The organism is Streptomyces sp. NPDC060000, from assembly GCF_042737375.1.
Lineage (GTDB): Bacteria > Actinomycetota > Actinomycetes > Streptomycetales > Streptomycetaceae > Streptomyces.
On sequence record NZ_JBHWUU010000021.1, the window covers coordinates 1 to 55,400 of the forward strand.

52 protein-coding genes and 3 pseudogenes (1 of these 55 running past the window's edge) are annotated in these 55,400 nt (G+C 71.1%); 20 read left to right on the forward strand and 35 right to left on the reverse strand.

All coding sequences use genetic code 11. The features are described 5' to 3' along the window. Window positions 1-36 precede the first annotated feature (36 nt). Window positions 37-390, reverse strand: a complete 354-nt coding sequence (locus ACFWBB_RS13555) for an ATP-binding protein (RefSeq protein ID WP_385270344.1) — start codon at window positions 388-390, stop codon at window positions 37-39. Window positions 391-529: 139 nt separating this feature from the next. Then, a complete protein-coding gene (locus ACFWBB_RS13560; protein ID WP_385270346.1) occupies window positions 530-1,726 on the reverse strand; it encodes an adenosine deaminase in 1,197 nt (398 codons plus the stop codon). 113 nt (window positions 1,727-1,839) lie between these two features. Between ACFWBB_RS13560 and ACFWBB_RS13565 the strand changes: the two genes are divergently transcribed. After that, the gene (locus ACFWBB_RS13565; RefSeq protein WP_385270348.1) at window positions 1,840-2,613 is read left to right on the forward strand and encodes a prolyl oligopeptidase family serine peptidase; all 774 of its coding nucleotides are present in this window, start codon (window positions 1,840-1,842) and stop codon (window positions 2,611-2,613) included. 525 nt (window positions 2,614-3,138) lie between these two features. Here ACFWBB_RS13565 and ACFWBB_RS13570 read toward each other — a convergent pair. Further along, window positions 3,139-4,110 carry a LysR substrate-binding domain-containing protein gene (locus tag ACFWBB_RS13570; protein WP_385270350.1) on the reverse strand — a complete coding sequence of 324 codons (972 nt, stop codon included), beginning with the start codon at window positions 4,108-4,110 and terminating at the stop codon, window positions 3,139-3,141. Between the two features lie 63 nt (window positions 4,111-4,173). Here ACFWBB_RS13570 and ACFWBB_RS13575 point away from each other — a divergent pair, with 63 nt between their 5' ends. The 3 genes from ACFWBB_RS13575 to ACFWBB_RS13585 all read left to right on the forward strand — a co-directional run bounded on the left by ACFWBB_RS13575 (window position 4,174) and on the right by ACFWBB_RS13585 (window position 7,871). Next, window positions 4,174-5,445 (forward strand): MFS transporter, encoded by a 1,272-nt coding sequence (locus tag ACFWBB_RS13575; RefSeq protein ID WP_385270352.1) that lies wholly within the window; start codon window positions 4,174-4,176, stop codon window positions 5,443-5,445. A 161-nt stretch (window positions 5,446-5,606) separates the two neighbouring features. Continuing rightward, the gene (gene dnaN, locus ACFWBB_RS13580) at window positions 5,607-6,725 is read left to right on the forward strand and encodes a DNA polymerase III subunit beta (protein ID WP_385270354.1); all 1,119 of its coding nucleotides are present in this window, start codon (window positions 5,607-5,609) and stop codon (window positions 6,723-6,725) included. A 129-nt stretch (window positions 6,726-6,854) separates the two neighbouring features. Further along, entirely contained in the window at window positions 6,855-7,871 is a 1,017-nt protein-coding gene (locus tag ACFWBB_RS13585; protein WP_385270356.1) for a sigma-70 family RNA polymerase sigma factor, read from the forward strand. Here the strand turns inward: ACFWBB_RS13585 and ACFWBB_RS13590 are convergent. The 9 genes from ACFWBB_RS13590 to ACFWBB_RS13630 all read right to left on the reverse strand — a co-directional run bounded on the left by ACFWBB_RS13590 (window position 7,755) and on the right by ACFWBB_RS13630 (window position 18,231). Then, window positions 7,755-8,141: an STAS domain-containing protein gene (locus ACFWBB_RS13590; protein ID WP_385270358.1), complete on the reverse strand. Its 387-nt coding sequence runs from the start codon at window positions 8,139-8,141 to the stop codon at window positions 7,755-7,757. The two genes, ACFWBB_RS13585 and ACFWBB_RS13590, sit on opposite strands and share 117 nt — an antisense overlap. 97 nt (window positions 8,142-8,238) lie before the next feature. Next, complete coding sequence (locus tag ACFWBB_RS13595; RefSeq protein ID WP_385270574.1) at window positions 8,239-9,516, reverse strand: thymidine phosphorylase; 1,278 nt, start codon at window positions 9,514-9,516, stop codon at window positions 8,239-8,241. 121 nt (window positions 9,517-9,637) lie between these two features. Then, a complete protein-coding gene (locus ACFWBB_RS13600) occupies window positions 9,638-10,042 on the reverse strand; it encodes a cytidine deaminase (RefSeq protein ID WP_385270360.1) in 405 nt (134 codons plus the stop codon). Next, window positions 10,039-11,301 carry an ABC transporter permease gene (locus ACFWBB_RS13605; RefSeq protein WP_385270362.1) on the reverse strand — a complete coding sequence of 421 codons (1,263 nt, stop codon included), beginning with the start codon at window positions 11,299-11,301 and terminating at the stop codon, window positions 10,039-10,041. The genes ACFWBB_RS13600 and ACFWBB_RS13605 overlap by 4 nt, the downstream gene beginning before the upstream one ends. Then, complete coding sequence (locus tag ACFWBB_RS13610) at window positions 11,301-12,419, reverse strand: ABC transporter permease (protein ID WP_385270364.1); 1,119 nt, start codon at window positions 12,417-12,419, stop codon at window positions 11,301-11,303. The genes ACFWBB_RS13605 and ACFWBB_RS13610 overlap by 1 nt, the downstream gene beginning before the upstream one ends. Continuing rightward, window positions 12,416-14,086 (reverse strand): ABC transporter ATP-binding protein, encoded by a 1,671-nt coding sequence (locus ACFWBB_RS13615; RefSeq protein WP_385270577.1) that lies wholly within the window; start codon window positions 14,084-14,086, stop codon window positions 12,416-12,418. Before ACFWBB_RS13615 ends, ACFWBB_RS13610 begins: the two co-directional genes overlap by 4 nt. Before the next feature lie 246 nt (window positions 14,087-14,332). Continuing rightward, window positions 14,333-15,385: a BMP family protein gene (locus ACFWBB_RS13620; protein WP_385270366.1), complete on the reverse strand. Its 1,053-nt coding sequence runs from the start codon at window positions 15,383-15,385 to the stop codon at window positions 14,333-14,335. Window positions 15,386-15,619: 234 nt separating this feature from the next. Beyond that, on the reverse strand, window positions 15,620-16,687 hold the full coding sequence (locus ACFWBB_RS13625; RefSeq protein WP_385270368.1) for a BMP family protein: 1,068 nt from the start codon (window positions 16,685-16,687) through the stop codon (window positions 15,620-15,622). Between the two features lie 272 nt (window positions 16,688-16,959). Next, window positions 16,960-18,231 carry an amidohydrolase gene (locus tag ACFWBB_RS13630; RefSeq protein WP_385270580.1) on the reverse strand — a complete coding sequence of 424 codons (1,272 nt, stop codon included), beginning with the start codon at window positions 18,229-18,231 and terminating at the stop codon, window positions 16,960-16,962. A 450-nt stretch (window positions 18,232-18,681) separates the two neighbouring features. Here ACFWBB_RS13630 and ACFWBB_RS13635 point away from each other — a divergent pair, with 450 nt between their 5' ends. After that, on the forward strand, window positions 18,682-18,816 hold the full coding sequence (locus ACFWBB_RS13635) for a hypothetical protein (protein ID WP_385270370.1): 135 nt from the start codon (window positions 18,682-18,684) through the stop codon (window positions 18,814-18,816). A gap of 30 nt (window positions 18,817-18,846) precedes the next feature. Here the strand turns inward: ACFWBB_RS13635 and ACFWBB_RS13640 are convergent, their stop codons facing one another. Genes ACFWBB_RS13640 through ACFWBB_RS13655 form a run of 4 tightly spaced genes read right to left on the reverse strand, consistent with a single transcriptional unit; the run spans window position 18,847 to window position 23,566 of the window. Next, entirely contained in the window at window positions 18,847-19,938 is a 1,092-nt protein-coding gene (locus ACFWBB_RS13640) for a hypothetical protein (RefSeq protein WP_385270372.1), read from the reverse strand. A gap of 46 nt (window positions 19,939-19,984) precedes the next feature. After that, the gene (locus ACFWBB_RS13645) at window positions 19,985-20,935 is read right to left on the reverse strand and encodes an N-acetylneuraminate synthase family protein (protein WP_385270374.1); all 951 of its coding nucleotides are present in this window, start codon (window positions 20,933-20,935) and stop codon (window positions 19,985-19,987) included. A gap of 13 nt (window positions 20,936-20,948) precedes the next feature. Next, a complete protein-coding gene (locus ACFWBB_RS13650) occupies window positions 20,949-22,166 on the reverse strand; it encodes a cytidylyltransferase domain-containing protein (protein ID WP_385270376.1) in 1,218 nt (405 codons plus the stop codon). Between the two features lie 20 nt (window positions 22,167-22,186). After that, window positions 22,187-23,566, reverse strand: a complete 1,380-nt coding sequence (locus ACFWBB_RS13655) for a DUF6716 putative glycosyltransferase (RefSeq protein ID WP_385270378.1) — start codon at window positions 23,564-23,566, stop codon at window positions 22,187-22,189. 198 nt (window positions 23,567-23,764) lie between these two features. Between ACFWBB_RS13655 and ACFWBB_RS13660 the strand changes: the two genes are divergently transcribed. The 3 genes from ACFWBB_RS13660 to ACFWBB_RS13670 all read left to right on the forward strand — a co-directional run bounded on the left by ACFWBB_RS13660 (window position 23,765) and on the right by ACFWBB_RS13670 (window position 27,475). Then, entirely contained in the window at window positions 23,765-24,775 is a 1,011-nt protein-coding gene (locus ACFWBB_RS13660) for a glycosyltransferase family 2 protein (protein WP_385270380.1), read from the forward strand. After that, window positions 24,775-26,133: a polysialyltransferase family glycosyltransferase gene (locus ACFWBB_RS13665; RefSeq protein WP_385270382.1), complete on the forward strand. Its 1,359-nt coding sequence runs from the start codon at window positions 24,775-24,777 to the stop codon at window positions 26,131-26,133. The genes ACFWBB_RS13660 and ACFWBB_RS13665 overlap by 1 nt, the downstream gene beginning before the upstream one ends. Window positions 26,134-26,296: 163 nt before the next feature. Then, the gene (locus ACFWBB_RS13670) at window positions 26,297-27,475 is read left to right on the forward strand and encodes an acyltransferase family protein (RefSeq protein WP_385270384.1); all 1,179 of its coding nucleotides are present in this window, start codon (window positions 26,297-26,299) and stop codon (window positions 27,473-27,475) included. A 180-nt stretch (window positions 27,476-27,655) separates the two neighbouring features. Here ACFWBB_RS13670 and ACFWBB_RS13675 read toward each other — a convergent pair whose 3' ends face one another. Together ACFWBB_RS13675 and ACFWBB_RS13680 are read right to left on the reverse strand one after the other, a co-directional pair. Continuing rightward, window positions 27,656-29,005, reverse strand: a complete 1,350-nt coding sequence (locus ACFWBB_RS13675; protein WP_385270386.1) for a polysialyltransferase family glycosyltransferase — start codon at window positions 29,003-29,005, stop codon at window positions 27,656-27,658. Beyond that, window positions 29,002-29,985, reverse strand: a complete 984-nt coding sequence (locus ACFWBB_RS13680; protein WP_385270388.1) for a glycosyltransferase family 2 protein — start codon at window positions 29,983-29,985, stop codon at window positions 29,002-29,004. Before ACFWBB_RS13680 ends, ACFWBB_RS13675 begins: the two co-directional genes overlap by 4 nt. A 205-nt stretch (window positions 29,986-30,190) precedes the next feature. On the opposite strand from ACFWBB_RS13680, the gene ACFWBB_RS13685 reads away from it, so the two are divergent. Beyond that, entirely contained in the window at window positions 30,191-31,927 is a 1,737-nt protein-coding gene (locus ACFWBB_RS13685; protein WP_385270390.1) for a hypothetical protein, read from the forward strand. Between the two features lie 174 nt (window positions 31,928-32,101). Here ACFWBB_RS13685 and ACFWBB_RS13690 read toward each other — a convergent pair whose 3' ends face one another. From ACFWBB_RS13690 to ACFWBB_RS13705, 4 genes and pseudogenes are all read right to left on the reverse strand, one after another. Beyond that, complete coding sequence (locus tag ACFWBB_RS13690; RefSeq protein WP_385270394.1) at window positions 32,102-33,370, reverse strand: NAD(P)/FAD-dependent oxidoreductase; 1,269 nt, start codon at window positions 33,368-33,370, stop codon at window positions 32,102-32,104. Continuing rightward, complete coding sequence (locus ACFWBB_RS13695) at window positions 33,367-33,909, reverse strand: GtrA family protein (RefSeq protein WP_385270397.1); 543 nt, start codon at window positions 33,907-33,909, stop codon at window positions 33,367-33,369. Before ACFWBB_RS13695 ends, ACFWBB_RS13690 begins: the two co-directional genes overlap by 4 nt. Then, window positions 33,899-34,927, reverse strand: coding sequence for a glycosyltransferase family 2 protein (locus ACFWBB_RS13700; RefSeq protein WP_385270400.1), 1,029 nt, complete (start codon window positions 34,925-34,927; stop codon window positions 33,899-33,901). Before ACFWBB_RS13700 ends, ACFWBB_RS13695 begins: the two co-directional genes overlap by 11 nt. 132 nt (window positions 34,928-35,059) lie before the next feature. Continuing rightward, a pseudogene (locus ACFWBB_RS13705) lies at window positions 35,060-35,575 on the reverse strand (TetR/AcrR family transcriptional regulator C-terminal domain-containing protein); the annotation flags it as partial. A gap of 10 nt (window positions 35,576-35,585) precedes the next feature. Between ACFWBB_RS13705 and ACFWBB_RS13710 the strand changes: the two are divergent. Further along, window positions 35,586-35,771, forward strand: a pseudogene (locus tag ACFWBB_RS13710) (hypothetical protein); the annotation flags it as partial. Here the strand turns inward: ACFWBB_RS13710 and ACFWBB_RS13715 are convergent. After that, the gene (locus ACFWBB_RS13715) at window positions 35,747-37,327 is read right to left on the reverse strand and encodes a methylmalonyl-CoA mutase (RefSeq protein WP_385270403.1); all 1,581 of its coding nucleotides are present in this window, start codon (window positions 37,325-37,327) and stop codon (window positions 35,747-35,749) included. The pseudogene ACFWBB_RS13710 and the gene ACFWBB_RS13715 sit on opposite strands and share 25 nt — an antisense overlap. A gap of 306 nt (window positions 37,328-37,633) precedes the next feature. On the opposite strand from ACFWBB_RS13715, the pseudogene ACFWBB_RS13720 reads away from it, so the two are divergent. Further along, window positions 37,634-37,770 (forward strand): annotated as a pseudogene (locus ACFWBB_RS13720) (L,D-transpeptidase); the annotation flags it as partial. A 201-nt stretch (window positions 37,771-37,971) separates the two neighbouring features. Here the strand turns inward: ACFWBB_RS13720 and ACFWBB_RS13725 are convergent. From ACFWBB_RS13725 to ACFWBB_RS13760, 8 genes are all read right to left on the reverse strand, one after another. Next, window positions 37,972-39,279 (reverse strand): hypothetical protein, encoded by a 1,308-nt coding sequence (locus tag ACFWBB_RS13725; protein WP_385270406.1) that lies wholly within the window; start codon window positions 39,277-39,279, stop codon window positions 37,972-37,974. Beyond that, a complete protein-coding gene (locus tag ACFWBB_RS13730; RefSeq protein WP_385270409.1) occupies window positions 39,279-39,938 on the reverse strand; it encodes an RNA polymerase sigma factor in 660 nt (219 codons plus the stop codon). The genes ACFWBB_RS13725 and ACFWBB_RS13730 overlap by 1 nt, the downstream gene beginning before the upstream one ends. A gap of 412 nt (window positions 39,939-40,350) precedes the next feature. Beyond that, window positions 40,351-41,274, reverse strand: a complete 924-nt coding sequence (locus ACFWBB_RS13735; RefSeq protein ID WP_385270412.1) for a hypothetical protein — start codon at window positions 41,272-41,274, stop codon at window positions 40,351-40,353. Window positions 41,275-41,367: 93 nt separating this feature from the next. Beyond that, window positions 41,368-42,000, reverse strand: coding sequence for an RNA polymerase sigma factor (locus ACFWBB_RS13740; protein WP_385270415.1), 633 nt, complete (start codon window positions 41,998-42,000; stop codon window positions 41,368-41,370). A 212-nt stretch (window positions 42,001-42,212) separates the two neighbouring features. Then, the gene (locus ACFWBB_RS13745) at window positions 42,213-42,635 is read right to left on the reverse strand and encodes a hypothetical protein (protein ID WP_385270418.1); all 423 of its coding nucleotides are present in this window, start codon (window positions 42,633-42,635) and stop codon (window positions 42,213-42,215) included. A gap of 94 nt (window positions 42,636-42,729) precedes the next feature. Next, window positions 42,730-43,284: a hypothetical protein gene (locus ACFWBB_RS13750; protein WP_385270421.1), complete on the reverse strand. Its 555-nt coding sequence runs from the start codon at window positions 43,282-43,284 to the stop codon at window positions 42,730-42,732. Window positions 43,285-43,358: 74 nt separating this feature from the next. Beyond that, on the reverse strand, window positions 43,359-44,051 hold the full coding sequence (locus tag ACFWBB_RS13755; protein ID WP_385270424.1) for a DUF4328 domain-containing protein: 693 nt from the start codon (window positions 44,049-44,051) through the stop codon (window positions 43,359-43,361). Between the two features lie 108 nt (window positions 44,052-44,159). Further along, complete coding sequence (locus ACFWBB_RS13760) at window positions 44,160-45,839, reverse strand: glycoside hydrolase family 20 protein (RefSeq protein WP_385270427.1); 1,680 nt, start codon at window positions 45,837-45,839, stop codon at window positions 44,160-44,162. Window positions 45,840-46,016: 177 nt separating this feature from the next. On the opposite strand from ACFWBB_RS13760, the gene ACFWBB_RS13765 reads away from it, so the two are divergent. The 5 genes from ACFWBB_RS13765 (at window position 46,017) to ACFWBB_RS13785 (ending at window position 50,237) form a co-directional block, all read left to right on the forward strand. Beyond that, entirely contained in the window at window positions 46,017-46,571 is a 555-nt protein-coding gene (locus tag ACFWBB_RS13765) for a 2-oxo-4-hydroxy-4-carboxy-5-ureidoimidazoline decarboxylase (protein ID WP_385270430.1), read from the forward strand. Between the two features lie 248 nt (window positions 46,572-46,819). Beyond that, a complete protein-coding gene (gene sdhC, locus ACFWBB_RS13770) occupies window positions 46,820-47,200 on the forward strand; it encodes a succinate dehydrogenase, cytochrome b556 subunit (RefSeq protein WP_078504082.1) in 381 nt (126 codons plus the stop codon). Window positions 47,201-47,205: 5 nt separating this feature from the next. After that, window positions 47,206-47,688, forward strand: coding sequence for a succinate dehydrogenase hydrophobic membrane anchor subunit (locus ACFWBB_RS13775; protein WP_385270434.1), 483 nt, complete (start codon window positions 47,206-47,208; stop codon window positions 47,686-47,688). Window positions 47,689-47,721: 33 nt separating this feature from the next. Then, complete coding sequence (gene sdhA / locus ACFWBB_RS13780; protein ID WP_385270437.1) at window positions 47,722-49,476, forward strand: succinate dehydrogenase flavoprotein subunit; 1,755 nt, start codon at window positions 47,722-47,724, stop codon at window positions 49,474-49,476. Then, entirely contained in the window at window positions 49,476-50,237 is a 762-nt protein-coding gene (locus tag ACFWBB_RS13785; RefSeq protein ID WP_020131049.1) for a succinate dehydrogenase iron-sulfur subunit, read from the forward strand. Before sdhA ends, ACFWBB_RS13785 begins: the two co-directional genes overlap by 1 nt. A gap of 83 nt (window positions 50,238-50,320) precedes the next feature. On the opposite strand, the gene ACFWBB_RS13790 is transcribed toward ACFWBB_RS13785, so the two are convergent. The 3 genes from ACFWBB_RS13790 to ACFWBB_RS13800 all read right to left on the reverse strand — a co-directional run bounded on the left by ACFWBB_RS13790 (window position 50,321) and on the right by ACFWBB_RS13800 (window position 51,786). Further along, window positions 50,321-50,584 (reverse strand): TM2 domain-containing protein, encoded by a 264-nt coding sequence (locus tag ACFWBB_RS13790; RefSeq protein WP_385270441.1) that lies wholly within the window; start codon window positions 50,582-50,584, stop codon window positions 50,321-50,323. Window positions 50,585-50,810: 226 nt separating this feature from the next. Then, window positions 50,811-51,197 carry a DUF2752 domain-containing protein gene (locus ACFWBB_RS13795; protein WP_385270444.1) on the reverse strand — a complete coding sequence of 129 codons (387 nt, stop codon included), beginning with the start codon at window positions 51,195-51,197 and terminating at the stop codon, window positions 50,811-50,813. Between the two features lie 31 nt (window positions 51,198-51,228). Then, window positions 51,229-51,786 carry a TM2 domain-containing protein gene (locus ACFWBB_RS13800; protein WP_385270447.1) on the reverse strand — a complete coding sequence of 186 codons (558 nt, stop codon included), beginning with the start codon at window positions 51,784-51,786 and terminating at the stop codon, window positions 51,229-51,231. A gap of 139 nt (window positions 51,787-51,925) precedes the next feature. On the opposite strand from ACFWBB_RS13800, the gene ACFWBB_RS13805 reads away from it, so the two are divergent. From ACFWBB_RS13805 to ACFWBB_RS13820, 4 genes are all read left to right on the forward strand, one after another. Beyond that, complete coding sequence (locus ACFWBB_RS13805) at window positions 51,926-52,333, forward strand: VOC family protein (RefSeq protein WP_385270450.1); 408 nt, start codon at window positions 51,926-51,928, stop codon at window positions 52,331-52,333. A gap of 100 nt (window positions 52,334-52,433) precedes the next feature. Then, the gene (locus tag ACFWBB_RS13810; RefSeq protein ID WP_385270453.1) at window positions 52,434-52,850 is read left to right on the forward strand and encodes a hypothetical protein; all 417 of its coding nucleotides are present in this window, start codon (window positions 52,434-52,436) and stop codon (window positions 52,848-52,850) included. Window positions 52,851-52,855: 5 nt separating this feature from the next. Next, complete coding sequence (locus tag ACFWBB_RS13815; protein ID WP_385270583.1) at window positions 52,856-53,365, forward strand: thiol-disulfide oxidoreductase DCC family protein; 510 nt, start codon at window positions 52,856-52,858, stop codon at window positions 53,363-53,365. A gap of 10 nt (window positions 53,366-53,375) precedes the next feature. Beyond that, on the forward strand, window positions 53,376-54,182 hold the full coding sequence (locus tag ACFWBB_RS13820) for a TetR family transcriptional regulator (RefSeq protein WP_385270456.1): 807 nt from the start codon (window positions 53,376-53,378) through the stop codon (window positions 54,180-54,182). Between the two features lie 27 nt (window positions 54,183-54,209). Here ACFWBB_RS13820 and ACFWBB_RS13825 read toward each other — a convergent pair whose 3' ends face one another. Then, on the reverse strand, window positions 54,210-55,400 hold the final stretch of the coding sequence (locus ACFWBB_RS13825; RefSeq protein WP_385270586.1) for an MMPL family transporter. 1,209 nt of this gene lie beyond the right edge of the window; 1,191 of the gene's 2,400 nt are visible here — the last part of the coding sequence; the start codon falls outside the window, past its right edge; the stop codon is at window positions 54,210-54,212.

The window sequence follows — 55,400 nt, forward strand, 5'->3', positions numbered from 1 at the left end:
CGCCCCGACGGCGTTGGCGCGCGTGACGGGCGGCGCTCAGCCCAGCGGGAGGCCGTTCACCGGCAGGCCGTGCGTGGGCAGGCCCTGCAGCGGCAGACCACCGAGCAGACCGGCGACGGGCGCGGTCGGACCCTGGGCGAGCAGCTTCCCGGCGACCGGCTGGGCGGCGGCCAGGCCCGCACCGAGCGCCGGCTGGGCCTGCGACAGCGCCTCACCGGCACCGGGGAGCGCCTGGGCCACGTTCTCCGCCGGCAGCGTCCTGGTGACGCCGTCCAGGGTGTGGGCGGCGTCCGGAACGGCGGGGGCCGCGTTCGCGGCGCCCGCGCCGACGGCGGCGAAGGCGGCACCGAGCGCGGCGACACCGAGGGTCTTGGCAGCAGACTGCTTCATGATGAATGCGTCCTCGAGTGGGATACGGGGAACTGAGCGGTTCTCGACCGTAAACACGGAGAGGGGTCGGCGGCAAACATTGAAATGCGGACGGATGGTCAACACCCGCCCGCGTCCGGCACCTCGGGAAACCCGGAGCTCAGCCTTCCGAGGTCACAGAACCGCTGGTGGAGGCGGCCTGCTGGAACAGCCATTCGGACTTCAGCTCGGAATAACCGGGCTTGATCACGTCATTGATCATGGCAAGTCGTTCATCGAAAGGAATGAATGCTGACTTCATAGCATTGACAGAGAACCACTGGAGATCGTCGAGCGTATAACCGAATGCGTCGACAAGGTGCTCGAATTCCCGGCTCATGCTGGTGCCGGACATCAGACGGTTGTCGGTGTTGACGGTGGCCCGGAAGTGAAGCCGGCGCAGCAGGCCGATGGGGTGCTCGGCGTAGGAGGTGGCCGCTCCGGTCTGGAGGTTGGAGCTGGGGCACAGCTCCAGCGGGATGCGCTTGTCACGGACGTAGGAGGCGAGCCGGCCGAGCTTCACGCCGCCGTCGGCGGTGACCTCGATGTCGTCGATGATGCGCACCCCGTGGCCGAGCCGGTCGGCGCCGCACCACTGGAGGGCCTGCCAGATGGACGGCAGCCCGAAGGCCTCACCGGCGTGGATGGTGAAGTGGTTGTTCTCGCGCTTCAGGTACTCGAAGGCGTCGAGGTGCCGGGTGGGCGGGAAGCCCGCCTCCGCGCCCGCGATGTCGAAGCCGACGACGCCGAGATCCCGGTAGCGGTTGGCGAGTTCGGCGATCTCCAGGGCGCGGGCCGCGTGCCGCATGGCGGTGAGCAGGGCGCCGACGCGGATGCGGTGCCCGTTGTGCCGGGCCGTCCGCTCGCCCTCCCGGAAGCCCTCGTTGACGGCTTCGACGACCTCTTCGAGGCTCAGTCCGCCGTCGAGGTGCTGCTCGGGCGCGTAGCGCACCTCGGCGTAGACGACACCGTCCTCGGCGAGGTCCTCGGCGCACTCGCGGGCGACCCGGACGAGCGCGTCGCGGGTCTGCATCACGCCCACGGTGTGCGAGAAGGTCTCCAGATACCGTTCCAGCGAACCGGAGTCGGCGGCCTCGCGGAACCAGACGCCGAGCTTGTCGGGGTCGGTTTCCGGGAGTTGGGCGATGGGAGCGCCTCCCACGCCTTTGGGGCCGTGGGGGACGGACTCCCGGGCGAGGTCGACGATCGTGCCGGGGCGCAGCCCGCCGTCGAGATGGTCGTGCAGCAGAACCTTGGGTGCCCGCCGGATCTGGTCCGAGCTCGGGGTGATGCCCGCCTGAGTGCTCTGGCTCGTCATTTCCGCACTCTAACTCCTACGCGCGTAGACGGCGCGTTGTACAACTCCGCCGATATGTAACGGTGACCGCACGGACGGGTGGAGTACATCGACGCTTCTGACACTGTTCTGTCATGGCACAGGATGTGACGCCGGTTCGCACGGTCCGGCTGGGGAGGGCGCTCGGCCCGGCGCCGACGGCGGTGAGCGGGGTGGTGCTGCTGCTCCCGGGCGGTGAGGAGGTCTCCAGCCGCAGACCGTCCGCCGTGTGGGCGGCGGGCTTCGTGCGGGGGCTGGGGCGCAGGCTCGCCCGGGCGGGACGCGAGGAGGGGCTCGCCATCCATGCCGTGCACTACCGCTGTCGCGGCTGGAACGGCAGCGAGGCGCATCTCGCGGCCGACGCGTCCTGGGCGGCCGACGAGGCAGTACGGCGGTACGGAGACGTCCCCGTGTGCCTGGTCGGCGTCGACATGGGCGCGCGGGCCGCGCTGCGGGCGGGCGGTCACGAGGCCGTCAACTCCGTGCTGGCGATCGCTCCGTGGCTGCCGGAGGAGGACATGGCCGCCGCACCCGAACCGGTGAAGCAGCTGGCCGGGCGGCGGGTGCTGATCGTGCACGGCACGAAGGACGAGCGCTGCGACCCCGAGCTGTCGTTCCGGTTCGCGGCACGCGCGAAGAAGGCGAACCGGGACGTGTGCCGGTTCGAGGTGCACTCCGACGGCCACGGGCTGCACCAGTACCGCAGCGAAGTCCTCGCGCTGGTCGAGGACTTCGTCATGGGCGCGCTGTTCGGAAGGACGCTCGCCCGGCCGGTGGAGGACGCCCTGGCAGCCCCGCCGCCGCTGGGGCTGCGGATGCCGTTGGCCGTCGGATTCGGCAAGTCGTTACGGCGCCGGGGCCGCCCCTGAGGAGCCGGCTCGGACCGGCAGTGGGTTCACCGGTCCGGTACGGCGATCGGGTTCGCCGCCTCGAACCGGCACCGGGTCCGCCGGCCCGGTGCGGAAGCGGGTTCGCCGCCTCGGACCGGTGGCGGGTGCGGCGTTCCGGCGCGTCGGGGGGTTGTTAGCGGCTCGCCAAGGGGTGCGTACGAGGTCGCATTTAGCTCGATCGTGTGATCGTCGGCTTCCGAGGTTGCGGTGCCCTGGGCCGTTCGGGTTAGCGTGACTGTGCGATCTGGGACACCGGGTACGGCGTCTGGGGGAGTGCGGGGCCCCTGCTCCACCAGAGGATGGTTCAGGGCCTCCCCGTCGCCTCTGGCCGTACCCGACCGGTCAGGTCGCACAGGGAACCGGTTTCCCGGGCCCGGACCACGCACAGGATGCGTGTCGCCGCCTCGGGGTCGAGTACGCCGGGGACCAGTTCGCCCAGGACCGTTCGGGGCGCGCGACTGAACGGACTCACTCCCGCTCAGTCCACAGGAACGGTTCGGGGGCTCAGTTCGGGAGTAGGTTGCCCCTTCTCGACAACAGGAACTTCTTGAAGGCCGCCACCGGTGGGGTGTCCGGGTGGCCGTCCAGCCAGGCCACGCCGATCTCCCGGGCGGCGCGCGGGGCGGTCACCGTCAGCTCCACCACCCCCGGCCTGGCCACGGCCGGCGGCGGCAGCAGGGCCACGCCGAGACCCGCCGCGACCAGCCCGCGCAGGGTCTCCGCCTCCTCGCCCTCGAAGGCGATCCGGGGGCGGAACCCGGCTTCCTTGCAGAGGTCGTCGGTGATACGGCGCAGACCGTAGCCGGGTTCCAGGGTCACGAAGGCCTCGTCGGCGGCCTCGGCGAGGCGGACCCGTCTGCGGGCGGCGAGGCGGTGATCGGCCGGGACGACCAGGCGCAGTTTCTGCTCGTCGAGGCGGCGGGCCACCAGGTCGGGGGCATCCGGGACCGGGGAGGTCAGACAGAGGTCCAGCTCCCCCGCCCGCAGCCGTTCGAGCATCGCCTCGCCGTAGTTCTGGACCAGGCTGAAGCGGACGCGCGGGTGATCGGCGCGGAAGGCGTGGATCAGACCGGGGACGGTCTCGGCGCCCATGGTGTGCAGAAAGCCGAAGGCGACCTTGCCGGTGGCCGGGTCGGCGTCCGCCCGGACCTCGTCGGCGGCCCGCTCGATCTCGTCGAGAGCGCGCTCGACGGAGGCGAGGAAGGTGCGTCCGGCGGGGGTGAGGGAGACCGTGCGGCCGTGGCGGGCGAACAGGTCGACGCCCAGGTCCTGTTCGAGGCGGACCATGGCCCGGGACAGCGTCGACTGCGGGACCTGCATCTCCTGAGCGGCGCGCGTGACGTGCTCGGTACGGGCGACTCCGGCGAAGTACGCGAGCCGGGGGGCCAGCAGCCTCGACATGACTGCCGTGTCCGCCGTGTCTTCTGTGTCACTGGACGGTGACAGGCGACCCTCTGACCTCTGCTGATGCACCATGGGAACGATTATGACGATTCCATGCATTGGACGGATGAGCGGGGGCGTACGTAACTTCGAGGCATGTCTCCCGCCAGTACCGGGGCGTCCACGCTCGTGGGCGCCGCGTCCTCCGCTCCCCTCTCCTCCGACTCCCGGCTGTCCCCCGGTGGCCCCGGCTACCGCCGGATGAGCTTCGCGCTCTTCCTCGCCGGTGTGGCGACCTTCGCCCTGCTGTACTCCACACAGGCGCTGCTGCCGCTGATCTCGGACGACTTCGGGGTGGCGGCGAGTCGGGCGAGCTGGACGGTGGCGGCGGCGACCGGCGGGCTGGCGCTGTTCGTGCTCCCGATGAGCGCCCTGTCGGAGCGCTACGGCCGCCGTACGGTGATGACGGCCTCGCTGGGCGTCGCGGTGGGCGTGGGCGTGCTGGTCCCCTTCGCGCCCTCCCTGGGCACTCTGGTACTGCTGCGGGCGGTGCAGGGCGCGGCGCTGGCCGGGCTTCCGGCGTCGGCGACCGCGTACCTGGCCGAGGAGGTCCGGCCGAAGGCGCTCATCACGGCGATCGGCCTCTTCGTGGCGGGCAACAGCGTCGGCGGGATGAGCGGCCGGGTCATCACCGGCTGGGTGGCACAGGAGTGGGGCTGGCGGGTGGCCGTCGGGGTGATCGGCGCCCTCGCGGTGGCCTGCGCGATCGCCTTCCGGCTGCTGCTGCCGGCGCCGAAGCACTTCAGGGCGGGATCACCGGCGCCCCGCGTCCTGGTCCGCACGGTCCGCGAGCACCTCGCCAACCCGCTGCTGTGCCGTCTGTACGCGATCGGCGCGCTGTTCATGACGGTCTTCGGTGGCGTGTACACGGTAATCGGCTACCGGCTGACGGAGGCGCCGTTCTCCCTCCCTCAGGGCATCGTCGGCTCGATCTTCCTGGTGTACCTGGTGGGCACGGTGTCGGCGTCGACGGCGGGCCGGCTGGTCGGTCGGCTCGGCCGGCGCGGCGCGCTGTACCTGGCGGGCGGCACCACGGCCGGCGGGCTGCTGCTGTCGCTTGCGGACTCGCTGGCTCCGGTCCTGCTGGGCCTGGTCCTGATCACGGCGGGCTTCTTCGCGGGGCACGCGGTGGCGTCCTCGGCGGTCAGCAAGACCGCGACGACCGGCCGCGCGCAGGCCTCCGCCCTCTACCAGTCCGCGTACTACATCGGCTCCAGCACCGGCTCCACGGTCGGCGCGCTGGCCTTTCACTCGGGCGGCTGGGCCGGCACGGTCGGCGTGGGCGTCCTGGCGGTGCTCGGCGTCGTGACGATCACGGTGTTCGGGACCCGGGCGGCCCGTCGGCAGACGCTGGTCGCCGCCCACTGAACGTTCCGCGGCCTTCCCCCTTCTCCTGCTTCCTCCGGCCTGCTTCCTCCGGCCTGCTTCCTCCGGCCTGCTTCCTTCCTTTCTTCCCCCTGTTGAGGGCCGGTTGTCAGTGGTGGCGCGTAGCCTCCGCGCGACAACCGGCTTGAGCAGGGGGATTTTTGATGGAGTTCCGGATCGACCGCGGTGACCTCGTCGAGGCGGTGGCCTGGGCGGCCCGCGCGCTGCCCGCCCGTACGCCGGTGCCCGTGCTGGGCGGGCTGCTGCTGGACGCGGCGGCGGGGCGGCTGAGCGTGTCGGGGTTCGACTTCGAGACGGCGGCACGGATCGGGACCGACGCCGAGGTCGGCGTGGCGGGCCGGGTGCTCGTGCTCGGCCGCCGGCTCCTCGACATCTGCAAGGTGCTGCCGGACTGGCCGGTGAGCTGCGCCCTGGAGGGCACCCGGTTCACGGTCGAGGCGGGCGGCACCAGCTTCGGCCTGTCGACCCTCCCGCGTGAGGAGTACCCCACCCCGCCCGAACCGCCGGGGGCGTACGGCACCGTGGACTCGGCCGCGTTCTCGACCGCCGTCGCCCAGGTCGCGGTGGCCGCGGGCCGTGACGACACGCTCCCGGTGCTGACCGGCGTCCAGCTGCACCTGGAGGGCGACGAGATGACGCTGTCGGCGTCGGACCGCTACCGGTACGCGGTACGGCGGCTGGAGTGGAAGCCGGAGGCGGCCGCCGAGGGTGTGGCGGAGGCGCTCGTGCCGTCCCGGCGACTGCTCGACGTGAGCCGGTCACTGGCCCGGTGCGGGGTCGTCCGGATCGGGCTGGACGAGGGCTCGGTGGGTGGCCCGATCGGGTTCGAGGGCGGGCGGATGCGGACGGTGGTACGGCGGCTGGACGGACGGCTGCCGGGGTACGGGAAACTGTTCGACATGGCGGGGGCCGCGGTCGCCGAGGTGGAGTGCGGCGCGCTCACCGAGGCCGTGCGGCGGGTCGGGGTCGTGGCGGAGGCGAACAGTCCGGTGCGGCTGGACTTCTCGGCGGAGTCCGTCGTGCTGCGCGCCGGGTACGGCGACGACGTGGCAACCCAGCGGCTGCCCGCCGGGCTGACCGGCGCCGAGGAGGTGACCGTGGCCTTCAATCCGGCGTATCTGCTGGACGCGCTGGCCTCCTTCGAGGCGCCGAGGCTGCGGGTGGAGCTGCTGGGGACGGGCCAGCGGGCGCTGCTGGGCGCGGCGGACGCGCCCCGGGGCCTTCACCGGCACCTGCTGATGTCGGTGAAGCAGCTGGTCTGACCATGCCCGGACAACCCATTTGACCTGGGCTTTCGCCGCCTCGGCGGGCCATTGTCAGTGGGCTGCGGTAGCTTCCGAAGTGCTGGGCGCGAAGACGCGTGACAGAACGGCCACAGGGGTGGGTGGACGATGAGCAACAGCACGGCGACGACGACCGACATCGACGTCGCACTGGAGAAGCACCGGACCGAGCTGACCGGTTACTGCTACCGCATGCTCGGCTCCTCGTTCGAGGCCGAGGACGCGGTGCAGGACACCCTGGTGCGCGCCTGGCGGAGCTACGAGAAGTTCGAGGGCCGCTCCAGCCTGCGCTCGTGGCTGTACCGCATCGCGACCAACGTCTGCCTGGACATGCTGACGGCCGGCAACAAGCGGGCCCGGCCGATGGACCTCTCCGAGCCCACCCCGCTCGCCCGGGCGGCCCTCTCCCCCCGCCCCGACAACACCTGGCTGGAGCCGATGCCGGACGCCCGTGTGCTGCCGAAGGTGGAGGACCCGGCCGAGGCGGCGGTGGCCAAGGAGTCGGTGCGTCTCGCGTTCATGGCCGCGTTGCAGCAGCTCCCGCCGAAGCAGCGGGCGGTGCTGATCCTGCGGGAGGTGCTGGCCTGGAAGGCGAGCGAGGTCGCCGAGCTGCTCGACACCTCGGTCGCCTCGGTCAACAGCGCGCTCCAGCGGGCGCGGGCGACGCTGTCCGAGCGGGCGGCCTCCGGCGCGAACGCCGCGGTGTCCGACCCGTTGGACGAGGAACAGCAGAAACTGCTCGACCGCTATGTGGCGGCCTTCGAGGGCTACGACATGACGGCGCTGACGGCCCTCCTGCACGAGGACGCCATCATGACGATGCCGCCGTTCGACCTGTGGCTGACAGGACACGACGACATCACGGGCTTCATGACCACGATGGGCTCCGCCTGCGAGGGTTCGCGGCTGCTGCCGGTCCAGGTCAACGGTCTGCCGGGCTTCGCCCAGTACAAGCCGGACCCCGACGGGGGCGGGTTCACCCCCTGGGCGATTCAGGTCCTGGAGATCTCAGACGGCCGCCTCACCGGGTTCCACTTCTACCTCGACACCCAGCGCTGGTTCCCCCTCTTCGGCCTGCCCCTCCACCTCGAAGCGGAGACCGGCGAGGTCGAGCAGGGCGCGTAGGGCGGGGTCGGGGGCGCGCAGCCGTATGCGTCCCCCGGCCCGCCGGGCGGCCAGCTGGAGCCGCGCCAGCAGGTCGACGGCGAGGAGTCCCGGCGGCCCGATCCCGGCGACGTCACAGACGACGACCACGGCACCGCTCGCCTCCAGCAGCGCCCGTACGTCGTCGCCGAGCTCTGTCACCCGGGAGCGGGTGACAGGGCCGGTCAGGGTGAGTACGGGCGGTGTCGTCGCTTCCACGACCGGTAGACCGGGGCGGGGCGCCCAACTCATCGGCGCGGGAGAGCCCGCGGGTCGCCCGATCCGTTCGGGCGACCGGCTCGGGCGACCGGTTCGGGCGACCGGTTCGGGCGACCGGCTCCGGCGACCGTCAGGCGATGCGTTCCAGCACCACCGGGGACGCGGTGAACTCGGTGTCGGCCGCGCCGATGTCGTACGAACCCGTCACCGCCTGGAGGGCGTACTCGAAGCGCTCCGGGGTGTCCGTGTGGAGGGTCAAGAGGGGCTGGCCCTCCTTGACCGTGTCGCCGGGCTTGGCGTGCAGCTCGACGCCCGCGCCCGCCTGCACCGGGTCCTCCTTGCGGGCGCGGCCCGCGCCGAGGCGCCAGGCGGCGATGCCGATGTCGTAGGCGTCGAGGCGGGTCAGGACGCCCGAGGCGCCCGCCTTCACCACGTGCTGTTCCTTCGCCGTGGGCAGCGCGGCGTCCGGGTCGCCGCCCTGGGCCGCGATCATGCGACGCCACACGTCCATCGCCGAGCCGTCGGCCAGCGCCTTCGCCGGGTCCGCGTCCCTGACGCCGGCCGCGTCGAGCATCTCGCGGGCGAGCGCGATCGTCAGCTCCACCACGTCCGCCGGGCCGCCGCCGGCCAGGACCTCGACCGACTCGCGGACCTCCAGGGCGTTGCCCGCGGTGAGCCCGAGGGGGGTGGACATGTCGGTCAGCAGGGCGACCGTCCTCACGCCGTGGTCGGTGCCCAGGCCGACCATCGTCGACGCCAGCTCACGGGCGTCCTCGATGGTCTTCATGAACGCGCCGGTGCCCACCTTCACGTCCAGGACCAGGGAACCCGTGCCCTCCGCGATCTTCTTCGACATGATCGACGAGGCGATCAGCGGGATCGCCTCCACCGTGCCCGTCACGTCCCGCAGCGCGTACAGCTTCTTGTCGGCCGGGGCGAGGCCGTCGCCCGCCGCGCAGATCACCGCGCCGGTCGTGTCCAGCACGTGCAGCATCTCCTCGTTGGAGAGCAGCGCGCGCCAGCCCGGGATCGACTCCAGCTTGTCCAGGGTGCCGCCGGTGTGGCCGAGACCCCGGCCGGAGAGCTGCGGGACCGCCGCGCCGCAGGCCGCCACCAGCGGGGCCAGCGGGAGGGTGATCTTGTCGCCGACGCCGCCCGTGGAGTGCTTGTCGGCCGTCGGACGGGACAGGGCGGAGAAGTCCATGCGCTCGCCGGAAGCGATCATCGCGGCCGTCCAGCGGGCGATCTCGCGGCGGTTCATGCCGTTCAGCAGGATGGCCATGTTGAGGGCGGCCATCTGGTAGTCGGCGACCTCGCCGCGGGTGTACGCGTCGATGACCCAGTCGATCTGCTCGTCGCTGAGTTCACCGCGGTCCCGCTTGCTGCGGATGACGGAGACCGCATCCATCGACAACTGCGTCATGGCTTTCCTTCCGGTGGTGCACCGTAGTGCGGGTGCACGGTGGTGCGGCAAGACGTTCCAGAAACCGCGCGGCCCCTCTGCGCCAGTCAGAGGGGCCGCGCGGGACTTACTTGGTGAGGTGACCCGGGCCGAAGGCCTGTGGGAGCATCTCCGCCAGCGGCAGGATCCCCGCCGGCGTCTCCAGCAGCAGTTCGGAGCCCCCGAACTCGTAGAGCAGCTGGCGGCAGCGGCCGCACGGGACGAGGACCTCGCCGCGGCCGTCCACACAGGTGAAGTGGGTCAGCCGGCCGCCGCCGGTGTTCTGGAGTTCCGAGACCAGCCCGCACTCGGCGCACAGGCCGAGTCCGTAGGAGGCGTTCTCGACGTTGCAGCCCGACACGGTCCGGCCGTCGTCGACGAGGGCCGCCACGCCCACCGGGTAGCCGGAGTACGGGGCGTACGCCCGGGACATGGCGTCCCGGGCCACCGCACGCAGCCGCTCCCAGTCGATCTCGACGGCGGGCGGCGTCACTTGCCCTGCCCCTTCCGGTACGGCATGCCGTCCGCCTTGGGCATCCTGAGGGACTGGGCGGAGAGCGAGAGCACCAGCAGCGTGACGACGTACGGCGCGGCCGTCACGACCTGGCGCGGGACCTCGTCCGTGCTGACGTACCAGACGAACATCAGGGCCGAGATCAGCGCGGTGACGACGGCGGGGACGTACTTCTTCTTCCACGCCAGGTAGGCGGCGCCGAAGACCAGCACGATCGCGAGGAGCAGGATCAGCGCGTGCACGTTGGTGGTACCGCCGCGCAGGTTGAGGCTGTCGGTGTAGCCGAACAGTCCGGCGCCGAGGGCGAGGCCGCCCGGCATCCAGTTGCCGAAGATCATCGCGGCGAGGCCGATGTAGCCGCGGCCCGCGGTCTGGCCGTCGAGGTAGACGTTCGAGGCCACGATGGACAGGAACGCGCCGCCGAGGCCGGCGAAGCCGCCGCTGATGATCACGGCGATGTACTTGTACTTGTAGACGTTGACGCCGAGGGACTCGGCGGCCACCGGGTTCTCGCCGCAGGACCGCAGCCGCAGGCCGAAGGCCGTCCGCCACAGCACCCACCAGGTGGCCGGGACGAGGGCGACGGCGACGACGGTGAGCGGCGACAGGTCGGTGATCAGACCGCCGACCAGCCCCGCGATGTCCGAGATCAGGAACCAGTGTTTCTCGTTGAGCGTGTCCAGCCAGCTCGACAGGCCCGGGATGTCGAAGGTGCCAAGCGAGTCGATCGGCGGGGACTGCTTGGAGGAGCCCTGCGGGGCGCCCTCGAAGGTGAACTTCGACAGGTAGCGGGTGGTGCCGATGGCCAGGATGTTGATGGCCACACCGGAGACGATGTGGTTCACGTTGAAGGTGACGGTCGCGATGGCGTGCAGGACGGCGCCGAGCGCGCCGCCGACGATGCCGAAGACGACGCCCGTCCACGGGCCCCACTGGTAGCCGGCCCAGGCGCCGAACCAGGTGCCGAGGATCATCATGCCCTCGAGACCGATGTTGACGACGCCCGCGCGTTCGGACCACAGACCGCCGAGCCCGGCGAGACCGATGGGCACGGCGAGGCGCAGCGCCGTGGACATCTGGCCGGTGGAGGTGATGCCGTCCGCGCCGGTGATGAGGCGGACGACCGAGGTCAGCACGAGGACGCCCGCGATGACCAGCAGGAGGACCGGGAGCGAGAGTCGGCGGCCGCCCTTGCCGGGCTGCTTCGCCTTCGGCTTGGCGATGGTCGTGGTGCTCATCAGACCGTCACCTCCTTCTTGGTGTTCTGGGCGGCGGCGGCGAGCTCGGCGCCGACACGCTTCTGCTGACGGCGCAGACCCCACTGGCGTACGGCCTCGTACGAGATGACGACCGCGAAGACGATGAGGCCCTGCATGATCGTGGCGATCTCCTTCTCGTACGCCACCGGGGTCGCGTAGTCGAGAGCGGGAGAGGCCTTGTCGAGGAAGGCGATCAGGAGCGCGGCGAAGGCGATGCCGACCGGGTTGTTGCGGCCGAGCAGGGCGATGGTGATGCCGGTGAAGCCGAGACCCGTGGGGAAGCTCAGGCTGTAGGTGTGCGCGTCGCCGAGCAGCAGGGGCAGGCCGGAGAGGCCCGCGATGCCGCCGGAGATCAGCATGGCGGTGAGGACCATCCTCTTGGCGTCGACGCCGGAGGCCGCGGCGGCCGTCTCGGACTCGCCGGTGGCGCGCAGGTCGAAGCCGAAGCGGGTGCGGTTGAGGACGATCCAGTAGCCGATGCCGAGGGCGATGGCGAGGAAGACCAGGCCGTAGATCTCGCCGACGTCCGCGCCGAGGTCGATGCCGGGGACCCAGCCGGCGTTCTTCATGATGCCGGTGGTGTTGTTGTTGCCGACCTGCACGCCCCAGATGTTGTCGAGGGTGAGGTAGCCGATCAGGCTGGTGGCGATCGCGTTCAGCATGATCGTCGCGACCACCTCGCTGACGCCCCGGGTGACCTTCAGGACGCCCGCGATGCCGGCCCAGAAGGCGCCGGTGAGGACGCCGACCAGGAGCAGCAGCGGGATCTGGAGGAAGGACGGCAGGGCGATGTTGGCGCCGACGACGGCGGTCATCATCGCGGCGAGGCGGTACTGGCCGTCGACGCCGATGTTGAACAGGTTCATGCGGAAGCCGATGGCGACCGCGAGGGCGGCGACGTAGTACATCGAGGCCTGGTTGACGATCAGGACCTGGACGTCGGAGTAGCCGGCCTGCTCCAGCATGAGCGTGTAGGGCTCGATCGGGCTCTTGCCCGAGGCGATCAGCACGACCGAGGTCAGCAGGATCGCCGCGACGAGCGCGATGACCGGGCCGGCCACCGCGAGGAGCACGCGCTCCTTGTCGAACTTCTTCATCGGGCCTCGTCCTCCGGACCGGCAGCTTCCTCGGTGGTTTCCGCGTCGTCCACGTGTTCCAGGTGACCGGACGCGGCGCCGGTCATGGCGGAGCCGAGCTCCTCCGGGGTGATGGTGGCGGGGTCGGCGTCCGCTACGAGCGTGCCGTTGTAGATCACGCGCAGGGTGTCCGACAGGCCGATGAGCTCGTCGAGGTCGGCGGAGATCAGCAGCACCGCCAGTCCCTCGCGGCGGGCCTCGCGGATGCGGTCCCAGATCTGGGCCTGGGCACCGACGTCCACCCCGCGGGTGGGGTGGGCGGCGATCAGGAACTTGGGGTTGTGGCTCATCTCGCGGCCGACGATCAGCTTCTGCTGGTTGCCGCCGGAGAGGGAGGCGGCGGTGACGTCGATGCCGGGGGTGCGGACGTCGTACTCCTCGACGATCCGGCGGGTGTCGGCCTGGGCGCCCTTGGGGTTGAGCCAGAAGCCCTTGGCGTTGGGGGCCTCGGTGACATGGCCGAGGATGCGGTTCTCCCAGAGGGGTGCCTCCAGGAGCAGGCCCTGGCGGTGGCGGTCCTCGGGGATGTAGCCGACGCCGGACTCACGCCGCTTGCGGGTGCTCCAGGGGGTGATGTCCTCGCCCAGGAAGGCGATGGTGCCGGAGTCCGCGTTCTTGGTGCCGATCAGCGCGTCGATCAGCTCGGTCTGGCCATTGCCCTCGACGCCGGCGATGCCCATGACCTCCCCGGCGTGGATGGTGAAGCTGACGTCGTCGAGCGCCTTCTTGACCTCGCCGCCCTCGGGGGCCAGCGTGGCGCCGCCGGTGGGCTCGGCCTCGACGCCCAGGGAGGCGCCGCCGCTGGCGTACACGGTGAGGTTCGCGACCTGGATGACGGGCTTGTCGGTGACCGTGGACTCGGCGGTCTCCGGGGTGGGCAGCTCGCTGCCGACCATCATCTCGGCGAGCTGACGCGGGGTCGTCTCGGCCGGGACGGCCGTGCCGACGGTCGTGCCGCGCCGGATGACCGTGATCTCGTCGGCGACGGACAGCACCTCGCCCAGCTTGTGGGAGATGAAGATGACGGACAGGCCCTCGGACTTCAGCTCGCGCAGGTTGTCGAAGAGCGCGTCGACCTCCTGCGGGACGAGGACGGCGGTCGGCTCGTCGAGGATGAGGGTCGTGGCGCCGCGGAAGAGGACCTTGAGGATCTCGACGCGCTGCCGGTCGGCGACACCGAGGTCCTCGACCAGGGCGTCGGGGCGTACGCCGAGCCCGTAGCGGTCGGAGAGTTCCTTGATCTTCTTACGGGCGTTGCCACCGATGCCGTACAGCTTCTCGCTGCCCAGCACCACGTTCTCCAGCACGGTCAGGTTGTCGGCCAGCATGAAGTGCTGGTGGACCATGCCGATGCCGCGCGCGATGGCGTCGGCGGGGCTGGAGAAGCTCACCTGCCGGCCGTCGATCGCGATGGTTCCCTCGTCCGGCTTCTGCATGCCGTAGAGGATCTTCATCAACGTCGACTTGCCGGCGCCGTTCTCGCCGACGAGGGCGTGCACGGTGCCTTTACGGACGGCGAGGTGGATGTCGTGGTTGGCGACGACACCGGGGAAGCGCTTGGTGATCCCCGCCAGCTCTACCGCGATCGTCGACTGTGCGGTGAGCGGAGGGCTGCTGGACGCGTCGATGGCGCACTCTCCTTGGAAAAGGGGTCGCTCTACGCGCGTAGCGCCCCTGCTTTAAATAGTGCCCGGATCAGATCGATCTTGAATGATCTTGATAGCCGCCCTGGGGGCATCGCGATCAGGTCTCGACCTGTTCCGAGCATTCTGCCGCGCGAACGGGGCGCGGGGAGGACATACTTCCCGCGCCCGGTTCCGTGGCCGTAACGCTGCCATTACAGCGGTTCTTTGGCCAAGACCCCTGACAGAAGGTCAGGAGGTCTTCACCGTGATGGTGCCGCTCTTGATGCCCTCTTCGGCCTTCTTGATCGCGGCCTGGATGTCGGCGTTGCCCGCGAAGGCCGGGTTCGAGTCCGACACGCTCACGCCGCCGTTCTCGAGGCTGCCGCGGACGACGCCGGTCGCCGGCTTGCCGTCGTGCACGGACTTGGCCAGCGTGTAGACCGCGCCCTCGACGTTCTTCATGGCCGAGGTCAGGATCGAGCCCTTGTACGCCTTCAGCGCGTCCTGCTTGTACTGGTCGGAGTCGACGCCGATGGCCCACACCTTGTGCGCGTTGGCGGCCTTGATGACACCCTGGCCGGACAGACCGGCGGCGGCGTAGACGACGTCCGCACCGGCGTCGATCTGGCCCTCGGCGGCGCTCTCGCCCTTGTCGGGGCTGGAGAAGCCACCCTCGGCGGCGGTCTCGGTCAGGTACTGCGACTTGACCGTGACGCCCTTCTTGGTGTCCTGGACGCCCTGCTTGAAGCCGGCCTCGAACTTGTGGATCAGCGGGACGTCCACACCACCGACGAAGCCGACCGTGTTGGTCTTGGTGGCCTTGGCGGCGGCGACACCGGCGAGGTAGGAGGCCTGCTCCTCGTGGAAGACCAGGTCGGCGACGTTGTCGGCCTTGATCTGCTCGTCGTCGACGATGCCGAAGGTGGTCTTCGGGTACTTGGCCGCGACCTCCTTGACGGCCGGCGCGTAGGCGAAGCCGACGCCGATCACCGGGTTGTAGCCCTGCTTGGCAAGGCTCTCCAGGCGCTGCACCTTGTCCGCGTCGGACTCGCCGTCCTGCGGCTCGACCGCGGAGGACTTGTAGCCGAACTCCTTGTCGGCCTTGTCCAGGCCGGCCGTGGCGGCATCGTTGAAGGACTGGTCGCCCTTGCCGCCGACGTCGTAGGCGAGCGCGAGGCCCAGGTTCTTGTCACTGCTGTTGGAGGACGAGGACGACGTGGAGGAGCTTCCGCAAGCGGAAACGGTCACGGCGAGAGCTGCGGTGGCAACACCCGCAGCCGCGATTCGGGACACCCGGCGCATGGAACTTGACTCCTTTGTGCAAGCGCCCAAACCAGGCGCTGGTTCCGCCGCAGCGTAACGCGCGTAGACCAGACGGAAAAACCCTTCTGTCCGGTCCGTTACCGAGCTGTGGCCACAGTCGCGTTCCAGGTTACGGACAGCAGTACGCCCCTTGCGGGAGGCAAGGGGCGTATGGGCTGCAAGGACGCCCGGAAGGGCGTAGCAAAAGGCCCGGCGGAAACGGCTCCGGGGCCGTTACTTGGTGTTTACCGTGATCTTGCCGTCGATGATGTCCTGCTTGGCCTTGTCGACCGCGGCGACGACGTCCGTCATGGCCTTGTACTTCGGGTTGGAGTCGGCGAATCCGACGCCGTCGTTGGAGAGGCTGCCGCGGACCACACCGGACAGCGGCTTGCCCGCGTGGACGGACTTGACGAGGTCGTAGACGGCGCCGCCGACGTTCTTCAGCGCCGAGCCGAGGATGTAGTCCTTGTACGCCGCCAGCGCGCTCTGGCTGTACTGGTCGGAGTCGACGCCGATGGCCCACACCTTCTTGGCCGCGGCCTCGGTGATCACGCCCTGGCCGGAGAGACCGGCCGCGTGGTAGATGACGTCGGCGCCCGCCTCTATCTGCCCGCTCGCCGCGTCCTTGCCCTTGTCGGGGCTGGAGAAGCCGCCTTCCTGGGGGGTCTCGGTGAGGTACTGCGACTCGATCTTGATGCTCGGGTTGACCGACTTGGCGCCCTGGACGTAACCGGCCTCGAACTTGTGGATCAGCGGGATGTCCACGCCGCCGATGAAACCGATGTGCGCCTTCTTGGTGGCCTTGGCGGCGGCGACACCGGCCAGGTACGAGGCCTGCTCCTCGTGGAAGACCAGGTCGGCGACGTTCTTGGCCTGGACCTGCTCGTCGTCGATGATGCCGAAGGTGATCTTCGGGAACTTGGCGGCGACCTCCTTGACGGCCGGCGCGTAGACGAAGCCGACGCCGATCACCGGGTTGTAGCCGGCCTGGGCGAGCTGGGTCAGCCGCTGCACCTTGTCCGCGTCGGACTCGCCGTCCTGCGGCTCGATGTCCTGGCCGCCGATCTTGAACTCCTTCTCGGCCTTCTGGAAACCGGCGAAGGCGGCGTCGTTGAACGACTGGTCGCCCTTGCCGCCGATGTCGTAGGCGAGGCCGATGCCCTTGCCCGAGTACGTGCCGCTGCTGGATTCCGAGTCGCTCGACTTGGAGTCGCTGCTGGACTTGCCGCAGCCGGCGGCGGCGAGCGCGACGACCGCGACGGTCACCGCGGCCTGGGAGAATCCCGTCCTCCGAGACATCAGACGCATTGAAAGCACCCCTTCATCCCCACGGCGCCGTGACCGGCCCGCTTTCCCCTTGGTGGCGCCGTTCAGGAGGGCTTCCCGTCATGCCGTTCCCGGTGGCGATTCCGGCGCACAGTAACGCGCGTAGAAGCGGAGGGGAACGGGGTTTCTCCGGGCCGTTATCGATTCGTGCCGACGCCGGGTTACAAGCGCGTCCCCGGGGTTACGGGTGGGTGACACAGGGGGACGAAGGAGCACCTTTCCGGCACCCCTTCGCCGCAGGTCCCTCAGTGGGCGCGGGTCGCCGCGTCCAGCAGCGCGGCCGCCGTGAAGAGCTCCACGCCGACGGTGATCGCCGACTCGTCCGCGTCGAAGTCGCCCTGGTGCAGGTCACGCACGGTGCGCTCGCCGGGGGTGCGGACGCCGAGCCGGGCCATCGCGCCGGGCACCCGCTCGAGGTACCAGGAGAAGTCCTCGCCGCCGAGGCTCTGCTCGGTGCCCTCCACGCCCGTCTCACCGCGCCGGGCGACCATGGCGTCACGCAGCAGTCCGGTCACGTCGGCGTCGTTGACGACGGGCGGGACCCCACGGACATAGGTGATCTCGGACTTGGCCCGGTGCAGGTTGGCGACCTCGTCGATCGCCGCGACGACGATGTCCGGGGCCTGCCGCCACGCCTCGATGTCCAGGCAGCGGACCGTCCCGGAGAGCTCGGCGTGCTGCGGGATCACGTTCGGCGCGTGGCCGCTCTCGATCCGGCCCCAGGTCACGGCGAGTCCGGCCCGGGTGTCGACGCGCCGGCCGACCAGGGCGGGGACGTCGGTGACGACCCGGGCGGCGGCCGTGACCAGGTCGGTGGTCAGGTGCGGGCGGGCGGTGTGGCCGCCGGGCCCGTCCAGGGCGATCTCCAGCCGGTCGCAGGCGGAGGTGATGGAGCCCTCGCGCAGCCCGATCCGGCCCGCGTCGACACGGGGGTCGCAGTGCACGGCGATGATCCGGCCGACGCCGTCCAGCGCCCCGTCCTCGATGGCGTCGGCGGCACCGCCGGGCAGCACCTCCTCGGCGGGCTGGAAGATCAGCCGCACGGGCCGCGGGAGCCGGCCCTGCCGGTGCAGCTCGGCGAGGACCAGCCCGGCGCCGAGGACGACGGTGGTGTGCACGTCGTGCCCGCAGGCGTGCGCGCGGTCCGGCACAGTGGAGCGGTACGCGCTCTCGGTCTTCGTGTCCGGGATGGGCAGCGCGTCGATGTCGGCGCGCAGGGCGAGGACGGGAACGCCGTCGGCTGCCGCGCCCCCTCCGCCCACCGTGCCGATGTCACAGACGAGGCCGGTCCCGACGGCCAGTACGCGTGGCTCGAGGCCCGCCTTCTCGAGGCGGGCCTTGATCGCGGCCGTCGTGCGGAACTCCTGGTTGCCGAGCTCAGGGTGCATGTGCATGTCGCGGCGGAAGGCCACGAGTTCTGCGCGCAGCGCCTCCGGCAAGGTGCCGGGAAGGGCGCCGACAGGTGCACCGGGGAGCACGTGTTCCCCTGACGGATCGGCCTCGGACTCTCGGGACATCAGTTGCTTCACCCTCTGAAGGGTAGGACGCCGGGGCGGTCAACTGAGGCGATCAACAAAAGTTCAACCCGTTAGGCGAAGAAAAGTTGGCCGCGCGGCGCATGGCTGCTGGGGGTGGTGGGTAAACTCACCGGCTTTTGGCCGGCACCCACACTTTCTGCCTTCCCTCCACGGATACCACGGACCACTGGAGAAACGCTGGGGCTGTCCACTTACCGGGACCGGCCCCGGTCCCGGAATCATCACCTGCACGCGGCGATCGCGCCACGGCGGGCGACTGCACGGGACGCGGTGGGCAGGGTGCGCGCATGGAGACGACGACCTGCGGGTGCGGCGAGGACCGGATCCCCGGAACCCTGGCGAGGGGCGTCGCGGAGCCGGCACTGACCGGGCTCGCGCTGATGGCTCTCACGGCGTGCGCGCTCGCGTGTGTGATGTGGGCCGTCCTGCGTGATGTGGGCCGTCCTGCGGTGGCGGGACAGGCATGCCGAGGAGCCCGAGGCCGGCTTCTTCGACGGGTTCGGCCGTTGGGAGGAGGACGAGGAGCCGGGCGAGCCGCCGCCCCGGCGGGGCGGCGGCTCGTGATCACCCGGGCCGGGGGTGACAGCTGTCTCCTCAGACCACGCTCACCGCGGCCAGCCGGTGCACGTCCTTGGCCGTGCCCGTCACCCCGGACAGAAAGCCCTGCGCCCTCGGCGAGGCGTGTTCCGTCAGCCAGGCCGGGTCGATGTCGCAGACCGCGACGCGGACGTCCGTGCCGGACAGGGCCAGCGGCAGGGTGTGGACGACCGTGGACGGGAAGCTGAGGACCGTCCGGCCGATGGGGCCCCGGCGGGCGATCAGTTCCAGCGGGAGGTCCGGGCGGACGACCTCGAGTCCCGTCTCGACGGCCAGCCGGTGGAGTTTGCCCGTGCTCTCCCGCCGGTGGGCGAAGTAGCGGGTCGCGCCGTGGGCCCTGGCCAGCGTCTGGACGGCCTCCAGATAGCGGTCGGCGTCCACCACGCCGGTCTCCACCAGCGAGGTGCCCACCATGTCCGCACTCTTCGTCACGCGCGGGGGGCCGAAGCGTTCCCGGGTCCAGGCGAAGACGTTGGGCGTGATCGTGACCCCGTCGGGGGCCTGCCTTATCGGCATGGACGAGAAGACCTCGACCCGGCGGTCCGCGCTCGGGGTGAGGTGGCGGCGGGCGGAGGAGGAGATCGGGGCGAACATCAGGTCGCGGGGGCCGGGGCGGCCGCCCCGGCGGTGCCAGCGCACGAGGCGTTCGCCGCGGGCCAGCTGGCCCACGAACTCCATCGTCGCCGTCCCGTCGTCCACCACGACCAGCTCGCTCGCCCTGGTGATGGTCAGCAGCAGCTGGACGTAGCGGGAGAACGGGTCGCCCATCACCATCCGTTCCGCGCGCCGCAGCAGCCGGGTGAGGCCGCCGATCGTGCGGAAGGGCGCCGTGGCGCCGCCGCGGGCCTCCTCCCAGCGGACGGTGTGACCTTCCCGGCGGGCCAGCTCGGCCATGCGGCGCAGCTGGCCGCGGGTCATCGGGTCGGTCGGGGACAGGACGACGAGGGTCAGCCCCGCGCCGGGCTCCTCCCCCGGGCGGAGTTCCCGGGCGTACGCCCATTCCAGGACGTTCAGGAGCTGCACCGGACTCTCGACGAAGGCGAGGGTGTGGGGGGTGGGGCCGGTGTTCTTCCCGGCGCGAGGACTCATCGTCGGACGACCATCCTGTAGGGCACTCGGAGAGGTGGTACTCAGGTCACACCGCGACCGGTTCGCCCGCCGCCGCCGCGATCTCCGCCTCCGCGACGGCGCCCGACACCCGGCGCAGCTTCTTCATCGGGCCGAGCTCCGAGTCGTAGACCTTCTTGACGCCGTCGCCGAGGGAGGCCTCGATGGTGCGGATGTCGCGGACGAGGCGGTGGAGGCCGCCCGGTTCCACGGAGGCCGCCTGGTCGGATCCCCACATCGCGCGGTCGAGGGTGATGTGCCGCTCGACGAAGACCGCGCCGAGGGCGACGGCGGCGAGGGAGGTCTGCAGGCCCGTCTCGTGGCCGGAGTAGCCGATCGGGACGTTGGGGTACTCCAGCTCCAGCGTGTTGATCACGCGGAGGTTGAGCTCCTCGGCCTTCGCCGGGTAGGTGGAGGTGGCGTGGCAGAGCAGGATGTTCTCCGAGCCGAGGACCTCGACGGCGTGGCGGATCTGCTTCGGGGTGGACATGCCGGTGGAGAGGATGACCGTCCTGCCGGTGCCGCGCAGGGCGCGCAGCAGTTCGTCGTCCGTCAGCGAGGCGGACGCCACCTTGTGCGCGGGGACGTCGAACCTCTCCAGGAAGGCGACCGCCTCGGTGTCCCACGGGGACGCGAACCAGGCGATGCCCTTCTCCTTGCAGTACGCGTCGATCTGCCGGTACTCGTCCTCGCCGAACTCGACGCGGTGGCGGTAGTCGATGTACGTCATCCGGCCCCAGGGCGTGTCGCGCTCGATGTCCCACTGGTCGCGCGGGGTGCAGATCTCGGGGGTGCGCTTCTGGAACTTGACGGCGTCGCAGCCGGCGTCGGCGGCGGCGTCGATCAGCCGGAAGGCGTTGTCGAGGTCGCCGTTGTGGTTGATGCCGATCTCGCCGGTGACGTAGACGGGGTGACCGGGGCCGACGGGGCGCGAACCGAGGAAGCGCAGACGGGAGTTGGCGCTGCTGCTGATGCTCATGGCGGAACGTTCCTTACTGGGGGAGGGTGTCGAGGGAGGGGCCGAGGATCCAGCCGGCGATCTCCCGGATCGCGCCGTCGCCACCGGGGACGGTGGTGACCGCGCGTGCGGCGCCGCGTACGACGTCGTGGGCGCTCGCGACCGCCACCGGCCAGCCGACGAGGGCGAAGCAGGGGAGGTCGTTGACGTCGTTGCCGACGTAGAGCACGCGCTCCGGCGCGATGCCCTGTTCCTCGCACCACTGCTTGAGCGCGAGGTCCTTGCGGTCGACGCCGTGCAGGACCGGGAGCCCGAGCTTGCGGGCGCGGGCGGCGACGACGGGGTTCTGTTCGGTCGAGAGGATCAGCATCCGCAGGCCCGACCTGCGCAGGGCGGCGATGCCGAGGCCGTCGCCGCGGTGGACGGAGACGAACTCCCGTCCGTCGGAGTCGATCAGCACCCGGTCGTCGGTCTGGGTGCCGTCGAAGTCGAGGACGACGGCGTCGATGTCCTCTGCGGTGGGAAGGGCGCCGGGGAGGTCGGCGTCGAAGAGGGGAGCCAGTGCGCGCGCCCGGGCCAGGTCGTGCGGGTCGTCGATCTCCAGGACCCGGGCGGGATCGGTGCGGACGAGTTCCGTGCGGCCGAAGAAGCGGTGCCGGTGCTTGCGGAATCCGGCCGCGTCCATCGCGTAGGCCGCGCCGGTCTCCAGGACGTCCTGGGGGCGGTCCTGGCGGCGCGGGCGGTGGGACTTGTCGTGGTTGACGCCGAAGCCGCCCTCGCTCACCTCGTCCGAGTGGCGCCAGACGAAGCCGTGGAAGGGGGCGACCGTGACGGCCGTGTCCGCACCCTGTTCGACGACGGCGCCGGCGACCGCGTCCACGTCCTCGCGGACGAGGAAGGGGCTGGTGCACTGCACGAGCAGGACGGTGCCGACCGGGGAGCCGTGCAGCGCCTCGTGGGCGTCCAGGGCGTGCAGGACGGCCGCCTCGGAGGTGGCGGTGTCGCCGGCGATGGCGGCCGGCCGCAGCACGACCTCCGCGCCCGCCTCCCGCGCCGCCGCCGCGATGGCGTGGTCGTCGGTGGAGACGACGACGTCCGTCACGAGCCGGGCCGCCCGGCACTCGCGGACCGCCCGGGCGACGAGCGGTACGCCGCCCACCGGCGCGAGGTTCTTCGCGGGGACGCCCTTGGAGCCGCCGCGCGCGGGGATCACCGCGAGCACACGGCGCATCCCGGCTGGTGAGTCGGACATGAGCTTCTCTCCTTGAAGGGTCACAGCTCCCCCATCCGCCGGATGACAGGCGCCACGCGCTGGACGCCGTGGCGGTAGGCGCCGCGTGCCGCCCGGCGCACGATCCGCCGGACCGGGCCCGGCTCCCGGTCGGCGGCCGGTTCACCGGGCAGCGGGCTGCCGTCGGGGCCGAGGTGGTGGCGGGCGAGGATGCCGGGCAGATAGCCGGGCGCGGTCTCGGGCGTGTAGTAGGGGGTGAGGGGCGGCAGGCCGCCGGGGCCGTCGAGCAGCTTGGTGATCCGCTCACGCGCCGCGTCGAAGGCCGTCGCGTACGAGCCGCCCCCGGAGGAGGGACCGCCGGCCGCGACGCCCTGCCGGGTCACCCACTCCTCGTGGGGGGCGGGCCGGTGCCCGGCGTCCAGCTGGTCCCACGAGGCGAGGCAGCCGGAGCCGACGAAGTGGTGGTTGCCGAGCGCCTCACGCACCCCGAGGTCGGTGAGGACGACGGTGGGGATCCGGCGGTGCAGGGACTCCAGGGCGGCCGTCGAACTGACCGTGACCATGAGGTCGGTGCGGTCGAGGACCTCGCCCATGTTTCCGTACACCAGGCGGAGGTTGGGCGGCGGACCGAGCTTCTGGGCCAGCTTCTGGTAGGGCAGTTCCTCGATGTGGGTGGTGTGTTCACCCGGCCTGGAGCGGAGCTTGAGCAGCACTTCGCGTTCGGGGTGCAGACGCGCGTGCCGCACCAGCCGGTCGAGCAGGTACGCCCGGTCCCTGCGGTTGTCCGGCACGGAGGGCTGCGCGGCGAAGACGACGGTGTAGGGCCTGCCCCGCTCCGCGGACGGGCCGGGTTCACCCGTGTACGGGGCGCCGCCCAGGAACGGCAGGGCGACCTCGGTCACCGACGAGGCGTCGGCGCCCACCCCCTCGTACACGGCGCGGAAACGTTCCGCGTCCTGGCGGGAGTTGGCGAGGACGAGGTCCGCGCCGTGCCGCAGCAGCAGGCCGTCGGCGAGTTTCTCGTAGACGACGCCGACATAGCCGGTGACGACGACGGGACGCTCGCCCTGCCCCTCCCAGACCCGCTTCAGGCCGTGCAGGAGCGCCTGGACGCCGCCGCCGACCAGCGCGAGGACGAGGACGTCGTACGACGTCCGCGCCATGGCGCGCAGGAACTCCAGCGCGGTGACCTCGCGCAGCGAGTCGGCGTGCACGCCGACCTCGGCCAGCTGGCGGGGGGTGGGCGTGGCCCGGCCGCGCAGCAGGAATCCGTCCAGGACGGGGGCGGCTTGCGCCCCGCTCCCGGGTCCGGCTTCCATGGAGGGCGCGATCCGCGTCGCGGTCAGCGCACCCCATTTCCACCGGGTGTCGGAGTCCGCGAGGACGGCGATCCGTGGGGGGTTGGCAGTACTTGCTGGCACGGACAGGACGCTAGAAAGCAAAAGCCAGGCTTTGCCCAATCACCCCTCAACAAAGAGTTAACAGCGGGCCACCGAACGCCGAACTGGCCCGCGAATTGCGGGAAAGCGCAGGGGGTGCACCATTCCGACACATCGAGTTCACCCCCCGTATCCGCACCGGAAAGTTCCGCTGCCGGGGCTCCTTCTAGGGTTTCGCAGGTGCCCAAGCTTTCCGTGATCGTGCCGTTCTTCAATGTTCAGCAATACGCGCCTGACACCCTTGCGAGCCTGCGTGCGAACACACGTGAGGACTTCGAGTTCATTCTGGTCGACGACTGTTCGACCGACGCGACCTCGGACATCCTTGCCCGTGCGGAGCGCGAACTGCCGGGCGCGGTGCTGGTCAGACACGAGAAGAACGGAGGGCTGGCGACCGCGAGAAACACCGGAATCGACACAGCCCGTGGCGATTATCTGACTTTCCTGGACGGCGATGACTGGCTCGCTCCCGGGTATTTCCCCCAACTCCTCTCCGTCATCGAGGAATTGGGTTGCGATTTCGTCCGTACCGACCATGTGCAGTGCACCGGGCGGGCGCGGAGCATTCACCGCGTCCCGCACGGCCGGCGCGGGGTGGTGATGAACCCGCGGGAGGCGATCCTGCCCGCCGACCGGTCCACCTCGGTGGACTACGCCTACGCCTGGGCCGGCGTCTACCACCGCCGCCTGGTCGACCGCGGACTGCTGCACTTCACCGACGGGCTGCGGACGGCCGAGGACCGGCCGTGGATCTGGAAGCTCCACCGGGAGGCGGACACCTTCGCCGTGACGGGGCTGCTGGGCGTCTACTACCGGCGCGGCGTGGCCTCTTCGCTCACCCAGATCGGCGACGTACGGCAACTGGACTTCATCCGCGCCTTCGACCAGGTGATCGAGGAGACGACGGCCGACGCCGAGGGCGAAATGCTGCTGCCCAAGGCGGTGCGCACCTACTGCGCGATCATGACCCATCACCTCGGCTCGATCGAGAGGTTCGAACCCGCCGTGGCCCGGAAACTGCGCTCCCTGTGCGCCGCCGCCCTGAAACGAATGCCGCAGGACGTGCTGGCGGAGGTCATGGACTCGATGGACGTACAGCGGGCGGGGGTACTGCGGCGGGTGCGCCGCAGGCCGGTGACGGCACGGACGACGACCGCGCGGACGGCGGCGGCGCGGACGGTGGACGTCTGATGCCTCGCACCACCCGGATCTTCTGCGTCTCGACCCTGTACGGCGCCGCGACCCTCGCCGCGGCCCTCGACGCCGGGCTCTTCGAACCGACCGACCGCCGGCTGCTGCTGGTCACCAACAACGCGGTCAACCCGGAGACCACGCCGTCCGTCGACGCCATGCCGGGCTTCGCCCGGATCCGTGAACGCTTCGACGAGGTGCTGTCCTGGAACGAGACCATCTCCCCCTTCCACCCCGGCGCCTGGGGCCCGCGCGGGGACGACATCCCCCTGTGGGAGCGGCACGTACGGCTGCTGTGGGACCTCGGCGACGACGAGGTCCACCTGGCGGTGGAGTCCATCCAGGTGAACCCGGCGCTGGCGCTGTGCCAGCTGTTCACCGGCGCTCCCGTCGACGCCTACGCCGACGGCCTGATGAGCTACGGCCCCACGCGCGACAAGATCGACCCGCTGGTCGGCACCCGGGTCGGGCGGCTGCTGCACCTCGATCTGGTGCCGGGCCTCACTCCCCTGCTGCTCACCGAGTTCGGCGTGCCGCCGGTGCTGGTGCCGTCCGAGGCGTTCCTGAAGGTGCTGAACGAACTCGCCTCGGCGGAGGCCGAGTTGCCGGCCGCCGGGGAGCAACCGGCTCTGCTCCTCGGGCAGTACCTCTCGGCGCTCGGCATCATCGGCGACGCCGAGGAGGAGGCACTGCACCGGGACATGGTGCGCGGCGCCGTGGCGCTCGGCCACCACAGGCTCGTCTTCAAGCCGCACCCGGTGGCCCCCGCCCGCTGGTCCCGGCTGCTGGAGGACGAGGCGAAGAAGCTGGGCGCCGAACTCGAGATCCTCGACCGGCCCGTCCTCGCGGAGGTGGCCTACCAGCGGCTGCGGCCCGCCCTCGTCGTCGGCTGCTTCTCCACCGCGCTGCTCACCGCCGCCGGTCTGTACGGCCTTCCGGTCGCCCGGGTCGGCACCGGCACCGTGCTGGCCAGGCTCACGCCCTACCAGAACAGCAACCGGGTGCCGCTCACCATCGTCGACGCGCTGCTGCCGGACCTCGCGGACAGGGCGGCGGTGGAGGCGTGGGCCATGCCGTCGCCGGAGCGGGTGGACGAACTGTCCGCGCTCGTCACCGCCGTCGGCTACGCGATGCAGCCCAAGATCTATCCGAGGCTGCTGGGTGCGGCGGAGCGCTATCTCTCCACCCGCCTCGACCCGCACACCTGGCGCTACTTCAAGCGCCGGCGGCTGGCGGCGCTGGCCCTGCCCGGCGCCGTACCGAACCAGCTCGCCTTCATCCCGCGCAACGCGACCGTCCGCCGCCTCGCACGGCGGGCGCGGGCCCTGAAGCGGGCGACGGGCGGAAACAAGACATAACGGGGCAGCCGTTCATCCGATCGTCATTCTCACGCCGTCCATGGGCCAGCCGTCACTCACCCCTCCCACGTCGGAGCTGCCTAGCGTCCAGTCGTCGACGCGACGGCGATGACCGTCGCGGACGACGGAACACACCTCATGACTCCCACGGAAGGTCCCCAGGATGAGCGCGGCTGACCAGGCGGCGGCACCGGCCCCGACACCGGCTCCGACGACGCCGGCTCCGACGACACCGGCACTCCGGCTGGACCTTCTCGTCCCCGACCGGGCTCCGGTCCGGCCCCGGACGGAGAGCCGGCTGCGCGCCCTGGACGGGCTGCGCCTGCTGGCCGCCCTGATGGTCTGCATCTACCACTACGCCGGCAAGAACGGCGAGGTCGCGCAGTCCTGGCACCAGTCCCCCGCCGCGAAGTTCCCGACGCTGTCGCAGTTCGCGACCTACGGCAGCCTGGGCGTGCAGTTCTTCTTCCTGATCAGCGGGTTCGTGATCTGCATGAGCAGCTGGGGCCGGAGCATCGGCGACTTCTTCCGCTCCCGGGTCACCCGTCTGTACCCGGCGTACTGGGCGGCGATCGTCCTGGTCACCGCCGCGGGGATCGTCCTGCCGGTGGTGGCCTCGCCGCTCCGCTCGGACGAGATCCTCACCAACCTCACCATGCTCCAGCAGCCGATGGGCGTACCCCGGGTGCTGGGGGTGGACTGGACGCTCTGGGTGGAGGTCCGCTTCTACGCCCTGTTCGCGCTGTTCGTGGTCCGGCGGGGCGTCACCTACCGCCGGGTGGTGATGTTCTGCTGCCTGTGGACACTGGCCGGCGTCTTCGCCCGGGTCGCCGACAACCCGCTGACCGACGAGCTGGTGATGCGCGACCACGCCCCGTACTTCATCGGCGGTCTCGCCCTGTACCTGATCCACCGCTTCGGCAACAGCCTGCTGCCGTGGGGCATCGTGGTCTTCAGCTTCCTGCTCGGCCAGCGCTACTCGGTCACGGCCCTGTGGCACCCCGGCCCGCAGGGCGCCTTCCACCGCAGCCCGTACGTCATCCAGCTGATCGTCCTCGTCGCCTTCGTCGCCGTCGCCGCGGTGGCCGTGGGCTGGACGAGCCGGGCGAACTGGCGCTGGCTGACGGTGGCCGGGGCGCTGACGTACCCCTTCTACCTGATCCACGAGCATCTGGGCTGGTTCTTCATCCGGGTGCTGTACCGCGACTTCGGCCTGAACCCGTGGCTGACGTTCGGCGCGACGGTGCTGTCCATGCTGGCGATCGCGTGGCTTCTCCACCGGTTCGTGGAGAAGCCGGTCGGGCCCCGGCTGAAGCGGGCCCTCGCCGTACGGCGGGCTTGAGCGGTCCGGAGTCCTGCGGTGCCGCGATGGCCGCCGGCCGTCCGCGGCGCCGTCGTGGCTGGTCGCGGCCGCGCGGCGGAGCCGCAGATCGACAACGCCCCGCGCCCCTGAGCGGGGCGCTGCGCGCCCCCGCTGCCCCGCGCCCCCGCTGCCCCGCGCCCCCGCTCACCCGCTCACCCGCTACCGCGTCGTCTGTCGGAGGCGGCGTACCGCTCGGCGTACCGTCGGGTTGCGGCGCAGGGCCTCGGCTCGGACGGGGGCGCCGCCCGGGAGGCGGAGGCTTGTGAGGCGGCGGCGCTTGAAGTAGCGCCGGTACGGGGACGGACCGGCCAGGTTGGCGGCGAGCCAGGCGGCCGTCTCCTCGCGCCGGGCGTGGTGTTTGCGGGACTGCATGCAGTACCCCACGGCCCGGATCAGGGGCGTCAGTTCCTCGGCCGCTCCCGTGAGTTCGACGGGGGCGCCGGGTTCCGCGCGCTCCGCGTCGGGCAGCGCCGCGTCGATGATGGTGAGCGGGACGCGGTTGCTGTTCTCGTACGGCGTGATGCGGTCCAGGAGCAGGTCCGTGCCGACGCGGGCGACGGGGATGCCGTAGAAGGCGGCGGCGGTCATCAGCGCCGTGGAGAAGCAGCCGATGACGAGCTTCGGCTTCAGGAAGGCGAACACCGTCTCGGCGAGGATCGGTTCGTTCAGCACGGTGAGCCGCACGCCGAGTTCCCCGGCGGCCGCCTCCAGGGACTCGCTGTAGACGGCGGGCGCGCTCGGGTGCGGCTTGAACAGCACGTCCTCGTGACCCGCCCGGGCGGCGGCACGCAGCATGCGGATGTGCAGCCGCTCCTCCTCGTCCTGGGTGATCAGGTCGATCGCGGAGAGGTACTGGCCGAGGAGTACGGCGGTGGCCGGGTGGCCGGCGGGGAGACGTTCGGCGAGGAGGCCGGCGCCGGACTCGCCGATCTGCGCGAGGACGTCGACCATCGCCTCCCCCGGCACCGCCTCCGGCCGGACGCCGTACTCGGACAGGAGCATCGGCCGCAGACCCGGCACCAGGTCGAGGTGGAGCACGCGCGCGATGCGGCTGCTCAGACCGTGCGGGATGCGGTTGCGGGTGGGGCCGTAGCTCATCAGACCGTCCGCGTAGACGTGGATCGGGCTGTCCGCGAAGATGTCGGCGATCGCGCGTGAGGGGTTGGCCTGGATGGACTCGCAGGCGACCTCGACGTGTTCGTCGCCCAGGTCCCAGGCGAGGCGTACGGCCTTCTCCCAGAGCCCGGTGTCCTGGGAGCGCGGTGACCAGCCGGCCGGGTGGTGCGGGGAGATGAACTCGTTCCAGGAGTACACCTGGTCGAACTCGGGGCGCAGCTTCTCGAAGCCGGCCATCCGGTCCAGCGGGGTGCCGACCTCCGGTACGGCGGCGGTGTTGCTGACGACGAGGATGCGGCGGACGCCCTCGCGCGGGCCGAACTGCCCGGCGCGGACCGCGGCGGTGACGGTCGCGGCCGCGTACTGGGTGGCCGAGCAGAATATCTGGATCATGCCGCCACGCCCTTCATGCCACCGCGCACCCGGCGCAGTACGTGTACGCGTTCCTCGCCCATCCCCACCACCGCCTCGCTCAGTTCCTCCTCGCTCATCGCGCCCAGCGACTCGGCGGCCAGCCGCTTCAGCCTCGTGGCCACGCTGCGCTCGAACCGGCGCCGGTCGAGCAGCTGGTGGGCGATGACGACACAGAAGTTGCGCAGCGCCTTCGCGCGCAGCCGGCCGGCCTCGGGGTCCTCGGCGAGCTCGGCGAGGACGAGGTCGAAGGCGCGGAAGAAGTCCAGTTGGCGCACGTCGCCGATCTGGGTGAGCGAACTGGCGATGCCCCGGCGGTAGAAGACCCCGTGCAGGCTGGCGACGACGTAGGACTCCGCCCTGCGGTGCAGGTCCCAGATCCACGGCCGGTCCTCGGCGGTGCGCAGCCCGTCGTGGAAGCGGAGCATGCCCCGGTCGAGCAGCCGGCGGTGATAGATCCCGGCCCAGGCGTACGGGTAGTCGACCATCGTGGTGTCGTCCACGGGGAGGATGGAGGTGCGCGGGTCGAGCGGCGTGTGGCGGCGGCCCTCGGGCGCCCGGTGAACGGCCCGCTCGACTCCCGTGACCTGCACATGGTCGGTGCGTACGAAGTCGGCGTCGAACCGCTCGATCACGTCCACCAGCCGGGACAGGTAGCCCGGTGCCAGCCAGTCGTCACCGTCGAGGAAGGTGAGGTAGCGGCCTTCCGCGACGTCGATGCCGGTGTTGCGCGCGGTCGCCAGTCCGCCGTTGCGCTCGTGCCGGACGACCCGGCTGTTCCCGAGCCGCTCCGTCAGGGCGAGGAGCGCCTCGTAGGTCCTGTCCCTGGTGGATCTGTCCTCGACGAAGATGAACTCGAAGTCGTCCCGCGCATTGTTGACCAGGCTGGTCACGGTCTCGGGCAGATAGGACTCGATGTTGTAGCAAGGGACGACGACGGACAGGGTCGGTGTGTTGGCCACGTGTGCGCACCTGGATTCTCAGCGGGAAGTCAAGTGATCCTAAGAAAATCGGATCGGCGTCCGATGTCCCGTCACCGAAACTCAGGTGAATTCGGAGTGACATCCGGATCGGGCCGGAGAATGACAGATGAAGAACTGGTGAGCCCGTTCCCCGCCCTTTCCACCGCCCCCTATTCTCGCTGAATTCGGTGCTACGTTCGCGCACGTGACCGATATATCCACCTCACCTCCGCCCGCCGCGCAGGGCGGGCAGAGCCGGCCAGGACCGGCATCCCGTCGGCTGCGCCTCATCTCTCCCGCGGGGTGGACCACCGCCATCACCACCGCCGCACTGCTGATCTACACCACCCTCACGGCCGGCGTCTTTCTCGACATCCGTTATGTACTCGCCGCCCTGCGGACGACGGGCGCGGACGGGCTTTCCCCCTCCGAGATATTCGCCCACCGGCCCTTCTTCTACCGCTGGTTGCTTTACGGTCTCGACTCCGTCACCGGTGGACCGAACGCGGTGCGCGAAGCTCTCATGCGGCTGATCGGCATCGCCCTGTGCGCGGCCGCCGGTCTGCTGCTGCACCGGGCCCTGCGCCGGCGCCTGCCCGAGCGGGACGCGATGCTCGTCGCCGGCCTGACCGCCCTCACCCTGGCCTTCGCGCCCGTCATCGACTATCTGCAGCCGGAGTGGTTCGCGATCGTCTTCGCGACGGTCGCCGTCGCCGCCGCGCTCGGGGTCCGCAGCCGCCCGCAGGCCGCCGCGCTGGCCGCCCTGCCGCTCGGCCTCGCCGTGCTGATGAAGTACTCCACCGCGGGCACCGCCGCGATGGCGCTCCTCGTGGTCTTCGCCGTGGACCGCGTACGGGGGCTGCTGCTCGCCGCCGCGACGGCCGTCGGCACCGGCCTGCTGTTCGCGCTCAGCGCCTGGTCGGGCTCGCGCGAACTCCAGTGGCTGCGCGACATGCCGTACATCAACGCGCACGCGCTGGGCAACGGCCCGGTCGTCCTCCCGGACCTGCTGCCGCGGACCGCCGACTACCTGGGCGACCGGACCGCGCTGACGCCGGTGCTCGCGCTGCTGCCCGGCGCACTGCTGCTGTTCGCTGCCACCCTCCCGTCGCGCCGGCAGCGCGTCGAGGCCGTGCTCGTCACCCTGCTGCTCCTCGTCGTCGGCCTGGCCGTCGTGGTCTACCAGGGCAACTGGTTCGCCTACCACGGCGAGAGCCTGCCGGTGGTGGCCGCGGCCCTGACCGGCCTCGCGATCGGCCGCTGGTACGGCGTCCACGGCAGGCCCCCGCTGTGCCTCACCGTGCTCGCCCTCCTGTACGGCGCGCTGGCCCCGCTGCTCGCCTTCGTCCGCGCGGACGTCGACACGACGGTCGTCGCGTGGCTCGCCTCGGCGGCGGCCCTCCTCTCCGGCGTGGTGGACCTGTCGCGGGTACGGGCACCGCGTCCGCGCGCCGGCCGTGTCCCGGTCGCCCTGCCGGTCCTCGCGCTCGTCGTGTGCCTGGCCGCGACCGTGTGGCCCACGGCCGGGGTCCGGGTGATCGGGGGGAACATCGTCACGACCAACGCCGAGCTCAAGGTGCAGGCCCGGTCGGCGCGGACGGCGGCCGAGCAGGTGGACGCCCGACTCCCGTCCGGGGTACCCGTGTTGTACCTGACCTTCGGCCAGCAGGCGTACTACATCGGCCACCCGACCGGCTGCCGGTACCCCTTCCCCACCTTCTTCAACGTGCCCAGGCAGCTCACCGAGGTGCCCTCGCTCGAGTCGACCCGGGAGAACGTGCGCTGCATCACGCAGGAGCACCCGGCCGCCTACGCCGTCTACCAGCCCAGCTGGCTGTCGCTGGGCGTGATCGACCCGCGGATCGCCGCCGACATCCGCGCGGCGTACGACTGTCCCAAGCCGGAGGGACAGCAGCTCGTGGTGTGCACGGCACGCCGCTGAGGCAGGCACTGCCCACGCGAAAGGCCCCGGCGGTGAACTCCTCCGCCGGGGCCTGTGCTGTTGGGGTTTGTGCTGTTGGGGTTTGTGCTGTTGGGGTTTGTGCTGTTGGGGCGCGTTCGCCACGCCCGGTCAGGCCACGCCCGGTCAGAGCACGCCCGGTCAGAGCGCGCCCGGTCAGGCCACGCCCGCGATGCGTGCCGCCTTGTGGCCCAGCTCCACCGAGTAGCTCTGCCCCCGGTCCTGCGGGTAGATCTGCGCCATCGTCGCGAGCGTCACCCGGCTGAGGTGGGTCCGGTGCCCGGGGATCAGCGCCTTGTACCCGGGCGTGACCACGGGCTGGGCGAAGGGCGCCCGGGAGAAGTGCCAGTCCTGGATCCAGGTGCGGTCGAACTCCGGGTTCAGCCGCTTGAGCCACGGCAGATACCGCTCCAGCAGCTCGGCCGGATCGGTGGTGAAGCGCCAGTCGTCCCGCTCGACGTAGTTGCCCACGTAGAGGATGTGACGGCCCCCGTACTGCGCCGGGTCGATCATCTGCGTGTGCTCGACGACCGCGAGGAAGGGGAACTCTGGCTCGTTGATGTTCAGCCAGTAGTACGGGACGGCGCTGCGGTCCAGCTCCAGGACGAAGCAGGTCGCGCCCAGGTACTGGTTGCGCCGGACGGCGTCGTCGGCCGGCGCGTCGGCGGCCTTGGCGAAGGTGGGCTGCGGAGTGGTGACGATCAGCTGGTCGAAGGTGTACGAGGCGCCGTCGGCGGTGCGCACGGTGACCGGCCCGTCGTCGCCGTCCTGGCGGATCGTCTCCATCCGCTTGCCGAACTCGACCTTGCCGCCGCGCTCGGCGACGCGGTCGGCGAGGGTCGCGTAGACCCGGTCGAACCCGCCGTCCAGGTAGCCGAGTTCGAAGGTGCGGCAGTGCACACGCGCCCACAGCCAGGCCATGGACACCTGGTCGGCGCGGTCGCCGAACTTCCCGCGCAGCAGCGGCTCCCAGACGGCCTCGGTGGCGCGCCGCCCAGCCCACTTACGGAGCCAGCTCAGCGCGGTGCGGTCGGTGAACCGTTCCCCGTCGCGCACGACCTTCAGCCATGCCGAGGACAGCCCGAAGCGGACACCGGCGGGCAGGCCGTACAGCGGGGAGGTCAGCATCTCCAGCGGTGTGCTGAAGGGATGCGTCCGCCCACCCCGGTGCACACCGGTGGTGGTCTTGTGGAAGCGCAGGTCGCCGCCGAGGCCCAGCTCCTCGATGAGCTCGATCATCTGGCGGTCGCTGCGGAAGATGTGGTGGTAGTAGCGCTCCAGCGGCACTCCCCCGACGGAGATCGACGCGGCGAGCCCGCCGAGTTCGTCGGCCGCCTCCAGGACGGTGACCGCGTGGCCCTGCTTGACCGCGTCGTACGCGGCGGTGAGGCCGGTCGCTCCCGCGCCGATGACGCCGAGATTCATGCGAAGCTCCACTTTCTGTTGAGCGCGAACTGGAAGACCAGCACCAGCGGCAGCGAGCCGGCCTTCACGAGGTTCGGGTCGATGCCGAGCCCCCGGGAGAACACCGCGAGCAGCACGAACGTCACGGCGATGCCGGTCAGGCCGACGGCGTAGAAGCGCAGATAGCGCAGCAGCAGGCGGTCGCGCCTGCCGAAGGTGAACAGAGCGTTCAGGACGAAGTTGTTGGTGATGCCGAGGCTGGTGGAGAGCACGTTGGCCACCTGCTCGTGCAGTCCGGCCACGTTGTAGAGCAGCAGGAACGCACCCATGTCGAGCAGCACCCCGCTGCCGCCGACCAGCGCGTACGTGATCAGCTGCCGGAGGTCGCGGGTGCGGCCGCCGGCGCCCCGCGCGGTGCCGCCGCCTGCCCCATCGTCGGTGCCGACCTGGGTGCCGCCGCCCGCCCGGGAGCCGGTGCCCGTCGGGGTGTCGGTGCCCGCCGGGGAGGCGGCGTCGGTGCCCGTGCGGGAGTCGGCGCGCACCACGCCCTCAGCGGCCATGGCCGGTGCCGTCGCCGCCGGCGGCCTCCGGGTCGTGCGAGATGACCTGCCGCACGGTGTACAGGGGCCGGCCCTGCACCTCGTTGTACGTACGGCCGACATAGCTGCCCAGCACGCCGAGCGACAGCATCTGCACTCCGCCCATGAACAGCACGACGACCATCAGCATCGTCCAGCCGGAGACGGTGATCTCGGGCCGCAGCACCTTCATGGCGAGCGCGTAGCAGATGCCGACGAGGGAGAGCACGAGCACCGCGAAGCCCAGCTTGGTGATCATCCGCAGGGGCGCGGTGGAGAAGCCGGTCAGCCCGTCGATGGCGAGCCGCGCCATCTTGCGCAGCGGGTACTTCGTCTCTCCGGCGAACCGTTCGTCGCGGTCGAAGTGCACCTCGCTCTGCCGGAAGCCGATCGAGGCGACCATGCCCCGCACGAACCGGCTGCGCTCCCTGAAGCGGCGCAGCTCGTCGGCGGCGCGTCGGTCCATGAGCCGGAAGTCGCCGGTGTCCAGCGGGATGTCCACCTCGGTGGAGGACCGCAGGAGCCGGTAGTAGGCGTGCGCGGTGGCCCGCTTGAAGAGCGTGTCCTGCCGGCTGCGCCGTCGCGCGTGCACGATCTCCGCACCGTCCCGCCAGGCGTCGATCAGCTGGAGACTGACCTTCGGCGGGTCCTGGAGGTCGGTGTCCATGACGATCACGGCATCGCCGCGGGCCTCGTCGATACCGGCCGTGATGGCCATCTGGTGCCCGAAGTTGCGCGCGAAGTCGACGACCCGGACACGCGGGTCGTTCTTCGCGATGTCTTCCAGGATGTCCGGCGTGCCGTCGGCGGAGCCGTCGTTGACGTACACCAACTCATAGGCGAACTCGGGACGTTCACCGAGTGCCGCGACGAGTTCCTCGTGGAAGTGGCGAATCCCGTCCTGTTCGTCGAAGACGGGCAGCACATAGGAGACGAGCGCGGCGCCACCGCGCTGACGGGGCACGTGGGACTCCTGCACCCGGCTGGATATGTCAGGCATTCGGCGAACGTAGGGGCGCGATGTGAACGCGGCCCCAACGCGCGATGAGTGGTGCAATGCGGTGAATCGACAGACGCTGCGACCGCCGCGGCCGCCGCCCGCCCGGGCTCCGGAGAGCCGTCGGGCCCTCGGCTACCGGATCCCGTAGCGCGCGGAGATCCCGGTCACGATGATCTCGAAGCCCTCCTCGAACTGCCGGTCGTAGTCCTCGAAGATCTCCGCGCCCGCCTTCGCCGACAGCGGGAACCCTTCGAGCAGCCGGGCGGGTTCCCCGACCTCGAAGCCCTCGCGCCGCTCACTCGGCAGCGGCTGTACGCCCTGCTCCTCGGCGACGAACCCGACGGTGTACGCGAACGTGGTCGAGGAGGCGCGTACGGCGTCGGCGAGGGTGAACCCGGCGGCCGTGAACAGCCGCAGGTTCTCCTCCATCCGCACGGCGTGGTCGGTGCCGGTGAAGCGTGAGCCGCTGAAGACCTTGGCGCCGTCGCGGTGGGCGAGGAGGCCCGCGCGCAGCCCGTGGTCGGTCCTGCGCAGCCGTTCCTGCCGGCTGTCCGCGGGATCGAGTGCGATGCCCGCGGCCATCCGCCGGTACATCTCGGTCGCCATCTCTTCCAGCAGGGCCTGCTTGACGTCCAGCTCCCTGGCGATGGTGGAGGACGGCGTGTTCCTGGTCCGCCCGGACGGCTACGTGGGCTGGGCGGGCGACACGGCGGACGGCCTCGGGGCCTACCGGGCGCGGTCCGGCCCCGGCCAGGACGGGTCCTGGCCGTCACCGTCGAGGAGGGTGTCCACGGACAGCTGGAGAAGGAATCACCCAGCTCAGAACGCATCCGACGGCACGTAGGTCCCCCAGATCCCCCGGAGGGCGTTGCACACCTCGCCCACCGTCGCCCGGGCCCGCAGCGCGTCCTTCATCGGGTACAGGACGTTGTCCTCGCCCTCCGCCGCCTTCTTCAGGGCGTCCAGGGCCGAGTCCACCGCCGCCTGGTCGCGCTCGGTCCGCAGCTTCGCGAGGCGTTCGGCCTGCTGGGCCTCGATGGCCGGGTCGACGCGGAGCGGCTCGTAGGGCTCCTCCGTGTCGAGCTGGTAGCGGTTGACGCCGACCACGACCCGCTCGCCGGAGTCGGTCTCCTGGGCGATCCGGTAGGCGGACCGCTCGATCTCGCTCTTCTGGAAGCCGTGCTCGATGGCCGATACCGCGCCGCCGAGGTCCTCGACCTTCTTCATCAGCCCGACGGCCGCCGCCTCGACGTCGTCGGTCATCTTCTCCACGACGTAGGAGCCCGCGAAGGGGTCGACCGTCGCCGTCACGTCGGTCTCGTAGGCGAGCACCTGCTGGGTGCGCAGGGCCAGGCGCGCGCTCTTGTCCGTGGGCAGCGCGATGGCCTCGTCGAAGGAGTTCGTGTGCAGCGACTGCGTGCCGCCGAGGACCGCCGCCAGGCCCTGGACGGCGACCCGGACCAGGTTCACCTCCGGCTGCTGGGCCGTCAGCTGGACGCCCGCCGTCTGCGTGTGGAAGCGCAGCATCAGCGACTTGGGGTTCTTCGCGCCGAACTCCTCCCGCATCACCCGCGCCCAGATCCGGCGCGCCGCGCGGAACTTCGCGACCTCCTCCAGGATCGTCGTGCGGGCCACGAAGAAGAAGGACAGGCGGGGCGCGAAGTCGTCCACGTCCATGCCCGCCGCCACCGCCGTACGCACGTACTCGATGCCGTCGGCCAGGGTGAAGGCGATCTCCTGCGCCGGGGACGCGCCCGCCTCGGCCATGTGGTAGCCGGAGATCGAGATGGTGTTCCACTTCGGGATCTCGGCACGGCAGTACTTGAAGATGTCGGCGATCAGACGGAGCGACGGCTTCGGCGGGAAGATGTACGTCCCCCGCGCGATGTACTCCTTCAGCACGTCGTTCTGGATCGTGCCGGTCAGCTGGCCGGCCGCCACGCCCTGCTCCTCGCCGACCAGCTGGTACATCAGCAGCAGCAGCGCCGCCGGGGCGTTGATCGTCATCGACGTCGACACCTTGTCCAGCGGGATCCCGCCGAACAGCACCCGCATGTCGTCGACCGAGTCGATCGCCACGCCCACCTTGCCGACCTCGCCGCTCGCGATCGGCGCGTCGGAGTCGTGGCCCATCTGGGTCGGCAGGTCGAAGGCGACCGACAGGCCCATCGTGCCGTTGGCGATCAGCTGCTTGTAGCGGGCGTTGGACTCCACCGCCGTGCCGAACCCGGCGTACTGACGCATCGTCCAGGGACGGCCGGTGTACATCGACGGATAGACGCCCCGGGTGAAGGGGTACTTCCCCGGCTCGCCCAGCTGCTCGGCCGGGTCCCAGCCCGCCAGGTCATCCGGCCCGTACACCGGCTCGATGGGCAGTCCGGACTCCGACTCACGCGCCATTGGTGTGATGCCTCCCGCTGAGCAATGCCCGTTGCTTCGACTGATCGAGCCACTAACCGTCACTCGTCATACTGGCCGGTTACTCGCCAGTACGGTCCGACCTTTCGACGGACTGTAGCGGCGCTCGAGGACCCGGTGGAGAGTGCCGCGCTTTGACCTTCCTCACAGAGTGACGGCGCTGGAGTGACGGCGGTCCCGGTCACCACCATGCCGGTCCGTTCGCCCGGCGTCATCCGGGGGGGGACATCCGAACATCCCAGGCATGCGGATGCGGAGACCGATCGCCGTCCGACCCGGGAGAACGTGTCGGCAGACTTCACCGCGCGCGACTGCGCGGGGCCTCGCACGGAGGCGTGAACGTACCGGACGAGGCGGCGATCGCGGGTCTCTTCGCGCAGGTGAGGAACGGCGACACGGTCGTCGTGTCCTGGCGAGCCCGGTGAGCCGGGTGAGGTGTTTGGGGCGCGAGCGGGACCGGGGGAACGTGTCCCGCCCGCGCCGAGCGCACGAGCCGAAGGTACGGGGGGAACCCCCGGCTCGATGCAAGGGCCGATGACCAGTCGGCTCACTTGTTACTGCGCCCCGGCCGCCAAAAACGTCACACCCCTCGCGAAGAAAGTTTTCGCGATTCGCGAAGCCGCAGGTCAGCGGTGGTGGGAGGACGAGCTGGCGGCCGACCCGCCGGAGTGGCCGTGGCCGCCGGAGCCACCCGGGTGGCCCTGCCTGACGGAGCCGCCGCCCGATCGACCGGACCCGATGCCCTGACGGCCGTCACCGCCATGGCCATGGCCACCGCCACCGCCGCCATGGCCGCCGCCATGGCCGCCACCGTGGCCGTCACGATCACGGCCACCGTCATCGTCGTCGTCATCGGAACCACCGCCGGAACCGCTCTTGTCGCCCGAGCCGCCGCCGTGACTACCGCGGTCGTCCTGGTTCTGTCCGCCGTTCCCGCCGTTCCCGCTGTTCCCGCCGTTCCCGCTGTTCCCGCTGTTCCCGCTGTTCCCGCTGTTCCCGCTGTTCCCGCTGTTCCGGCCGGCCGTGCCGTTCGAGGTGCGGTCGTCGCCGTGGGGGTTACCTGCGGGGGTCCCGCCGAGGACGCCCGCGCAGTACTTCGGCACGCGCGTCGGGCCGCCCGCGAGGTGCTCCAGGGTCCGGCGGCGCTCGGTGTCCAGGGTCCGGCCGGCGCTCAGATCGCGGCAGGACGAGGTCACGCCGGCCGGCCAGGTGCCGCGGGCGCCCGGCGCGGCCGAGGCGTCGTCGCCGGTGTTCCCCTTGCCCACGCCCTCACGGCCGGTGCCGTCCGTGCCGCCGTCCGGTGCCGCCGGGCCCGAGTCGCCGCCCGGGGCGTCCGGCGAGGGTGAGGCGAGCGAGTGCTCGTCCGGCGGCACGGCCGCCGGGACGGATGCCACGGGGCGGGCCGGTCCGGTGCCGTCGAACGGGCTCGGCAGGACTCCCGTCCCGGCCGCGATCCCACCCACCATCCCGGCGGCCAGCGCGGCGGCCAGGCCCAGACGGGCGGGCCGGCTCCAACGGCTGCGGCCGCCGGCCTCCGGGATCCGGCCGCCGATGCGCACCAGCCCGGCGTCGTCGGCGTGCACGGCACGGGGCCGACCGGCGGCGGCCGTGGTCCCACCGGCGAGTCCGGAGAGTCCGGCCGGTCCGGCGGCACCCGGGGCGGAGTCGGCGCGGCCGACGGGACCGGCACGGCGGGCGAGGTCGGCACGGTCCGCGTGGGTCTTGCGGAAGGCGGCCAGGGCCGCGGCCTCGCCGGGGAGTTCGTCGTCGCCGGGCAGGGGTTCGGCGGCCAGCGCGGAGAGCGCGTCGAGGGTCCTGGAGAGCCGTTCGGCCTCTTCCCCGGCCGGGCCGTCGACAGCGTTGTCCGGTGACTCTCCGCGCAGCAGACGCTCCGCCGTTTCGCGGTCGAGCCACCTGTCCTGCTTGTCGGCCATCACATGTCCTTCTGCGTCCGCGCGCGCGTATGCGTCACACCCGCGGACGTCACCGCACGCGAGCGCGGTTCGCGCTGCGGCGGCAGTGCGTCGAGCACGCCGGCCGTCTCCGGATCCTCGCCGAGCAGTTCGGCGAGCTTCTTCAGACCGCGGTGGGCGGCCGTCCGCACGGCGCCGGGTCTCTTGCCGAGCGTCTCGGCGGCCGTCTTGGCGTCCAGTCCCATGACGACCCGCAGGACGACGGCCTCGGCCTGGTCCTGCGGCAGCCGGGCGATGAGGCCGAGGGTGCGGCCGGTGGCCAGCGCCTCGATGGCTTCCCCCGCGGTGTCGGACTCGGCGGCCCGGCCGGTCAGCTCGGTCTCGTCGCCGACGGTCGCCGGGCGCCGCCCGCGCATGCGGATGTGGTCCAGGGCGCGGTTGCGGGCGATCCGGGCGGCCCAGCCGCGGAAGCGGTCCGCGTCGCCGCTGAACCGCTCCAGGTCCCGGGCTATCTGGAGCCAGGCCTCGGAGGACACGTCCTCGGCGTCGAGGTCGCCGACCAGCGTCCGTACGTACCCGAGCAGCCGCGGGTGCACCGCGCGGTACACAGTACGGAACGCGGTCTCGTCCCCGTTCTGTGCCGCGAGCACCGCGGCTGTCAGCTCCGCGTCGTCCCCCACGTCGTGGTTCCTCGGTCGATGGTTCGCGGTCCGTGGACCGCAGGTCGTTGCGGTGGTCTGCCGCTTGGCCGTCCGGCGCGAAAGGCACGTTACGACCTGAAACAGCCGCACGTCCATGTCCGTAGAACATGCAACTAACTCGTGACGCGAGGGGATGCGCCGGGGGTGTGACAGAAAACGCACTCATGGCGCTGTAGGGAGTACGGGCCGCCGCGCGGCCCGTGCCGCGCGACGGCCGGGGCCTCTCCTGTGGGGGGTGGCGGCCCCGGCCGTTGCCTTGGCGGCAACCGTTTACCCCGCCATCGGCCCCGCTCCCGGCGGCCTTGCCGGTCTTCCCGGCCCCGCCATCGGCCCCGCTCTCGGCTGCCTTGCCGGTCTTTCCGGCCTCGACGGTGGCGTCGGCGCCGACGGTCTAGTGGGCCTTGGCGGCCTTCCGGATCTCCTCCGCCTGCGGGGACTTCGCTGCCTCGGGGGCCGTGTCGGGGTCGGCTGTCCCACCGGCTTTCGGACTCCTGCCGGCGTTCGCGGTCTTCTGCGCCTTCGCGGACTTGTCGGCCTTCGCGGTTTTCTGCGCCTTCGCGGACTTGTCGGCCTTCGCGGTTTTCTGCGCCTTCGCGGACTTGTCGGCCTTCGCGGACTTCTGTGCCTTGGCTGTCCTGCCGGCCTTCGCGGACTTCTCGACGTTCAGTCCGTCCCGCGCCGCGCAGTACGCCGCGACGTTCCCCTCGCCGCCCGCCGCCGTGACGAGCCGCTGCCAGGCCGTGGAGTCCATCGCCCTGCCCCGCCCGTGAACCTTCTCGTAGGCACGGCAGTGGGCCTCGGTGTCCTTGGCGCCCAGGGGACGGTCCCGGTCGGCGGGGACGGTCGGCGGCGGGCTCGCGGAGGCGCCGGTGGACCGGGCCCGGGACGCGGTCGCCGACCCTTCGGGGCGGCCCGCGGCGTCGGCATGGCCGTCACCGGCGGAGCCGACGGCGGCGAAGGCGACCCCGCCCAGCGCGAGGCCGGCGACCAGCACGGAGAGCGTGGCCCTCAGCGAACGGGCGGTGTGCCGCCGGGCCCGGGGCCGCCAGTCGTCCCGGCGCCGGGTACGGGCCTGGTGCGCGCCCGCGTCCCGGGCGGCCCGGAAGGCTGCGACGGCCCGCCGCTCGCCGTCGCCGGTCCCGCGCGGGGCCCGGGCGCGCAGGGCCCGGACGAGCAGGGCCTCCAGCGCGGGTGTCGCAGTGCGTGGGGTGTCGGCGGTGGCAGGGGCTTCGACGTCGGCCGCGGCGTCCGCAATGTGTGGAGGACGCGCGCGCCGACGGCTGTGGCCCGCGCCGTCGTTCAGCCGTTCACCCATTCCGTTTCCGCCTCTGTCCCGTCCGTCCGATCAGGCCGTCCGACCTGGTGGCCGCGTCCGTCACTGATCCATACGGTGTACGGCCCCCGCCGTTCATATCGACTCCCCCAGCGTCCGGGAGCCGCCATCCGTCACACCCTCGCCGGTGCCCTGGTCGCCGAGTTCGCGGGCCAGCCGCTTCAGGCCCCGGTGCGCGGCCGTACGGACGGCGCCGGGGCGCTTGCCGAGGACGCGGGCGGCGGCGGGTCCGTCCAGTCCCACGACCACCCGTAGCAGCACCGCTTCCGCCTGGTCGCGCGGCAGCCCGCGGACCAGCTCAAGGGCGCGTTCGGTGGAGAGCGACTCCAGTGCCTGGTCGTGGGTGCTGTGCGGGCCGGGCAGGTCGAGGACGACGTCCTGGTCCAGCACCGCCGACCGGGGCCTGACCCGCAGCCGGCGCAGATGGTCGAGAGCCCGGTGCCGGGCGATGGTCGCCGTCCAGCCGCGGAAACCGGCACCGTCGCCCTTGAACCGCCCCAGGTCCCGGGCTATCTCCAGCCAGGCGTCGGAGGCCACGTCCTCGGCGTCGTCGCCGACGATCCCGCGCAGGTAGCCGAGCAGTCCGGGCTGCACGATCCGGTACGCCACGGCGAACGCGGCCTCGTCACCGTCCTGGGCCCGCGTCACGGCCGCGCCCAGTTCCCCGTCGTACGCGTGCGCGCGCCGGGGTTCCCCTCCCTGGCCCAAGACTGTCCTCGTTCGTGCGGAGTTCGTCCGGCGCGCGACTCCCCCGTCGGACCCCGGGTCCGGACGCGGCCACGCCCCCACGGTCATCAGCGTCGGACTCCACGGAAGTGTCACAGCGCGCGCTCGGACTGCTGAGGAACCGTATGACCACCCACCAGGAAAGAAGTCGTCATGCTCCGCCGGCATCGAGGCCGTGAAGCGGGCCCCGCGCCCTAACGACCGGCTCCCCGCATCGCGTCCCGGCACAACAGTCGCAGGGAGCCGTGGCCGGCGAAGCAGCGGCGGGACTCGTCGAGCGGTTCCCAGAGGCGGCCGTCGGGGGTGCGGACCCAGTGGTCGCCCGCGGAGCCCCACCACTCGGCGCCGGTCTGCCGGACGATCACCTCGCCGGCGTAGGAGCCGAGGCCGCGCAGCGCATCCGCGACAGCGGGGTACGGCGAGCCCTCGCGCCGCAGCTCCTCGATCATGCGGTCGACGCGCCACAGGCTCTGCGGTGAGTGGTCGAGGTGGGGCCGGACGGCGCCGGGCGCGGCGGCCACCGCCTCCGCCGCCCACCGCACGGGTTTGGCGGCGGCGGTGGGACGGGGGGCCGGCTCTGCGGTCCGGGCGGTGTGGTCGGTCGTCCTACGCGTCACACTGGGAAGAGCGAGGTCGGCGGCGGTGGCGTCACTCGTTTCCGGGGCCTTTCCGAGACCGGTGCAGGACCGACCCACTTCCCCCGCACTCCGCTCACTTACGTCCACGAGCCCGCCGCGAGACCACCGCACGCAGCACCCGGCGCCCCTCTGTCGATATCTCGAGGGCCCGGCGGAGTCCGCCCGCGCCGTGGCCGGAGAGCACCTCCAGGACCGTGATCTGGCGACGCAGTTCGGCGGCGACGAGGGGCGGCATGCCCTCGGTACGGCCCTCGCGGCGGGCGTCGAGCGGGGAGGCGTCCTTCGCCGGGTCGAGGAGGCGGTGGATCTGAAGCGAGGCGACGGAGCAGGCGTCGGCCCAGAGCCGTACCCCGGCGGCGGAGCGGTCGTCGGGGGCGGCGGCCAGCATCCGGCGGGCGAGCAGTTTGGCCTCGTCGTCCTCCTCGGCCGCGGACGCGACCTTGCCGCGCGCCTGTTGCAGCAGGTCTCCCCAGTCGGCGGCGTCGGAGTCCTCGGTGAGGTTGCCCCACAACGGTCGCAGGATCTCGTCGTCACCTCCGAGCAGCGGTACGCACCGATCCAAACAAGCCAGCCCGCTGGCGGCCAGTCCGCGTTCGTCGGCCTGAGCGATCAGTTCCACCAGGCTCATCCACGCCTCCTCGCCAGGGCACCGACCTTACGGAGCCCGCACTTCCCCTTACTGCGTGCGACGGGCCAGGAGTGTCACAGGGCAGGGTTTTCGGCCAACTCCGGCGACGGCGCCACCGGGCCCGGTCCGTGCAGTGCCTTCTCGTTCTGCATCCGGGTCAGCCGCAGGACGAAGGCGATCGCGAGGGCGGCCGCGACGAGGTCGGCCAGGTCCGCGAAGATCACCTGGGGCATGGCGCTGTAGATCTCCTCGGCCGTCCCGGCGGTCCCGGCCCTGGCGTGCTTCCGGGAACTCGCCCGGTCGGCCAGGAGCGACACGATCCACATCGCCCACCAGGCGTTGACCAGCCCGTGCGGCCGGGGCCGGTCCCAGGCGGTGCCGGGGCTGCTGGCGTCCCAGATGTCCAGCGCGATCCGGCGCGGGTACCAGAGATTCACGACCGGGGTGAACCAGGCGCCGATCGCCCAGCCGCGCGACTTGCTGTGTCCGTCCGGCCGGAACACCTCGGCGTTGACCCGCACCCGGTGGAACCAGCACAGGAACACGACGACGCAGGCGAGCAGGGCCGCGGTCTGGACGTATCCGGCCCAGTCCAGGAGCCGGTCCGCGCGCTGGGCCCGGGCCGACTCCCCGAGCGCGCCGTCGGCGATGTCGCCCGTGACGTCGTACGTGACGAAGTCCGCCCACAGGGCGAACAGGTCGGCGGCGATGACGAGGCCGAGCAGGGCGGCAGCCGCCCGCGCGAGCGTGACAGGTGAGCGCAGCATGAGGATCCCCCGGGGTCCGTGTGAAGGCCGCGCCCGGCTCTCCCCTGAGCCTCACGCGCGGCAGCACGCGGAACATACGGTTCACCTACGCCGTACGTCCAGCGGAAATCAGCCGAGCCTGTTCGCCAGTGCCGTGAACTGGGTCCAGGTCAGCGGCGGTGTGCCCGCGTCCCACAGCTTCTGGGAGGTGGCCCGCAGGGGCATCCGGATGCCGGCCGCGACCTGGGCCTGCGTCTGGGAGTTAGCGAGGTCGCACCACACCGAGAGGGAGCCGCCGAGGATCTGGGCGTCGTACTTCGCGGCGACCGGTGCCGTGCCGCGCAGCACCCGCGGGGTCCACTGCTGGTAGATCCGCCGTCCGGTCGGATAGGCGAAGTCGTTCGGCTCACCGAGGACGTAGTAGAGGTACTCGTCGTTGTAGTTGAGCATCTTGCGCCCCGCGCTCAGGTACTCCACCGGCGGGCGCGCCCCGATCTCCTTGCCCGTCCAGTACGCGACCACGAGGTCGGAGGCCGGTTTGACCGACGTGCCGCGGAAGAACCCGTCGTTCCACACCCGCATGGTCCGGTCGTGGGCCCGGACGGCGTCGGCGCGGTCGTTCAGCCAGCCGGTGGTGAGGTCGGCGACGCCCGCGCCGGAGCCGTACCGGGCCGTCGCGGCGGCGGCGAGCTGGGGGTAGAAGGCCGCCGGGCTGGACACCGTCAGTGCCTGGTACTCGTCGCCGCCGAGATGCCAGTAGGCGCCGGGGAAGACGTCGGCGTACTCGTCCAGCAGGTCGTCGAGGAGGCTCGCGGAGTCGTCCTTGGAGATGTCGATCGCCCCGCGGGTCGCCACCCCGCTCGCGTTGCGCAGCTGCAGCTCGGGGTGGGCGGCGAGGACGGCGCCCAGGTGCCCCGGCGAGTCGATCTCGGGCACGACGGTGATGTGCCGGCTCGCCGCGAGGTCGACGATCTTCTTCACCTCGGCCTTGGTGAGGTGCTGTCGGGCGACGATCTCCGGGTGGCTGTCGGACTCGATCCGGAAGGCCTGGTCGTCCGAGAAGTGCAGGCCGAGCTGGTTGTACTTCAGGTCGCCGAGCTCACGCACCCGGTCCTCGATCCAGGCGGGGCTGAAGTACTTGCGCGCGATGTCCAGCGTGAACCCGCGCTGCGGCTTGGCCGGCTGGTCGCGCACGACGCCCTCCGGCGCGGTACCGCCGCCGTGCACCTCCTGCTTGAGGGTGCGGGTGCCGTAGAACACGCCGGTGTCGGTGGGCGCGCTGATGGTGACCCGCCCGCCGCGCACGGTCATGGTGTACGACTCCGGGTTCGCGCCCTCGTCGTCGTTGAGCGCCAGTCGCAGGTCCCCGGCGCGTACGTCGTTCCTCTCCCCGGCGTACGTCAGCCCGAGCTCACCGGCGACCAGCCGCCCCTCGTCGGCGAGTCCTGCGTCGCTCACCACCACCCGGCGCGTGGACTGCGGCTTCCAGCCCGGTCCGCGCGCCGGGGTGTGGGCGCGGACGGCGGGGATGGTGCGGGGGGTGGTGGACAGGGCGTAGGAGCGGCTGGGCGTGGGGCTCACCGCGCGGGCGGCGGAGGCGCCGCCGTCGCCGGCGGCGGACGTCCCCGCGGTGGCCTGCCGGGAGGCGGCCGATCCGGCGGGAGTGGTGTCGTCGTCGTCCGACGAGGCCCACACGCCGAGGCCCGCGCCCAGCGCGGCGACCAGCCCGCCCGCCAGCAGTGCTCGTGTGACCACCTGCTGCTGCGGCTTCCTCTGCGGCGCCCGGCGCCGATGCCTGTGCCTGCTCACCCCGCCAACCGTACGACCCTCAGCCGCCCGAAGCGCGTCGAGCCCGGCGTGACGGAGTCCACGACACATTCCGAAACTCTCTCGTCCGGGTGAAATTCAGGCATCGGTCGGACACGTCCTGACCACTCTCGATAACGTGACGACACACCCTTCACTGCATCCCCTGCCACACCACACGTGACGCGAGGATCTCCGCTGCCTGCGCACCCTCTCTCCCCTCTCTCCGGCCGTCTCGCCATACCGGCGCAGACCCGGACCTCACCCGCACCGCTGCTGGACGGTTTCAACACCGCGTCCGCCGACGAGGTCCACCACACCCTCCTCGGCTGTCTCCGCAGCCTGCGCTGGGCCCGGCGCGTGGCCGATCACCGCCCCTATCCGACGCTCGACGCCCTTCTGGCCGCCTCCGACGAGGCCGCGTACGACCTGAGCCCGGGCGATCTTGCGGAGGCGCTGGCGGCGGAGTCCCTCCCCGCACTGCCGGAGGACGCGTACGGCGCGGCGCACACGGCGCTGAACGCGGCGCACGCGGCCTACGAGGCCAGATTCGGACACGCGTTCGTCATCTGCCTGTCGTCCGTCCCCCCGAACGAGTCCCTGGACCACGTCCTGGAGGCCATCCGGTCACGATTGACAAACGATCCCGAGGACGAACGGGTCGTCGCGGCGGAGGAACTCCGCCTCCTCGGAAAGGCACGACTGGTGAGCCGGCTCAGGGGCGCGGGGCTGTGACATACGCGCCGCCCCGCGGGGCGCGACCAGCCACAACGCCCCCGCACCGGGCACATAACCGCACAACCCACCCCCAAAGCCGGGGACGCTAACCCAAACGCGTGCCACTTTGATCACACCGGTAGGCCCCCTGTAAGCGCCGGGCCGACGGCTGGCTACGATGCTGGGGGCCGGTGGACCGTACCCGGCCGGGCCCGTCCGACACCCAAGCCGGCAGGCTCCAATCCCCGCTCCCGGAGGGTTCTTCCGTGCCGGCTGGAACGCTGTACCGCGGCCGGGAAGGAATGTGGTCCTGGGTGGCTCATCGAGTCACCGGCGTCCTCATCTTCTTCTTCCTGTTCGTCCACGTGCTGGACACCGCCCTCGTGCGTGTCTCCCCCGAGGACTACGACAAGGTCGTAGCCACCTACAAGACGCCGATCGTGGCGCTGCTGGAGTACGGCCTCGTGGCCGCCATCCTCTTCCACGCGCTCAACGGCCTGCGCGTCATCGCCGTCGACTTCTGGTCGAAGGGCCCGCGCTACCAGAAGCAGATGCTCTGGAGCGTCGTCGGCCTGTGGCTGGTGCTGATGCTCGGGGCGATCTACCCCGTCCTCGGCCACGCCGCTCGTGAACTGTTCGGGAGCTGACACCGATGGCCACCACTGAAACCACCGCAGCCGGGATCGGCCCCGTCGAGGGCGGCCCCTTCTACGACGTGGACAACCCGGCGCCCCTCATCGAGGCCCCGCGCAAGCGCACCAGGAAGACCCCGAAGTCCACCCGGGGCAACTTCGAGATGGCCGCCTGGCTGTTCATGCGCCTGTCGGGCGTCGTGCTGGTCGTCCTGGTCCTGGGCCACCTGCTGATCCAGCTCGTGCTGGACGGCGGTGTCTCCAAGATCGGTTTCGCCTTCGTCGCCGGTCGCTGGGCCTCCCCGTTCTGGCAGGTCTGGGACCTGCTGATGCTGTGGCTCGCGATGCTGCACGGGGCGAACGGCCTGCGGACGGTCATCAACGACTACGCGGAGCGCGCGAACACCCGGCTGTGGCTGAAGGGCCTGCTCTACACCGCCACGGTGTTCACCATCCTGCTGGGCACGCTGGTGATCTTCACCTTCGACCCGAACATCCGCTAGGCGCACGGGACCGAGGGACTGAGAGAACCACTCATGAAGATCCATAAGTACGACACCGTCATCGTCGGCGCAGGTGGCGCCGGTATGCGCGCCGCGATCGAGTCGACGAAGCGCAGCCGCACCGCCGTGCTGACCAAGCTCTACCCCACCCGCTCCCACACGGGCGCCGCGCAGGGCGGCATGGCCGCCGCGCTGGCCAACGTGGAGGAGGACAACTGGGAGTGGCACACCTTCGACACGGTCAAGGGCGGTGACTACCTGGTCGACCAGGACGCCGCCGAGATCCTGGCGAAGGAGGCCATCGACTCCGTCCTCGACCTGGAGAAGATGGGCCTGCCGTTCAACCGGACGCCCGACGGCACGATCGACCAGCGCCGCTTCGGCGGTCACAGCCGCAACCACGGCGAGGCCCCGGTCCGCCGGTCCTGCTACGCGGCCGACCGCACCGGTCACATGATCCTCCAGACGCTGTACCAGAACTGCGTCAAGGAGGGCGTGGAGTTCTTCAACGAGTTCTACGTCCTGGACCAGTTGCTCACCGAGGTCGACGGCGTGCAGCGGTCGGCGGGCGTGGTCGCGTACGAGCTGGCCACCGGCGAGATCCACGTCTTCCAGGCGAAGGCCGTGATCTACGCCTCCGGCGGCACCGGCAAGTTCTTCAAGGTGACGTCGAACGCGCACACGCTGACGGGCGACGGCCAGGCGGCGGTCTACCGCCGCGGTCTGCCGCTGGAGGACATGGAGTTCTTCCAGTTCCACCCGACCGGCATCTGGCGCATGGGCATCCTGCTGACGGAGGGCGCCCGCGGTGAGGGCGGCATCCTCCGCAACAAGGACGGCGAGCGCTTCATGGAGAAGTACGCGCCGGTCATGAAGGACCTGGCGTCGCGTGACGTCGTCTCCCGCTCGATCTACACGGAGATCCGGGAAGGCCGCGGCTGCGGCCCCGAGGGCGACCACGTCTACCTCGACCTCACCCACCTCCCGCCGGAGCAGCTCGACGCGAAGCTCCCGGACATCACGGAGTTCGCGCGCACCTACCTCGGCATCGAGCCGTACACGGACCCGATCCCGATCCAGCCCACCGCGCACTACGCGATGGGCGGCATCCCGACGAACGTCCAGGGTGAGGTCCTCAGCGACAACACGACGGTCGTCCCGGGCCTGTACGCGGCCGGCGAGGTGGCCTGTGTCTCGGTGCACGGCGCCAACCGGCTGGGCACGAACTCGCTGCTCGACATCAACGTGTTCGGCAAGCGGGCCGGCATCGCCGCCGCCGACTACTCGCAGAAGGCGGAGTACGTCGAGCTGCCGGAGAACCCCGCCCAGCAGGTGATCGACCAGGTGGAGCACCTGCGCGCGTCCACCGGCACCGAGCGGGTGGCGGAACTGCGCCGCGAGCTCCAGGAGACCATGGACGCGAACGTCATGGTGTTCCGCACGGAGCAGACGATCAAGACGGCGGTCGAGAAGCTCGCCGAGCTGCGCGAGCGCTACCGCAACGTCTCGATCCAGGACAAGGGCAGGCGGTTCAACACGGACCTGCTGGAGGCCATCGAGCTGGGCAACCTGCTCGACCTGGCCGAGGTCATGGCGGTGTCGGCGCTGGCGCGCAAGGAGTCCCGCGGCGGTCACTACCGCGAGGACTACCCGAACCGCGACGACGTCAACTTCATGCGCCACACCATGGCGTACCGCGAGGTGGGCGACGACGGCACCGAGTCCATCCGTCTCGACTACAAGCCGGTCGTGCAGACCCGCTACCAGCCGATGGAGCGTAAGTACTGATGGCAACCCCCGTTCTGGACAAGGTCGAGGCGGAGTCCGCGGCCTCTCCGTACATCACGGTCACCTTCCGGGTCCGCCGGTTCAACCCGGAGGTCTCGGCGGAGGCCGTCTGGCAGGACTTCACGCTGGAGATCGACCCGAAGGAGCGCGTGCTCGACGGTCTCCACAAGATCAAGTGGGACGTCGACGGCACGCTGACCTTCCGGCGTTCCTGCGCCCACGGCATCTGCGGTTCGGACGCGATGCGGATCAACGGCAAGAACCGCCTCGCGTGCAAGACGCTGATCAAGGACATCAACCCCGAGAAGCCGATCACGGTCGAGCCCATCAAGGGCCTGACGGTCCTGAAGGACCTGGTCGTCGACATGGAGCCGTTCTTCCAGGCGTACCGGGACGTCATGCCCTTCCTCATCACGAAGGACACGAACGAGCCCACGCGCGAGCGTTTCCAGACCGCCGAGGACCGTGAGCGGTTCGACGACACGACGAAGTGCATCCTCTGCGCGGCCTGCACGTCGTCCTGCCCGGTGTTCTGGAACGACGGCCAGTACTTCGGCCCGGCGGCGATCGTGAACGCCCACCGCTTCATCTTCGACTCGCGCGACGAGGCGGGTGAGCAGCGCCTGGAGATCCTGAACGACAAGGACGGCGTCTGGCGCTGCCGCACGACGTTCAACTGCACGGACGCCTGCCCGCGTGGCATCGAGGTCACGAAGGCGATCCAGGAGGTGAAGCGGGCGCTCATCACGCGCCGCTTCTGAGCCTGTCGGCTTCCGAGCCCTGCGACACGGCGAGGGCCCCGCTCCACCAGGAGCGGGGCCCTCGCCGCGTTGCCGGGCCGGGGTCAGCCGCGCAGGACACGACCCTGCTTGTCGGTGCGCTCGTTGCTGGTGAGGAACAGGATGCCGTCGACCAGTGACCAGATGCCGAGGCCACCACAGGTGAGGAGCTGGGCGACGCCCACACCGACGGAGCCGACGTAGAAGCGTCCGATGCCGAGGCCGCCCAGGAAGATCTGGAGGATACCGGCGACGATCTTGGACTTGTCGGAGTACGGACGACCCAGCGGGTCGACCCCGTAGGGGGCCTGCGGGGTGGGGACGGTCATGAGAACTGCTCCTGAGGTGCTGCGGGAGACCGGGACGGCCTGCTCCGAAAGGGAGTGCAGGAGGGATGCGACGCGAATGACACCCGCGTCGACCGACGTCGACCGATCTCGACCCACGTCCCCGCACGGCTCGGCCATGCCAGGACGTTCCCCCTGTGACAGGTGAGCCTAGATAAAACAGAGGGTAAAGAGGGAGTACAGAAGATCTATCGTTCCTGATCCGTGATCAAAATCCGTCAACTACGTTGCGAACCACGGTCCATGACACCGCGACACCGAGGACCACCGTCATCGCCCTCGGGCTGAGGCTCGGATGCCAGGTGCGGCCGTGCAGACCCGCCCACATCCAGCGGGCCAGGAGGGTGAGCGCGTACGGCGAGGCGAGCAGCAGGACGCGGTTGTCGAGCCAGGCCCGGGTGAAGTGGCCGTGCATCAGGTCGTACACCATGCGGGTGCCGCCGCAGGCGGGGCAGAGCTGACCGGTGAGGAACCGGAAGGGGCACTGCGGGAGCAAGTGGCCGGGCTGGTGCGGGTCGGTGACGTAGAGATACGCGGAGCCCGCCGCGCCGGCGGCGAGGACCGCGAGGGCCGCCGCCGCCGGATGCCGCAGCACGGCCGAACACCTCGCGGAGAGGCGCTCCGCGTCAGCCACGCAGGATCCGCCCGTCGGAGTCGGTCTTGTCGTCGCTGACCAACAGGATGATGCCGTCGATCAGTGCCCAGATGCCGAGGCCGCCACAGGTGAACAGCTGGGCGAGGCCGATGCCGACGTCACCCATGTAGAACCGGCCCACGCCGAAGCTGCCCAGGGCGAGCTGGAGCACGCCCGCGACGACCTTCGACTTCTCGGAGTAGGGGCGGCCCAAGGGGTCGTACCCGTACGGGGCCTGGGGGTCGCCGGTGAAGGTGCCGGGGGGTATGTAACCGGGGTTGGGATAGCCGGGGCCGGGATAACCGGGCTGGGCGTAGCCCGGGTACGGCGGCGGGCCGGGCTGGGGGTAGCCGTAGGGGCCGGGCCCGGGCTGGCCCGGCTGGCCCGGCTGGCCCGGCTGGCCCGGCTGGCCCGGCTGGCCCGCATCGTACGGGGCGCCGGGGCCCGCGGCGGGGTATCCGTAGCCGGGATGCGGCGGCTGCTGCGGCGGCTGTTGGGGATGCTGAGACGGCTGCTGGGGCTGTTCGGGCTGCTGCGGTGTTTCGGACAAGATGTGTTCCCCCGAAGTCAGGTGATCGGATCATCCGCAGGTGGGACGAGTGCAGGACATCTTGCAGCAGAAAACCCGCCACGCGGAGACCGGGGTGCTCTTGACGGGTTTTCGGGCCCCGTACACCTAATCTGACGGCATGTCAGATGACCAGTCTTACGAGCTGCTCGGCTTCGACAACGTATTGCTGCCCGTCGGCGACCTCGGCGAGGCCGCCGACTTCTACGAACGGGCCGGGTTCACGGTGGGGTTGCGCTTCGACGAGGCCGGGATCGTGTTGCTGAAGGTGGGGGGCGAGACTCCTGGGATCCTGCTGCGGCAGGAGGAGGCCCTGGGGCACCGGCCGCCGCCCTGGCCGTCCCCGCGCGTCTGGCTGGAGGTGCCGGACGCGCGGGCGGCGGCCCGGCGGCTCGCCGGGACCGGCATCGCCCCCCTGGGTCCACCGTTCTCCACGTCCACCGGCTGGACCGTCGAGATCGCCGATCCGTGGGGGAACGTCTTCGGGCTCACGGACTACCTCAAGCGGCCCGAGCTGGCGAGGCGTTAGGGCCGCGAGGCAACGACCCTCCCCCAGTTGAACGTGTTCAAAACAAGCGCTACAGTCATCCATGACAGCGTTTTGAACGCGTTCAAGAATGGTGGGGAACATGGATCGCACGGTCATCGCCTACGTCGTCTACCTGGTGATCAGCATCGGTCTGACCATCTGGGTGGCCAGGACCCTCAGCCACAACGGCCGGATCTTCCTCGCCGACGTGCTCCAGGGGAACGAGAAGCTCGCCGACGCCGTGAACCACCTCCTGGTGGTTGGCTTCTACCTCGTCAACCTCGGCTTCGTCGCCCTCTACCTGAGCGGCGACGACACCATCGAGGACACCCGCGGCATCTTCGAGGCCCTGTCGACCAAGGTGGGCGTGGTGCTGCTGGTGCTGGGGGCGATGCACCTGGCCAACGTGTACGTGCTCAACCGGATCCGGCGGCGCGGGATCATGGAGCGGGAGCAGGTCCCGCCGGTCGCCCCACAGGGCTGGACCGCCCCTTCGGCGCCCGCCACCGGGGCGTGAGCACGATGGCCGCCGCTCGGGCCGCCGCCGACCGGGACGCCCCGCGCGTCCCGGTCCGCCGGCTCACCGTGCTCCACGACGCCGGATGCTCTCTGTGCGGGTTCCTGCGCGACTGGCTGGGCCGGCAGGCGCAACTGGTGCCGCTGGAGTTCGTCCCGGCGGGGTCGGCGGAGGCGGCCGCCCGCTTCCCCGGCCTCGACCATCGCGCGACCCTCGACGAGATCACCGTCGTCGGCGACTCCGGTCAGGTCTACCAGGGCGCCGCGGCCTGGATCGTCACCCTCTGGGCGCTGCGCGAGTACCGTCCGCTGTCCCACCGGCTGAGCACCCCCGCCGGGGTGAAGCTCGCGCGGGGCGCCGTGCTCGCCGCCGCCAAGTGGCGCGAAGGACAGGGGCAGGCCGCCGGATGGGGCGGGGGTGTCTACCGCCGTGGCGACGGATGGTCGTACGACCCGCAGCTGGGCTGGGCCTACAACCCGCCCACCTGTGCCGACGGCGCCTGCTCCACTGGCTAGGCTCAGGTACGTGCCCGCGAACAACGACGGTCCCGCCGAGGCCGCTTCCCCGACCGAGCCCCATGAGGGCGCTTCCGCGACCGGACGTCATGAGGCCGCCCCCGCGTCCAAGTCCGAGCAGACCCGCGCGCTGATCCTGGAGACGGCGATGCGGCTGTTCCAGGAGCGCGGCTACGACAAGACGACGATGCGGGCCATCGCCCAGGAGGCCGGGGTCTCGGTCGGCAACGCGTACTACTACTTCGCCGGCAAGGAGCACCTGATCCAGGGCTTCTACGACCGGCTCGCCGCCGAGCACCGGGAGGCCGTCCGGGACGTCCTGGCGCGGGAGACCGGTCTGGAGGCCCGGCTGGCGGGGGTGCTGCGGGTCTGGCTGGACGTGGCCAAGCCGTACCACGAGTTCGCGGTCCAGTTCTTCAAGAACGCCGCCGACCCGGACAGCCCGCTCAGCCCCTTCTCCGCCGAGTCGGAGCACGCGCGCGCGGAGGCCATCGCCGTCCACAAGGAGGTGCTCGCCGGTTCGAAGGCGAAGGTGCCCGAGGAACTGCGTGAGGTGCTGCCCGAGTTGATGTGGCTCTCCCAGATGGGCCTCGTCATGTACTGGATCTACGACCGTACGGAGGGGCGCGAGCGCAGCTACCGGCTGGCCGGGCGGGGCGCGCGCCTCACCGCGCGGGGTGTGGCGCTGGCCCGGTTCCGGGTGCTGCGGCCGCTCGTCCTCGAGGTGCACGACCTGTTCACGGACTTCCTGCCCGGCATGACCAACGCCCTCCCGGACCCGGCGAAGAAGCGCCCGCCGGGCCCGGCCGAGGAATGAGCGGGCCGGGTCCGGCCGAGGCGTGAGTCAGCCGACCTCGGCGCCCTCCTCCAGCTCCACGTCGTACACCAGGGGCTCTCCCGCGACCGTCAGCTGCCGGGCGCGTTTCAGCAGGGGCGGCTCGGCCGTCGTCGACAGCAGATACGTCCCCGGGGCCGGGACGGACAGGATGTACGAGCCGTCGGCGAGGGAGGTGACCCGGTCCGCTTCCCGGCCGTCCCGCGACACCAGGGCGACCGTCGCGCCCTCGACCGGGTCGCCGGCCGTGTTCCGGACGAAGCCGTGGACCACCGAGGCCGGTCCCCCGCCCGCCGTGACCGTCCCCGCCGCCTCCTCCTTGGGCTCGACCGCGAGATGCGGCAGCCGCTTCTCCAGCCACCCGGGCAGCCACCAGTTGGAGTCGCCGAGCAGGTGCATCGCGGCCGGCACCAGCGCCGTACGCAGGATGAACGCGTCCAGCGCGACCGCGGCCGCCAGGCCGACGCCCGCCATCGCCGCGCCCGAGTCACCGCTGAGCACGAAGGCGAGGAAGACGCAGACCATGATCAGGGCGGCGGAGTTGATGACCCGGCTGGTCTCCGCGAGGCCCACGCGGACCGCTCGCGCGTTGTCCCTGGTGTGCACCCACTCCTCGTGCATCCGGCTGACCAGGAAGACCTGGTAGTCCATCGACAGGCCGAAGAGCAGGGACAGCATGATGACGGGCAGGAAGGCGTTGATCGGCCCCTCCTTGCCGAGGCCGAGCAGGTCCAGGCCCCAGCCCCACTGGAAGACCGCCACGAGCACGCCGAAGGAGGCCGCGGCCGCCACCAGGTTCATCACGGCGGCCGTCAGCGGCACCACCAGGGAGCGGAAGGCGACCAGGAGCAGCAGGAAGCCCAGGCCGATGATGGTGGCGATGAAGAGGGGCAGGCGGTCGCCGGTGACCGTGGCGAAGTCCTTGGAGACCGCCGTGACGCCACCCACGTGCGCCTGCGCCCCGGACCCGGGGATGACGTCGTCGCGCAGCCGGTCGATCAGGGTGTCCGTCTGCTCGGACTGCGGCGAGGTCGTGGGCACCACCTGGATGACCGTGACCCCGCGCGCGGGTGGCAGCGCGGCCACCTGGGCGACGCCGGGCGTGTCCTTGATGCCCTGGGTCAGGGCGGTGGCGTCACCGCCGTCCACGACCACCTGGAGGGGGCCGTTGAAGCCCGGTCCGAAGCCCTCGGCGAGCAG

What these genes read in the sequence shown, in the direction of transcription:
- ACFWBB_RS13675 (WP_385270386.1), bottom strand. Translation starts at nt 29,005, where the DNA reads ATGATCCAGATATTCTGCTCGGCCACCCAGTACGCGGCCGCGACCGTC.
- ACFWBB_RS13555 (WP_385270344.1), bottom strand. Translation starts at nt 390, where the DNA reads ATGAAGCAGTCTGCTGCCAAGACCCTCGGTGTCGCCGCGCTCGGTGCC.
- ACFWBB_RS13810 (WP_385270453.1), top strand. Translation starts at nt 52,434, where the DNA reads ATGGATCGCACGGTCATCGCCTACGTCGTCTACCTGGTGATCAGCATC.
- ACFWBB_RS13790 (WP_385270441.1), bottom strand. Translation starts at nt 50,584, where the DNA reads ATGACCGTCCCCACCCCGCAGGCCCCCTACGGGGTCGACCCGCTGGGT.
- ACFWBB_RS13640 (WP_385270372.1), bottom strand. Translation starts at nt 19,938, where the DNA reads ATGAGTCCTCGCGCCGGGAAGAACACCGGCCCCACCCCCCACACCCTC.
- ACFWBB_RS13620 (WP_385270366.1), bottom strand. Translation starts at nt 15,385, where the DNA reads ATGCGCCGGGTGTCCCGAATCGCGGCTGCGGGTGTTGCCACCGCAGCT.
- ACFWBB_RS13785 (WP_020131049.1), top strand. Translation starts at nt 49,476, where the DNA reads ATGGCAACCCCCGTTCTGGACAAGGTCGAGGCGGAGTCCGCGGCCTCT.
- ACFWBB_RS13755 (WP_385270424.1), bottom strand. Translation starts at nt 44,051, where the DNA reads ATGCTGCGCTCACCTGTCACGCTCGCGCGGGCGGCTGCCGCCCTGCTC.
- ACFWBB_RS13775 (WP_385270434.1), top strand. Translation starts at nt 47,206, where the DNA reads ATGGCCACCACTGAAACCACCGCAGCCGGGATCGGCCCCGTCGAGGGC.
- ACFWBB_RS13715 (WP_385270403.1), bottom strand. Translation starts at nt 37,327, where the DNA reads ATGGCGCGTGAGTCGGAGTCCGGACTGCCCATCGAGCCGGTGTACGGG.
- ACFWBB_RS13750 (WP_385270421.1), bottom strand. Translation starts at nt 43,284, where the DNA reads ATGAGCCTGGTGGAACTGATCGCTCAGGCCGACGAACGCGGACTGGCC.
- ACFWBB_RS13695 (WP_385270397.1), bottom strand. Translation starts at nt 33,909, where the DNA reads ATGGCCGCTGAGGGCGTGGTGCGCGCCGACTCCCGCACGGGCACCGAC.
- ACFWBB_RS13625 (WP_385270368.1), bottom strand. Translation starts at nt 16,687, where the DNA reads ATGTCTCGGAGGACGGGATTCTCCCAGGCCGCGGTGACCGTCGCGGTC.
- ACFWBB_RS13650 (WP_385270376.1), bottom strand. Translation starts at nt 22,166, where the DNA reads ATGTCCGACTCACCAGCCGGGATGCGCCGTGTGCTCGCGGTGATCCCC.
- ACFWBB_RS13595 (WP_385270574.1), bottom strand. Translation starts at nt 9,516, where the DNA reads ATGGATGCGGTCTCCGTCATCCGCAGCAAGCGGGACCGCGGTGAACTC.
- ACFWBB_RS13645 (WP_385270374.1), bottom strand. Translation starts at nt 20,935, where the DNA reads ATGAGCATCAGCAGCAGCGCCAACTCCCGTCTGCGCTTCCTCGGTTCG.
- ACFWBB_RS13670 (WP_385270384.1), top strand. Translation starts at nt 26,297, where the DNA reads ATGAGCGCGGCTGACCAGGCGGCGGCACCGGCCCCGACACCGGCTCCG.
- ACFWBB_RS13700 (WP_385270400.1), bottom strand. Translation starts at nt 34,927, where the DNA reads ATGCCTGACATATCCAGCCGGGTGCAGGAGTCCCACGTGCCCCGTCAG.
- ACFWBB_RS13575 (WP_385270352.1), top strand. Translation starts at nt 4,174, where the DNA reads ATGTCTCCCGCCAGTACCGGGGCGTCCACGCTCGTGGGCGCCGCGTCC.
- ACFWBB_RS13590 (WP_385270358.1), bottom strand. Translation starts at nt 8,141, where the DNA reads ATGAGTTGGGCGCCCCGCCCCGGTCTACCGGTCGTGGAAGCGACGACA.
- ACFWBB_RS13735 (WP_385270412.1), bottom strand. Translation starts at nt 41,274, where the DNA reads ATGGGTGAACGGCTGAACGACGGCGCGGGCCACAGCCGTCGGCGCGCG.
- ACFWBB_RS13815 (WP_385270583.1), top strand. Translation starts at nt 52,856, where the DNA reads ATGGCCGCCGCTCGGGCCGCCGCCGACCGGGACGCCCCGCGCGTCCCG.
- ACFWBB_RS13585 (WP_385270356.1), top strand. Translation starts at nt 6,855, where the DNA reads ATGAGCAACAGCACGGCGACGACGACCGACATCGACGTCGCACTGGAG.
- dnaN (WP_385270354.1), top strand. Translation starts at nt 5,607, where the DNA reads ATGGAGTTCCGGATCGACCGCGGTGACCTCGTCGAGGCGGTGGCCTGG.
- ACFWBB_RS13570 (WP_385270350.1), bottom strand. Translation starts at nt 4,110, where the DNA reads ATGGTGCATCAGCAGAGGTCAGAGGGTCGCCTGTCACCGTCCAGTGAC.
- sdhA (WP_385270437.1), top strand. Translation starts at nt 47,722, where the DNA reads ATGAAGATCCATAAGTACGACACCGTCATCGTCGGCGCAGGTGGCGCC.
- ACFWBB_RS13805 (WP_385270450.1), top strand. Translation starts at nt 51,926, where the DNA reads ATGTCAGATGACCAGTCTTACGAGCTGCTCGGCTTCGACAACGTATTG.
- ACFWBB_RS13690 (WP_385270394.1), bottom strand. Translation starts at nt 33,370, where the DNA reads ATGAATCTCGGCGTCATCGGCGCGGGAGCGACCGGCCTCACCGCCGCG.
- ACFWBB_RS13665 (WP_385270382.1), top strand. Translation starts at nt 24,775, where the DNA reads ATGCCTCGCACCACCCGGATCTTCTGCGTCTCGACCCTGTACGGCGCC.
- ACFWBB_RS13630 (WP_385270580.1), bottom strand. Translation starts at nt 18,231, where the DNA reads ATGTCCCGAGAGTCCGAGGCCGATCCGTCAGGGGAACACGTGCTCCCC.
- ACFWBB_RS13605 (WP_385270362.1), bottom strand. Translation starts at nt 11,301, where the DNA reads ATGAGCACCACGACCATCGCCAAGCCGAAGGCGAAGCAGCCCGGCAAG.
- ACFWBB_RS13565 (WP_385270348.1), top strand. Translation starts at nt 1,840, where the DNA reads ATGGCACAGGATGTGACGCCGGTTCGCACGGTCCGGCTGGGGAGGGCG.
- ACFWBB_RS13560 (WP_385270346.1), bottom strand. Translation starts at nt 1,726, where the DNA reads ATGACGAGCCAGAGCACTCAGGCGGGCATCACCCCGAGCTCGGACCAG.
- ACFWBB_RS13725 (WP_385270406.1), bottom strand. Translation starts at nt 39,279, where the DNA reads ATGGCCGACAAGCAGGACAGGTGGCTCGACCGCGAAACGGCGGAGCGT.
- ACFWBB_RS13610 (WP_385270364.1), bottom strand. Translation starts at nt 12,419, where the DNA reads ATGAAGAAGTTCGACAAGGAGCGCGTGCTCCTCGCGGTGGCCGGCCCG.